Here is a 55,501-nt window from a genome sequence, read left to right as displayed (position 1 = left end):
CTAGAAAAAATTGAGCACGTGATGCTCGCAGGATTTACACATCCTCCAGTAGTCGAGTTATCTGAAAAACTTTCAGCGCTAACTAAACATCATTTAGGTCACGTCTTCTATGCATCTGATGGTGCATCTGCTGTTGAGATTGCACTGAAGATGAGTCATCACTATTGGCAGCTCAATAGCAAACCGCAAAAGAAAAAGTTTGTTTGTGTAGAGAATGGTTACCACGGAGAAACACTAGGCGCATTAGCGGTAACTGACGTAGCGATTTTCAGAGAAGCTTACGGGTCGCTGCTGCAAGATGTCTACACAGTCACCTCCCCCGATGCACGCAAAGCAAAAGTTGGTGAGACCGCAGATGATGTGGCAAAACACGCAGCCAAACAACTTGAAGAGTTATTTGCAAAAGAGCATCAACAGATAGCTGCGTTTATTGTTGAGCCCTTAGTGCAATGCGCCGGACAAATGGCGATGCACTCGCCCGAATATCTGCGCCTAGTCAAAGAGCTATGCAATCGCTATGAAGTGCATCTGATTGCAGATGAGATTGCCGTTGGCTGTGGGCGAAGCGGTAAGTTCTTTGCCTGTGAACATGCTGGTATCTGGCCAGACTTCTTAACACTCTCCAAGGGAATTAGTGGCGGCTACTTGCCACTATCTCTATGTCTTACAACCGATCAGATTTATCAAGCGTTTTATGGTGACCAAACGTCGCAAGGGTTTTTACACTCCCACTCATACACAGGCAATCCGTTAGCGTGCGCTGCCGCTCTAGCTTGTCTTGAGATTTTTGAATCCGAAAACGTATTAGAAAAAAACATTGAGCGCTCGCAAGATCTAGCAAATGCATTTGCATGGGCAAAGTCAGACCCCCGAATTGAGCATTGGCGCCAGCAGGGAATGATTTTGGCATTTGACATTAAAAACAATTGCCTTAAGAATCCCAAAACTTTTGCACGTACTATGTTTGCCAATAGCTTGGAAGCAGCTGTATTAATTAGACCCATTGGCAATACGATTTATGTAATGCCTCCCTATATTCTGTCATCCGAAGAAACGATGCAATTAGGCAGAGCAGTACAGCTTGCCCTCGAGAAGACATTGGCATGACAAAAGCATTTAATGCCCTTCATTTAGCGCAAGAGCAAATTGCAGATTTGGATTTGCAGCTACTCAAACGAAAACTCAGAGCAACCGAATCTCCATGCGACACCAAAGCACTGGTTAATGGGCGTGAATTAAAGGCTTTCTGCAGCAATGACTATCTAGGCCTGGCAAATCATCCCGATCTCGTTCAAGCCCTTGCTGAAGGTGCCGCGCAGTATGGTGTTGGTAGCGGCGCCTCTCATCTCATCAGCGGCCACAGTATTGCCCATGAGATTCTTGAAAGTAAGTTGGCAGCTTTTCAGAAACAACATATCCCAGATGCACGTGCACTCTTTTTTAGTACTGGCTACCTTGCAAATCTGACAGCGATTACAGCCCTAGCAAGACTTGCGCCAAATGGATCCACCAGCATTTATTCAGCCAAGTTAAATCATGCGTCTTTGATTGATGGTGTTCGCCTAGCAAGTGCGCAAACTAATGCACGGGTTCACTTGTTTGATCATGAAGACACTAATGCATTAAGTGAATTACTGAAGGCTGATCAAAACCGTCTCAAGATGATCGTCACCGATGGCGTCTTTAGTATGGATGGTGACCTTGCCCCTGTTAAGAGATTACTGGAAGTAGCTGAGCAATACGATGCCTTGCTATTGGTGGACGATGCTCATGGCTTTGGGGTTTTAGGTAAGAACGGTCACGGCATATTAGAGCAGGAAAATATCTGCTCAGATCGCATTGTGTATATCGGCACGCTTGGGAAGGCTGCTGGCGTCAGCGGTGCTTTTGTTTGTGCGCATGCAACCTTGATTGAATGGCTTATCCAAAAAGGTCGCCCCTTTATTTACAGTACTGCTACGCCACCAGCAATTGCGCACACACTCTCCAAGAGCTTAGACATCATCGAGGGGAATGAAGGAAGTCATCGCCGTTCCCAACTGAATAAGCTGATTCGTATTTGGCAAGATGAAATGCATTTTTCTCAGTGGGAAAAGGTGCCCTCTTGCACAGCTATTCAGCCTGTTATTTTGGGCAGTAATGCCAATGCCTTGCTGGCTGCTAAGTTATTAGATGAGGCTGGTTACTGGATTCCAGCCATTCGTCCACCGACCGTACCCATTGGGAGTGCGCGATTGAGAATTACCTTCTCAGCAAATCATAGTGAAGCAGATTTACGTCAGCTAATCGCTACCTTGAAAACTATTGAGCAGACAGCAATCCAAAAGGCTCCCCATGAGTAAGTCTGCTGGACTCTTTGTCACAGGCACCGATACCGAAGTTGGGAAAACCTTGGTAAGCGGCGCACTCATTGTGAAATTGCGCGAGCAACAAATAAACGTCATTGGCTTTAAACCGGTTGTCGCTGGAACCTACCAAGATACAAGTGGCATAACTCTCAATGAGGATTTAGAAACACTACGCATTGCATCTAACCTCAGTCATGGTGAATTGAGTTTATGTCCTTATGTATTGGATAAACCAGCCGCCCCTCACTTAGTGGCAACACAGCAAGGGCTAATGCTTGAGATGAGTGTGATGACTGAAGCTTTTCAGGATGTTCAAAAGCATGCGGATTGCATTGTGGTTGAGGGCGCTGGCGGCCTGTTAATACCTTTAAATAAAGATGAAGATTTAGGTGGGTTCGCAAAGAAGATTGATTTGCCAATAATTCTTGTAGTGGGCATGAAATTAGGCTGCCTTAATCACGCCCTGTTAACTTACGAAGCAATCAAAGCGCGCAACTTAAAGATTGCTGGATGGATTGCCAATACCCTTGAAGAGGAAATGCCTCTTCTACAGGAAAACCTCCAGACCTTGCAAGCCAGGATTGACGCACCCTTTTTAGGTCTGATTCCGTCACTGCCAAAAGAGCTACAAAAAGCTACTGATAGCCCTTATTCAATTGAGGCTTTGCATTTTGCTGCAAAGCACATTCAATTGCCCAATCAATAATCAGCATTAATTGCCTTCTAAAGGCGTATCAAAAGACTTTCGGATAAGATGAAGGGATGCATTTACTTCCAGAAATTACCGAATCCGCAGAAGCCATTCAAGAAATTCGACGCAATATTCATGCACACCCTGAATTGCGTTTCGAAGAGAATCGCACGTCTGATTTAGTCGCAGAGGCACTTTCTAGCTGGGGAATTACTGTTTACCGCGGGATGGGAAAAACTGGAGTAGTTGGTCGCTTAGATGGCGACTTAGGACCGGGAAAGATGATTGGTCTGCGCGCCGATATGGATGCGCTGCCATTGCAAGAGCACAACAACTTTGAGCATGCTTCAAAAAATCCAGGAAAAATGCATGCATGTGGTCATGATGGTCACACTGCCATGCTTCTTGGTGCTGCACAGTATTTATCAAATCATCGCGACTTCAAAGGTACTGTGATTTTTATTTTCCAACCAGCCGAAGAGGGCGGTGCTGGTGCAAATGAAATGATCAAGGATGGGCTCTTCAAAGAATTCCCATGCGATGCCGTATTTGGCCTGCACAACTGGCCTGGCTTAGTAGAAGGTCACTTTGGTGTGACGTCTGGCCCCATGATGGCCTCTAGCAATACCTTCGAAATCACCATTACAGGCAAAGGTGGTCATGCCGCCCTTCCACATAACAGCGCAGATCCAGTTTTTGCTGGGGCGCAAGTAGTTCTAGCATTACAAAGCATCATTACCCGCAATAAACGCCCTGTAGATGCTGCGGTTTTATCCATCACACAATTTCATGCAGGCGAAACAAGTAATGTCATTCCGGATAGCGCCTTCATTGGCGGCACAGTGCGCACATTTACATTGGATGTCTTAGATCTCATTGAGCAACGCCTTCGAGAAATCGCACACAATGTTGCAAGTGCTTTTGATTGCCAAGCGGAAGTCACATTTGCTAGAAATTACCCACCTCTCATTAATCACGCCAATGAAGTGGAATTTGCCACTGAGGTAATGAGCGAATTGGTTGGCAAGCAAAATGTGAATGCCTCAATCGATCCGACTATGGGTGCAGAAGACTTTGCGTTTATGTTGCTGGAAAAGCCAGGTTGCTATGTTTTCCTTGGCAATGGCGACGGTGATCATCGCTCCGTAGGTCATGGCATGGGTCCTTGCCACCTACACAATCCTTCATACGACTTCAATGATTCCTTGATTCCAGTAGGCGTGAGCTATTGGGTCAAACTAGCTCAACGCTTCCTAGAAAAAAACTAAATTCTTTTTTGAATTTCTGAAATTAAGAGTTGGTAAATTTGGCTGGGCGTTTTTCCATAAACGCAGCCATACCCTCTTTCTGATCATTTGTTGCGAAACATGCATGAAAGAGACGGCGCTCAAAGTGAATGCCTTCAGACAATGTAGTCTCGTAGGCCGTATTGATACTTTCTTTCACCATCATTGCAGTCAACAAAGGCATATCGGCAATCCCTTTAGCAATTGCTTTAACTTCTTTCAGCAAATCTGCTTGCGGGAAAATTCTGGCGACCAAACCAGCGCGCTCAGCTTCGGCAGCATCCATCATGCGGCCTGTCAGAGCTAAATCCATGGCTTTTGCTTTCGATACTGCTCGTGGTAAACGTTGTGTACCGCCAGCACCTGGAATGATGCCTAGCTTCACTTCTGGTTGAGCAAACTTCGCGTTATCCGCAGCCATAATGGTGTCGCACATCATGGCGAGCTCACAACCGCCACCAAGCGCATAGCCAGAGACAGCCGCAATTACGGGCTTGCGGACTTTTTTAATCTCTTCCCAGTTGCGGGTAATAAAGTCACCGCGATAAACATCTTTCAGTCCATACTTCGCCATGGATGCGATATCCGCTCCAGCTGCAAACGCCTTTTCACTGCCGGTAACAATCATGCAACCAATATTGTCATCCGCATCAAAAGCCAATAATGCAGCGCCAAGCTCTTCCATTAATTGGTCATTCAAGGCGTTCAATACTTCAGGGCGATTCAAAGTGATGGTTGCAACCTTGCCATCCACTTCAGTCAAAATTGTTTTGTAGCTCATTGATTTCTTTCAGTAGTAAGAGTGAATTAACGTGGAAGCAGCAGCCACATCCTGCCATTTTGTTTCATGCGGCCTGCCATCTCTCCAGCAGAATCCCCTGATCCCCAATAGTAGTCCGCCCTGACACCACCCACAATAGCTTTGCCAGTATCTTGTGCCATCACCAACTTTTGTAAAGGCTGATTACTCAAAGGCTTTGTTGTAGCTAAAAATACTGGTGCACCCAAAGGCAGAGCCTGCAAATCAACAGCGATGCTACGCTCACCAGTAAGCGGAACGCCTAAGGCTCCATTCGGACCTAAATCTGCCGCCACATTACCCGGCAACTCTTTAAAGAAAACAAAACGCGGATTCGCGTTGAGCATTTCATTAACTCGATCTGGATTACGTTTAGCCCATTGCGAAATGCCTTGCATCGTTGCCTCGCTACGCGTAATTTCTTTACGATCTAACAACCATTGTGCAGATGACTTGAAGGGCTGATCATTCGTCCCCGCGAAGCCAAGACGCAAGATGCGCCCATCTTCAAGGCGAATTTTTCCAGAGCCCTGAATTTGCATGGAAGCAGCCGCTACAGGATCTTGTACCCACGCAATTTCCGACCCCTTTAAAACCCCTGAACTCATGAGCTCTGCGCGCGTCGGACCAGGATTCGGTTTTGATTTGCGCCACGCGCTTGGGTAACTATAGAGCGGCACGTTGTATGTGCTGGTGCGAGTGAGTGAGCCATTCATGACTGGCTCGTAATAGCCAGTGATTAGACCAGTATCACTTCCAGAGCTAGTACGAATTTCATAAGCTTGAAAGTTGCTTTCAAAATATTTACGAACTGCCTGTGTGTCACGACCTGAAACACTGCTCGCTTGAGCACACACTTGACGCCAATTTACTTCGCTGTTTTTCTTGCGCAAAGCATCACAGCTTTTTAACCATGCAGGCCAAGCTTGGGATAAGTCATCATCCTGCCATCCAGGTAATGCCTGCCAAGAGACAGCACTAAAACTTGCAATGGAAGAACTGTAGCTTGATGGCGAGGCACCAGAACCACTTGAGCGATATCCCGTGCCACGAGTGGGGGGAGTAGAACATCCCGCAATCAAGCTAACGACCAGGATTGCGAATACACTTAATGAAACATATTTAAATTTAGAAATCATGATCGCCAATTTACTCGATGAATACCCAATGCTACTGTTTGTCTTTGAAGGTGCCGTTGCCTTAGGACTATTGTTGTTTATTGTCCTCTGGACGGGCAAAGGCAAAAAGTAGTCTCCTGAACCTTGCGCTAGTGCAAGGTACGGGGCATCACCAGGGCAAACTCAGGAATAGGGGCCTGAAAGAACTGAGCCTCCTCAGTTACGCAAAAATACTCCCCACGCATAGTCCCTGCAGGGGTGGGCAATGTAGCCCAACTGGTGTATTCAAAATGCTCCCCAGAGCGCAAAAGCGGCTGCTGACCTACAACCCCCAGGCCACGGACCTCCTGGACGTCGTTATCCCCGTCCGTAATAAACCAATGGCGGGCTATAAGCTGAATACTGGCCGTACCTGTATTACGTATGGTGACGGTGTAAGCAAAGGCAAATTGGCGGTTATCTGGGTCAGATTGCTCCGGAAGATACTGGGCTTTGACCGTTATGCTGATTTCGTGGGGATTCATGGTCGAATTCTGCTCCATCCTAAGGTCAACTGCAAGCTAGAATCTAGGGATGGAAAGCCAAAAAACATCCTCAAATAGCCAATTTGTTATTGCCCCATCGATTTTGTCTGCTGACTTCGCCTGTCTGGGCAAGGAAGTACAAGACGTTTTGGTGGCGGGCGCTGATTGGATTCACTTTGATGTGATGGATAACCACTATGTGCCCAATCTCACCATTGGCCCCTTGGTTTGTGAGGCTATTCGTCCGTATGCAATCAAAGATGGCAAGCCGGCTGTGATCGATGTGCATCTGATGATCGAACCAGTGGATCGCATTGTTCCTGACTTTGCTAAAGCGGGCGCCAATTTAATTAGCTTTCATCCTGAAGCAAGTCCGCACGTTAATCGCACACTAAACCTCATTCGTGATCAAGGTTGCCAAGCAGGTCTTGTATTTAATCCAGCAACTCCACTAGATTATCTTGATCACACGTTGGAGCTCATTGACTTGGTATTACTCATGTCAGTTAATCCAGGGTTTGGTGGTCAATCATTTATACCAAGTACTCTCAATAAGATTGCTCAAGTTCGCGCACGCCTCGATCGCTATCAAGCAGAGACTGGTCGACACATTCGTCTTGAAGTAGATGGTGGCATTAAGGTCGACAATATTGCTGAAGTTGCAAAAGCGGGTGCTGATACTTTTGTTGCTGGCTCAGCAATTTATGGCAAAGAAAATTATGCGCAAGTGATTGATGCAATGCGCGCTGAATTAGGAAAGTCAGGAAGATCCTAATGCAACGCGAAGAATTTAATGCCCTAACTAAACAGGGTTTCAATCGCATTCCTCTTATTAAGGAGGTCTTGGCCGATCTTGAAACGCCATTGTCGCTTTACGTAAAACTCAGCCAAGCGTTTGGCACGAAAAATACTTACCTGTTGGAGTCAGTTTTGGGTGGCGAGCGTTTCGGCCGCTTCTCCTTTATTGGCCTGCCTGCTAAGACAATCGTTAGAACTGTTGGCACACCCACTGCACCGATCAATGAAGTGGTTACAGATGGGAAAGTCGTTGAAAGCAACACCGATAATCCACTCGACTTTGTAGATGCTTATTTCAAACGCTTTAAGGTTGCGCTACAACCCGATATGCCACGTTTTTGTGGTGGCTTAGCAGGTTACTTTGGTTATGACACAGTGCGTTACATTGAGTCACGTCTAGCTAAACACCAACTACCCGATGAATTAGGTGTGCCTGATATTCAACTCATGTTGACTGAAGAGTTAGCAGTGATTGATAACGTCGCTGGAAAAATTTACTTTATCGTTTACGCAGACCCAAGCATTACTGATGGCTTTGAAAAAGCCCAAGAGCGTTTAAAAGAATTAATGACCTGTCTTGGTAAGCCAGCAAATATGCCAGCATCTTTACCAAGCACTAAGACAGAACTCATTCGCAAATTTAAGGCTGCCGATTTTGAAAATGCCGTTCTGAAAACCAAAGAATATATTTTGGCCGGTGATTGCATGCAGGTAGTGATTGGTCAACGCATCAGCAAACCATTTGCAGATTCACCTTTGGCACTCTACAGAGCCTTACGCTCACTCAACCCGTCCCCATATATGTACTTCTATGACTTTGGGGATATGCAAATTGTTGGCTCATCCCCTGAGATTCTGGTTCGCCAAGAAAAACGTGCTGCCGAGAAGATTGTGACCATACGTCCGCTGGCTGGCACACGCCCTCGCGGAGCAAACCCTGAGGAAGATGAGCGCCTAGCCAAAGAACTCTTGGCAGATCCTAAAGAAATCGCTGAACACGTCATGTTGATTGATTTAGCGCGCAATGACGTGGGACGTATTGCCAAAACAGGCTCAGTGAAAGTGACTGACTCCATGTCGATCGAGAAGTACTCACATGTTCAACATATCGTGAGTTCCGTAGAAGGCGATCTTTTAGACAATATGAGCAATATGGATGTGTTGCGAGCCACCTTCCCAGCAGGCACCTTGTCAGGCGCACCAAAAATTCGGGCAATGGAAATCATTGATGAGATGGAAATCGTGAAGCGCGGCGTATACGGTGGCGCAGTTGGCTATCTATCCTTCTCAGGAGATATGGATGTAGCCATTGCTATTCGTACTGGCGTTATCCGCGATGGCATGCTGCACTCTCAGGCAGGCGCAGGCGTCGTAGCCGACTCCGACCCGACTGCGGAATGGAAAGAAACAGAAGCAAAAGCACGTGCAGTATTGACTGCAGCAGATTTAGTACAAGGAGGACTTGATGCTCCTAATGATTGATAACTATGATTCGTTTACCTATAACCTTGTTCAGTATTTTGCAGAACTGGGTGAAGAGGTAAAGGTATTTCGTAATGATGAAATTACCGTTGAGGATATTGCCAAACTCAATCCCGCACGTATCTGTATCTCACCTGGGCCATGTAGTCCAGCCGAAGCAGGCATCTCAGTTGAAACTATCAAGCGCTATGCCGGACAAATTCCGATTCTTGGAGTTTGCTTAGGTCATCAAGCTATTGGTGAGGCGTTTGGCGGCAAAGTCATTCGCGCCCAAAAGGTAATGCACGGCAAGACCGATAGCATTCATCACACTGGTGTGGGCGTATTTAAAGACTTGCCCGATCCATTTAAGGTGACGCGTTATCACTCTCTCGCTATTGAGAAGAGCTCTCTGCCTGCGATGCTAGAAGTCACTGCAACATCGTCTGATGGAGAGATTATGGGTGTACGCCACAAGGAGCTTGCGGTTGAAGGCGTGCAGTTTCATCCAGAGTCGATTCTTTCTGAGCATGGTCATGCCCTGCTCAAGAATTTTTTACAAAACAAATAAGCAACCTTAATTACAGCGCTATGCCAATTACTCCGCAAGAAGCCTTACAACGCTGCATTGAACATCGCGAACTATTTCATGACGAGATGACTGCCATGATGCGTCTCATCATGAGCGGCGAGATGTCACCAGAGTTGGTTGCTGGATTATTGGTTGCACTGCGCACCAAAAAAGAAACAGTTGGTGAAATCGCTGCTGCTGCACAAGTCATGCGTGAGTTTGCAACCTCTGTAAAAGTGGATGACCGTAGTCACCTGGTCGATGTCGTAGGCACAGGCGGCGATGGCGCACACACATTCAATATCTCGACTGCAGCGATGTTTGTCGCAGCAGGTGCGGGAGCTAAGATTGCTAAACACGGCAACCGTAGCGTGAGCAGCAAGTCCGGTAGCGCTGATGTTTTAGAAGCGCTTGGCGTTAATCTTGCGCTGTCCGCCGATCAAGTAGCCAAATGCATCTCAACGGTAGGAGCAGGCTTTATGTTTGCCCCAAACCATCATCCAGCAATGAAAAATGTTGTTCCAATTCGTAAGCAGCTCGGCGTACGAACCATTTTTAATATCTTGGGCCCCCTCACCAACCCTGCAGATGCCAAGCGTATCTTGATGGGGGTGTTCCACCCTGATCTAGTAGGAATTCAGGCGCATGTATTGCAGGCATTAGGAATGGAGCACGCATTAGTTGTTTACGGACGCGATGGTCTTGATGAAATTTCTTTAGAGGGACCAACCCTAGTTGGAGAGCTCAAAGATGGTGTGGTGCGTGAATATGAAATTCATCCAAAAGACTTTGGCCTAAATACAGCCCTAACCAATGGCTTCAAAGTGGCTAACGCTGAAGAGTCCAAGAAGATTGTTCTTGAGGTTCTCGATGGCAAGCCAGGCGCAGCAAGCGATATTGTTTGCCTGAATGCAGGTGCAACGCTTTACGTTGCGGGCGTGGCTAAAGACATCGCTAGCGGTGTTGAACTTGCCAAAGCCGCTATTGCATCGGGTGCTGCCCGTCAGAAGCTAGACGCATTCGTAGCAGCAACACAATCTAAATAAGTCATTATTCATGAGCGATATCCTCGACAAAATTGTTGCAACCAAAAAGATTGAAGTTGCTAACTGCCTTAATAAAGTGTCGCTTGCCAATCAACGCGAGCAAGCTGAAGCAAACAATCTAGACGCGCTTCTGAAGCCTAGAGGCTTTATTCAGTCTATAGAGAGAAAGATTTCGGCTGGTAAAGCTGGTGTGATCACTGAAATTAAGAAGGCGAGCCCAAGCAAAGGGATCTTGCGCGAGAACTTCATACCAGCAGATATTGCCAAGTCCTATGAAAAACATGGCGCCGCTTGTTTATCAGTTCTAACGGATGTGGATTATTTTCAAGGCTGCAACGACTACCTCCAGCAAGCTCGTGCTGCTTGCAGTATTCCCGTTTTGCGTAAAGACTTCACCATAGACCCATATCAAGTTTATGAAGCCCGCGCGATTGGTGCAGATGCAATTCTGTTAATCGTGGCTTGCTTGGAACTCAATCAAATGAAAGAGTTAGAAGCCTGCGCGCACGAGCTAGGTTTGGATGTATTGGTCGAGGTACACAATGCTCCCGAGCTGGAGCAAGCGCTGGAACTCAAGACACCACTACTTGGTATTAATAATCGTAACCTCAAGACTTTTGAGGTAACTCTGCAAACTACGCTCTCTCTGCTATCTATGGTTCCGAGTAGCAAAACATTGGTAACAGAGTCTGGGATATTGGGTCGTGCCGATGTTCAGCTCATGCGCGAACACCAAGTGAATGCCTTCTTGGTGGGTGAAGCCTTTATGCGTGCCGCCGACCCGGGCGCCGCTCTTAGTGAGCTGTTTGCCTAACTTTTCTCAAGAGATCTAAGCAGTATTTGATTAACGAGATCAGTAGCAGCGATCCCAATACATCGCCTATAAACATCACTACAAAGTGATTTACGCTCCCCGTATCTTCTAAGGTCATAGTAGAAAACCACCATTGGTGTAGGCCCGCTGACAACAGGGAATAAATCAATATACAGGCTATCAATTTTGGAAAATTTAGATTGCTTAAATCTGATTCAAGCCGCAGATTGCTAAATACAAAATATCTAGCTAAGTACGGCGCAAATCCTGAAATTAATCCAATGCCAATGCAAAGTGTTAATTCATGCGGGAAGTCACCGTAGTAGCTAATCAGGAAAGAGGCGGCTGCAATTCCTAGAGCGCCAGGCAAACCAAAAATCAAAGTTAGAAATAAACGTAAGCCAGCGGGAAGATAAATCCAATTCACCCCCAAACCAAATACCAAACTATTGGTTAGCCAACCATTGAAATAAAAGAGAAATGTGTACGCCATCGCACTAATAGCGCACCCAATAAACCATTCTGAAGAAATTGTGAAGAATTTAGACATTGCAATCAGTATGGATTATTTTTAATTGATGTGCGTCAATTGCTAAAATGGGTGGTTAGGAATACACTCATGTTAGCTCAAAAGCTAATAACAAATAAATCTCAAGCGCAAATGCCAACTCTTAAAACCTCGTCCTATATTAAGTTTCTTAATCTGATTGATACTATCGATCGCATCAATCCAGGGAAAAAACTGGACTGCATTGAAGAAAGCTTGCTCGATAAGATCGTTGCCTGCGCTCATGCAAAGCAAGCGATTTTGGTTGGCGATCTAATTTCTATTGCTGACCTCGGTTCACAAGCCACCTTGCATGGTCGACTCAAAAATCTCAGCGCCTTGGGTTATATCAAAATGGCTGCCAATGCGGATGGTCGCAAAAAAGAAGTGTTGCCCACCAAAATGGCACTGAAGCGCTATGAAGAAATTTCTAAATGCTTGGAAAAGGCTGTCAAAGCCTCTTAATCAAGATTTCAGATTCTTTGGCTGCATAAACAAAAAGCCCTTTTCAGGGCTTTTTTATTTGGCTGGAATAGAACTTCTTAGACGTTAAACAAGAAGTTCAATACGTCTCCATCCTTCACAACGTATTCCTTGCCTTCAGCGCGCATCTTGCCTGCTTCCTTGGCGCCCGCCTCACCTTTGAACTGAACGAAGTCATCATAAGAAATAGTTTGAGCACGAATAAACCCGCGCTCAAAATCCGTATGAATAACACCAGCAGCTTGTGGCGCTGTATCACCTTGGTGAATAGTCCAGGCGCGAACCTCTTTAACACCCGCAGTGAAATAGGTTTGCAAGCCGAGCAATGAATAACCCGCACGAATCACACGATCTAGGCCCGGCTCTTCCATCCCCAGATCAGCCAAGAACTCAATCTTGTCAGCCTCATCCAAGTCGGCAATTTCTGCTTCAATTGCAGCACAAACCGCTACGACCGGCGCACCTTCTTTTGCGGCATGTTGCTTAACAGCATCGAGGTGCGGATTGTTTGAGAAGCCGTCTTCTTTCACGTTCGCAACATACATTGCAGGCTTAGCTGTAATCAAGCACAAAGGCTTAATCAGTAATTTTTCGTCATCACTTAAGTTCAAGCTACGAACTGGCAAAGCAGAATCCAGATGGGCTTGAACTTTAGTGAGAACAGCAACCAAAGCGGCAGCCTCTTTGTCATTGCCAGACTTTGCAGCCTTGCTTGAACGATTTAGAGTTTTCTCTACTGTAGCCAAATCGGATAGGGCCAACTCGGTATCAATCACGCCAATATCGGCGATGGGATCAATTTTTCCGGCAACGTGAATCACGTTTGGATCCTCAAAACACCGCACCACATGGGTAATGGCATCGGTTTCACGGATATTGGCCAAAAACTGATTGCCAAGACCTTCACCTTTTGAGGCGCCAGCCACCAAACCAGCAATATCGACAAATTCGACTGCTGCCGGCAGAATGCGCTCAGGCTTCACGATCTCAGCCAGTGCGGCTAAACGGGGGTCAGGAACCTCAACCACGCCTACATTGGGCTCAATCGTGCAGAAAGGATAGTTTTCCGCTGCGATTCCAGCTTTGGTAAGCGCATTAAAGAGGGTAGATTTGCCGACGTTAGGCAGGCCGACGATGCCACATTTCAAAGACATGACCTTATTGTAAAGGGGCTGGTTTCGATATCATCGAGTTATGTCAGAAGTTCACTCAAATTCCCTGTCCAAATCCTCAGGCCACCCCTCCCAAATGCGCACAGCAGACGTTGTTGTGGTCGGCGGAGGGATTGCTGGTAAGGCTTGCGCCCTCGGCCTAGCTCAACTAGGCCTGCAAACCATTGAAATAGCTCCCGATTTAGGACAAAGCATTGCTAGTCCACAAGGCACCCAATGGGGACAACGAATCTACGCTTTTTCCCCAAGCACTCAAAAATTGCTGGCTCACCTACAAATTTGGGACGCAATTGATCACAGCCGCCTGCAGCCGGTCCGAGATATGCGCATCTACGGCGATAGGGGCGAAAAAAATGACCAACTCCACCTTTCGGCATTTGAAGCAGGAACACCTCAGCTCGCCTGGATTGGAGAGTCCAACTTAATTGAGCACACCCTTGATCAAGCATCACGCTTTCAAAACAAGCTAGAACGTATCAGTGATGTCGTAGAAAAAATTCATGTAGATGCAGATGGAAGTACTTTGCATTTAAAAAATGGCGGCAGCATTCGCGCGCAACTAGTCATTGCAGCCGATGGTGCCAACTCCCCCATTCGCAATGAGCTTGGGATTAGCGCTAGTGAAGAAAGTTATTCGCAAAGCGCGGTGGTAGCTAATTGGCTCTGTACCTATCCACACTTAGAAACTGCATTTCAGTGGTTCTTACCAGGTGGCGACATAGTTGCCATGTTGCCTTTACCAGGCAAACAAGTTTCCATGGTCTGGTCCACCTCACCTGAGCGTGCGGCTGATTTATTAAAGCTTGATCAAGCCCAATGGCTAGATCAGTTTGCTTCGATTGCGAATGGCGTCATACTTAAGCAGTTAGGCGAACTCACTCTGAACTCCATACCAGCGGCCTATCCTTTACGAAAAATTCGAGCCAAACGTTTTATCGGCCCAGAAGCCTCTCCAAAGGTTGTGCTCATTGGCGATGCCGCGCATGTCATGCATCCTCTGGCGGGGCAAGGCCTCAATTTAGGACTTCGTGATGTTGCTGTCTTATTAAATATTTTAGGTAAACGTGAGTCCTTCCGCTCACCAAGCGACATCGTGTTACTTCGTCGCTATGAACGTCAACGCCAAGGTGACACCAGCGCCCTTCTATGGGTTACCGATAAACTGAAGAAACTATTTTCTGCAAGCAGCAACACAGAACGACAACTTCGTAACTGGGGTCTAGGTCTTGTGAACAAAAGCCACTTTATAAAACAGCGCTTAATTGAACGCGCTTTAGGAGAAATTGATTTTGAATAAATTCTTATCTACGATTGCTTTTATTGGCGCCAGCCTTATTTGCGCTGGATTAGCGCATGCGCAACCAGAACAGCAAATCAAAACAGAAATTCAAAAAAAATTGGGCACTAATGCCAAAGTCAAAAGTGTTTCTCCGGCGCCTGTATCTGGTTTGTACGAAGTATTAGTAGGCAACGATATTTTTTATACAGACACCTCTGGAAAATATCTGATTCAGGGTGAAATCATTGAACTTGCAAGCGGTAAAAATATTACTGAGCAAAGGCAGGCAGATTTAAATCGCATTAAATGGAGCGATTTAACACTTACCAACGCCATCAAAAATGTTCGCGGCAATGGCAGCCGTCAGCTTGCCGTTTTCTCCGATCCTAATTGTGGCTACTGTAAGCGCTTAGAAAAATCACTGCAGCAATTGGACAACGTCACTATCTATACCTATCTGATTCCAATCCTATCGCCAGATTCTGCACAAAAATCAAAACAAATTTGGTGCTCAGCAGATCCATATAAGGCTTATATGGATTGGATGATTAACGGCATTACACCTAGTGGCAAAGCAGATTGCAGCACACCACTAGACAAGAATATGGCTTTTGCCAAGACTTATGGGGTTACAGGCACACCAACTTTATTCTTTACAGATGGCAGCCGCTTCCCTGGTGCCGTACAAATCACTGACATTGAAAAGAAATTTAATTCACTGAAATAATCATCATGAACAATGTCGACTTACCTGCAATCCAATATACGGTCTGGCCGGCTGATCTTCATGGTCATCGTTTTCGTGTAAAGCTACACATTACCAACCCCGACCCTACTGGTCAGATCCTGCAAATGCCGGCCTGGATTCCGGGTAGTTATTTAATTCGGGATTTCAGTAAACATGTGGAGTCACTTGAAGCATTCTCAGGGACGGGCACTAGAAAGAAACTTGCGGTAGAGCGGATTGATAACGACCATTGGCGTTTACCGCCATCAAATGACTCTATTGAAGTCCTGACAACTGTTTACGCATTTGATTCATCAGTTCGTGCGGCCTATCTCGATACTGAGCGAGCCTTCTTCAACGCAACCAGCCTATGTCTTGCAGTCAAAGGCCAAGAATATTTACCCTGCTCTCTCGCCGTCACTGCGCCTGAGCTTGCTTTTGCAGACCACTGGACAGTACAAACGACTTTAAGAGCAGCAAAGACTGATGAGCGTGGATTTGGTTTTTATCTAGCAAAAAATTATGATGATTTACTTGATCATCCTATCGCTATGGGCGAGTTTCAACTGGTGCACTGGAAATCTAATGGCGTATCCCATCGCATGGCTATTCAGGGGTGCAATCACATTGTTGACTCTAAGCGCCTTGCTGAAGATCTTCAGGCAATCTGCAGCAGCACTATTGAATTGTTTGAACCCAAAACCAAGCGCGCCCCATTTGGGGAATATCTGTTTTTAGTTAATGCCGTACTGAATGGCTATGGCGGCCTTGAACATCGCAATAGCACTGCATTACTTTGCCGACGCGATCAAATCCCCCAGGAAAATATTCTCTTTGAAGAGTCTGCTTATAGAGAATTTCTAGGCCTGTGCAGTCATGAATATTTTCATGCGTGGCTGGTTAAGCGTATTCAGCCAAAAGCTTTTCAACCTTATGATCTCGCAAAAAGAAATCACACTCGCTTACTCTGGGTATTTGAGGGCTTCACTAGTTATTACGATGATCTTCAGCTACTGCGCAGCAAGCGGATCGATCTCAAAACCTACCTAAGACTGGTTGCCGATAACTGGAATGGCATCTCACGCGGCCCTGGACGTCATAAGCAAAGCCTTGCTGATAGCTCATTTGATGCCTGGACTAAGTATTACCAAGCAGACGAAAACACACCCAATGCCGTTGTTAGCTACTACGGGAAGGGTGCATTACTGGCTCTTGGCCTCGATTTACAAATCCGCGCGTTCTCCAAAAACAAACTCTCCCTAGATGATTTAATGCGTCTCATTTGGCGCAAGCATGGCATCACCCTGGATGGCATCGCTGAGGATGGGCTGGATGATTTGTTAGTAGAGTTGCTGGGAGAAGGTTTCAGCAAAATTTGGGCAGACATAAAAGCACGTTATATTTTTGGCGTTGAGGATATTCCATTGCAAAAATGGATTGGATCAAACCTCGTTGCCGTAAAGCTAAAACATCAATCAACTTTGGAAAAACTTAAATTGCAATTTGGCATGCGATATACCGATGCGAATGGTTGGCTCAAGATTACTCATGTGCTCGATAGCGGCATTGCCCAGACAGCAGGTCTAGCAGCCGGGGATTTACTGGCTAGCGTTGATGGGCAAAGGGTCACCAGCGCACGTTGGGATAGGGTTTTGGGCAGCCTTTCTGAAAATACTCAAACACGTATCACTTTTTATCGCGATGATCTTGAGCATGAGCGGATGGTCTCACTGCAATCCGCCCAAGCACCTGCACAATATGAGCTATCGCCAAAGAAAGATGTCTGATCAAAATTGAAGGCACTATTTTCAAAAGACGATATCCCCAGTGATTGGCGTGCACTACTAGGAAACTATTTTGAGTCGGCAGATTGGGAATCGCTAGAAAAGAATTTGCAGACTGTTTTGAATTCTGATCCAGGCGCGGTAAGGCCAGAACCGCAAAACTTTTTTAAAGCACTCAAACTGACTCCAGTGGATTCGGTTAAGGTCGTGATTCTGGGTCAAGACCCCTATCACTCTCCAGGACTAGCCCAGGGACTTGCTTTTTCTATTCCAGCGGAAATTGGAATCAACTCTCGAGAATTTCCCAGTTCGCTTCGCAACATCAGCAAAGCACTTGCGCTAGAAGGTTTTGGTCATTTACCCAACGGTGACCTGCATAGCTGGGCCAAGCAGGGTGTTCTTCTTCTCAATACTGCCTTGAGCGTCAGACTGGGCGAAGCAGGCAGTCACACCAATTTAGGGTGGAAAAGTTTGATTGATCATTTAATCAATGCGCTTTCTAAATCTAAGCCGCATTTAGTTTGGATGCTCTGGGGTGGTCACGCGCAATCCAAGCTGCCCTTGATTGAAGATGGCCAAAACCAACTTGTTCTCCAATCTTCGCACCCATCAGGCTTAGGGGTATATAAAACAGAGAAGCCCTTTTTGGAGCCCGGCGCCAAGGCAAGCTGCAATCACTTCAGCAGAACTAATCAGTGGTTGATTGAACACAAAAGCTCACCCATCCGTTGGGTGGAGAGCGTTCAAAATGACTTATTTAGTTAAAGCGGTAAATACGCAAGCTACCGTACAAGAGGCAAAAATAGCGCTGGCCCACTCCAATATTTGCCCGGACTGAAAAAATCCCAAGTATTGCCCTAAAAACGAGCTGCCAGCAGCCGCAATGAAGCCGAGCAAGAAGGCTACAAGGACCTTCCCAGGCCTGAAGCCCTGTGAGGGGCCGGGATAAAAGATCCAGGCTGAGACCCCAGAAATACCCCCAATCACCAGAAAAGCTAAAAACCCCATTGATACCCCCATTAATGCTGCCATCAAATCTATAATTGCCATTATGAAGTTGTTGACACTCGGCATCAATCATCACACAGCGCCGGTCGCCATTCGGGAAAAGGTCGCCTTTGACCCTGAATTTCTTCAAGAAGCGTTGCACGATCTACGCCAACACTTGGTTGGTGCGAATCATGCTGGGCTGCCCGAAGCCACTATTTTGTCGACATGCAACCGTACCGAGCTGTATTGCGCTGCGAATGATGACAATGCTGCGAGTATCTTGCATGAAGCAACTTTTGATTGGCTAGCAAAAACTCAACAACTTGCGCCTAGCAGTCTTGAGCCTCATATTTACTCTTTGCCACAATCCGATGCAGTTCGACATGCCTTCAGAGTGGCATGCGGTCTAGACTCGATGGTCATTGGTGAGACTCAAATCTTAGGGCAAATGAAAGATGCGGTCCGCACGGCAAATGATGCTGGTGTTTTAGGAACTTATCTCAATCAACTCTTTCAGAAAACATTCGCAGTGGCCAAAGAGGTGCGCGGCTCAACTGAAATCGGCGCTCACTCTATTTCAATGGCTGCAGCATCTGTGCGACTCTCTGAACGCATCTTTGAAAAAATTTCAGATCAAAAGATTTTGTTTATTGGTGCTGGTGACATGATCACCTTATGTGCAACACATTTCGTTGCACGTAAACCTAAAAATGTTGCAATCGCTAATCGCACTATCGAGCGTGGCCAAGAATTAGCAGACTCTATTTCTGCACAAGATGTAGAGGCCGAGTCCTTCAAGCTCTCCGAGCTACCTGGCCGCCTCCACGAATTTGACATTATTGTTTCTAGTACCGCCTCATCCCTTCCGATTATTGGCCTTGGCATGGTGGAAAGCGCCCTTAAACAGCGCCGTCATAAGCCGATGGTGATGATTGATTTGGCAGTACCAAGAGACTTTGAACCTGAAATCTCCCGCTTAGATGACATCTACCTCTACACAGTAGATGACTTAGGGGTCATGATTCAAACTGGCGCCAATTTACGTCAAGCGGCAGTAAGTCAAGCCGAGGCGATCATCGAAGATCGTGTTGGCAACTTTATGCATTGGATGCAGGGTCGCAATTCTGTTCCACTGATTCAGGATATTCAGCAGCAAGGTGAACGCTTGCGGCAACTAGAGCTTGAGCGTGCAATGAAGCGCTTGATGCGCGGTGATGACCCACAAGAAGTTCTCAATGCAATGGCGCAAGGTCTCACAAATAAATTTTTGCATGGCTCACTCCATGCGCTGCAACACTCTAATGGCGCTGAGCGTGACGCCTTGATTAAGTTGTTACCGAAATTATTCGCCTCGCACTCCAAGCCAGAAGACCATTAGATGAAGCCCAGCATGCGGGCTAAGCTAGACCACCTAGACACGCGCTTAGCCGAACTCAATTCCTTATTAACCTCCGAAGAAGCAACCAAGGATATGGATGCCTATCGGAAGCTCACGCGCGAACATTCTGATATTGCGACAGTAGTTGAGCAATTCGGGCTCTACAAGCAAGCCGAAGCGGATGCTCAAGCAGCAGAAGATATGCGCAAAGATCCAGAAATGAAAGATTTCGCGGATGAAGAGCAGAAGCAGGCTTTGGCGACGATGGAAGTGCTTGAGGGCACACTCCAAAAGCTCTTGCTGCCTAAAGATGAGAACGATGAACGTAACGTTTTCTTAGAAATTCGGGCAGGTACTGGTGGCGATGAGAGTGCGCTATTTGCAGGCGATCTTCTACGTATGTACACGCGCTTTGCTGAACGCCAAGGCTGGAAAGTTGAAGTAGTCAGTGCTGCTGAATCTGATTTGGGTGGGTATAAAGAAGTGGTCTTGCGCCTGGTGGGTCAAGCCGTTTACTCGCGCCTAAAGTTTGAATCTGGTGGTCATCGCGTGCAACGTGTTCCACAGACAGAAACTCAGGGCCGCATTCACACCTCTGCTTGTACTGTAGCCGTGATGCCTGAGGCAGATGAACTGGAGGCGGTCAAGATCAACCCAGCTGAATTAAGAATCGATACTTTCCGCGCCTCAGGTGCTGGTGGACAGCATATTAATAAAACAGACTCCGCGGTACGTATTACTCACTTGCCAACAGGGACAGTAGTGGAGTGCCAAGATGATCGCAGCCAACACCGCAACCGTGAACAAGCCATGAAAGTATTAGTTTCTCGCATCATGGATGCACGCGAGCGCGAGAAGCATCAACTCGAAGCACAGACCCGAAAATCTCTGATTGGCTCCGGAGATCGTAGCGATCGCATCCGAACTTATAACTTCCCTCAAGGTCGTATTACCGATCATCGCATCAACCTCACTCTATATAAGATTGATGCAATGATGGATGGCGATATAGACGATCTTTGCAATGCCCTTGCCTCCGAGCACCAAGCAGAGCTGCTAGCGGCTCTTGGTGATAACTAAGTCATCAAGCAGCGATCATCGAAACTGTGAGTGCCAACTTAAGCCTACGCGCTCTATTGAGAGACTCGGCACTTGCATCTGCTGATGCAAAAGTACTTATGGCGCATGTTCTGGAAAAACATTACCAGCTTCCACGCTCCGCCCTACTATCACGCGATGAATTAGAACTTAATGACATTGCGCTTGAAGACTGGAAAAAACTAGAATCCAAGAGGCTACAAGGTGAACCAGTTGCCTACCTCATTGGTAAAAGAGGTTTTCACAACATTGAACTTTTTGTTGCCCCTGGCGTTTTGATTCCGCGCCCGGAGACAGAACTTCTTGTGGAAATTGGCCTGCAAGAAATAAAGCGCTTAAATACTCCGGCAAGCATTTTGGATCTCGGCACAGGCTCAGGCGCGATTGCCTTAGCGATTGCAAATGAAGCGCCTCAAGCCATGGTTACTGCGACGGATCAATCCACCGAGGCATTGGAGATTGCCGAAACTAATGCAAAACAATTGAAGATTGCCGATCGTGTGCAATTTTTCCAAGGCAGCTGGTATGAAGCTCTTGAAGCTGGCGCCTCTTTTGACGTCATCTTGAGTAACCCACCTTATATTGCCTCCCAAGATTCACACTTAAATCAGGGTGACTTACGCTTTGAGCCTCTTTCAGCCCTCACCGATCATGGCACAGGACTTAGCTGCCTTAAAACCATTATTTTTGGGGCCCAGCCGCACCTAAACCCGAATGGTTTGATTGCGGTAGAACATGGTTTTGACCAATCAGAAGCGGTCGTATCCCTAATGAAGCTAGCAGGGTTGCGGGATATTCAAACCCATGTAGATTTGGGTGGGCATTACCGCATTGCCTCAGGCAGAAAATAAAGCCAAATAACCTTTTTTCACATTAAGTCTTAAAATCAACTAAACCTTGTTTTAAAACTGTCTTAGCAATAAGGCTGCTGCAGTAGAAATTTATTAGAAAGAATGTATGGACACTCAAGCTCAAATTAAAGAAATCGTTACTAGCCACCCTGTTGTTTTGTTCATGAAGGGGACCGCTCAGTTTCCGCAATGCGGCTTTTCTGGAAATGCTGTGAATATCTTGCGCGCTAGTGGCGTAGAAAAACTCCACACTGTAAATGTTCTCGAAGACGCTGGCATTCGTCAGGGCATCAAAGAATATGCAAACTGGCCAACCATTCCTCAGCTCTATATCAATGGTGAATTTATTGGTGGTTCCGACATCATGACTGAAATGTTTCAGTCTGGCGAACTCCAAAAGCTTGTTAAAGCTTAATTACTTTTTTTGTAGAGACTATTGACGCTGTGAGTTTTGATTTAAGCTCTCTTCTACTGTTTGGCCTGCCATTAGGATTATGTGCAGGCCTTTTAGTTTATGCGCTTAACTTACGTTCCGCCCTTGCTCGCGTTGAGCTCCAGGCCCAGACCGAGATTGCACTAACCCAAAACCTTCGCATCGAACGTGATCAAGCATTGCAAAATGCAATTCGACTTGAGGCTGAGTTAGATTCAGAGCGCAAACAGGGCTTAGGCAGAATTGAGTCACTCAACGAAGCAAAAGAAGCACTGACAAATCAGTTTAAAAATTTAGCCAATGAAATCTTGGAAGATAAATCCAAGCGCTTTACCGAACAAAATGCAGCAAGCCTAGATGCCCTTCTTAAGCCTTTACAAACTAAGCTCACTGAATTTAAAGAGCAAGTAAGTAACTCTTATGGCAATGAAGCTCGCGAGCGCCATGCTCTGAAAAGTGAAATTGAGCGCTTAGCCAATCTGAATCTACGTATGTCAGATGAAACACGCTCCTTAACTCAAGCATTAAAGGGCGACTCTAAGGTGCAAGGCAATTGGGGTGAGTTAGTCCTGGAATCAATTCTAGAATCCTCTGGCCTGCGTAAGGGCGAAGAGTACTTAGTTCAGGATAGCCATACACAAAGCGATGGCTCTCGCCTGCAGCCGGACGTTGTTATCAAGCTGCCTGAGGGTAGAAGCCTGGTAGTTGACAGCAAAGTATCGATTACAGCCTATGCCAGACACGCCGAAACCACAGACCCTGCAACAGCCGAGCAAGAACTGGCCGCGCATATTCAGTCTCTGCGCCAACACATTCAAGGCCTTTCTGGAAAGAACTACAGCTCCCTCTATGGGGTAGGCTCAGTGGATTTCGTTTTAATGTTTGTACCGATAGAGCCTGCATTCTTGCTCGCGTTGAAGACTGCACCCAACCTATATCAAGAGGCACTAGCCAAGAATATAGTTTTAGTTTGCCCAAGCACTTTAATGGCGACACTTAGAACGGTTGCTCATCTCTGGCGACAAGATCATCAAAATCGCAATGCATTGGAGATCGCAAAACAGTGCGGCAATCTTTACGACAAATTTGTTGGCTTTGTAGATGACTTAGAGAAGCTAGGTCAACGATTAGATCAAGCGCAAACAAGTTATCACGATGCGTTTAATAAACTAAAAACTGGTAAGGGCAACCTTATTCGCTCCGCTGAAAAAGTTCGTGAACTAGGCGTCAAACCCAGTAAGAGCCTGGCTTCGCCACTAATTGAATCATCTTCAGACTTTGAGTAATTCCAGTTATCTGTCTTAGTGAATATTCAAAAGACTTAGATAAACAAAAACCCCGCCTAGTTTGCACTAAGCGGGGTTTTTTCTTAAGGCTTATTACTAAATCTAGTTCTGTATAAGCTCTAAATTAAGCAGCTTTACGGCTACGTGATGCAGGAGTAGCAGATTTTTTAACTTGAGCAATTTGGCCTTGTACAGTTTCGATTGCTTGATCAGCAGTTTTCTCTGCAGTAGCAAAAGCCTCTTTGCTAGCAGCGCGGAACTGTTCAAAACCTTGCAATGCACTACCGTATACAGTTTTGAATGAAGACAAGAAAGTATCAGAACCTGCAGGTGCATTAGCAGCAACTGTGTTGATCCAATCTTGGAAACCATCTTGCAATTGGTCGATGCTTGCATCAACAACATTTACGAACTCTTTATTGCTATCACGCAATACTTTGCTTACTTTCTTTTGGTAAGCAACAGCTTGATTGCCAGCAGCTTGCAAAGAATCGGCAGTGAAGATTTCAGTAACTTGCTTTGGATCTTTTGCAGTCAAAACTTGCTGAATGCTGTCTTGTGTATTAACTAATGCGTCTTTAGAAGCGGCATAGTTCAACTCAGCCAATTTCTGAGCATTTTCCAAAGCAGCTTCGCTCAAAGAAAATGTAGCCTCAAGGCCTTTGCTGTTAATTTGGGACAATTTAGCGGTGATTTGATCTTGGTTCATGTATTTCTCCAGAAATTAAGTGGTACAACTGTCAATTAAGTGCATTTAAGGAGATTTCAGATGCCTTAAATATTGCACTGCACCATGAAACTGTAACTGAATGAAAATGACAAATCAAGAAGTATTTGCTGCTCTGCAACAAATATATCGCTATTTAGATATAAACCTAATTAAATCAATAACTTAATGCAAATTCAGAATTCCCATTCCTATCGAAAAGTAGCAATTGCAGCCTGCTTTGGCACCTTTTTAGAGTGGTATGACTTTTTAACTTTCGCCACTCTAGCAGTCATTTTTGCGCCTCTATTCTTTCCGTCCACAGACCCGAATGCAGCCCTTTTGGCGAGCTTAGCGACCTTTGGAGTGGGAATGGTAGTCAGACCCATTGGAGCAGCGTTATTTGGCTCTATGGGCGATCGCATTGGCCGAAAGCCAGTATTTATGATCACCATTGCTTTGATGGGTATTGCCACTGTTAGCGTGGGCTTTTTACCTACGTATGCTCAAGCAGGCATTTGGGCCCCTATCTTGCTAGTCAGCCTGCGCCTACTTCAAGGCCTTTCTGCGGGCGGAGAGATTGGCGGTAGCGCTATCTACCTCACCGAACACGCAGGCAATGAACGTAGAGGATTTAAGACTAGTTTTTTACAGCTGATGGGGCCGTTAGGAATCCTATTTTCAACATTGCAAATTGCTGTACTCAGAAGCTACTTAACTCCAGAAGAATTTCAGGCCTGGGGTTGGCGCGTGCCATTCTGGGTTTCCATTGTTTTACTGATGATCGCCTTTAAAGCTCGTATGGCTCTTGAAGAAACGCCCATCTTTTTGGAGTTAATCAAAAATAAGCAGCATGCCGAGAATCCATTCATCACCAATTTTCGCGACCCCCAAACCCGCAAAAGAATGTTTTTGCTTTTTTTCTGCATCTCATCTGGTGGCGCCGTTCTATTCTTTTGCGTTCAGGTTTACACGGCGATCTTTTTAAAAACATCTGTAAAGCTAGCGCCGGAGATAGTTGATCTCCTCAGCATTTATGCAACTGCGGTCTTATTTCCCTTCACCATCTTTTCAGGCTGGCTATCAGACAAGATTGGCCGTAAACCTGTAGTAGTTGGCGGCCTTACCTTGGGCGCCCTATTCATCTACCCCGCATTTCAGTTGATGCAATACCTTGCTGAGCAAGGAAATATAAGCCTAGTTGGCGCAGTGCTAACTGGCCTCTCATTTATCCTTGCATTGGTAGTTGGTCCCCAGACTGCCCTGCTTGCCGAACTGTTTCCCGCCAAAACCAGAAATAGCGCCGCCACTTTTCCGCATAACTTAGCAGCAGGCTGGATTGGGGGATTACTGCCCCTCATTGTTACGTGGCTCAATCAACAATGGGGCAATGATCTTGCAGGCCTTTTGTATCCAACTATTTTTCTTGGGGCAGCCAGCATACTAGCCTTAATGCATTTACCCGAAACTAGAGATGTGCAATTGGCAAAGTAGAATTCAATTTACCCGTACCTTATAGATATTAGATTGAAATCATCCACATATAGACCGGACATTGATGGGCTGCGTGCCCTCGCAATCATTCCGGTCGTACTCTTTCATGCTTTCCCAGAAATTTTTCCCGGCGGGTTTATTGGGGTGGATATATTTTTTGTAATTTCGGGATTTTTAATTAGCTCCATCATCCTGGATGGAGTTTCAAATCAGAATTTTAGCTTTAAAGATTTTTATACCAAACGCATCAAAAGAATCTTTCCGGCACTGATTCTTGTTCTTTTATGTACCCTTGCAATCGCTTGGTTTACCCTTCTATCGGATGACTTCCAATCTCTGGGAAATCATACGTGGCGGGGCGCCATATTTATCTCCAATTTTTTACTATGGAGAGAAAGTGGTTACTTTGATACCGCAGCAGAAACCAAGCCACTGCTTCACCTATGGTCCCTAAGCATTGAAGAACAGTTTTATCTTTTTTGGCCAGTAGCAATATGGCTTCTATGGAAACTCAGAAAAACCTGGATTCTGAAAGCCATAGTATTGATTTTTATATCAAGCTTTCTGTGCAATATTTTTCTTATCCAAAAAGAATCTATTGCCGTTTTTTACAACCCTTTAACCCGATTCTGGGAGCTTCTGCTTGGTGCTTTTTTAGCTTATAGGTTGAGTCTCCAGTCAGACTCATTCAAGCTTCGCTTTATCAGTCCCACAGCACTATCTATCATCGGCTTCGCACTGATCGTTGCTGGACTGGCGTTACTCAACAAATCCCGCCAGTTCCCAGGCTGGTGGGCACTCATGCCTACTCTAGGCGCCTTTCTCCTTATTCTCTCTGGACCAGAAGCGTGGGTTAATAGAAACATTCTCTCCAAGAAATTTCTGGTTTGGATTGGATTGATTAGCTTTCCCTTGTACTTGTGGCACTGGCCACTATTTTCATTTGCCAGAATTTTTTACGGCCCCCATCCCCCAGAATTTTTACTGGGCGGGTTGATTGTTATATCGATCGTATTAGCCTGGGGCACTTATCAGTTCATCGAGAGGCCTATACGCCACAGAATAAATCCAATCATTGGTCCAATTAAACTTGCGCTTGGATTGATTGCTGTTGGATTAATGGGCTTGGCGATTTTTAAACTCAATGGAGTTTCCTCTCGCTTTCCCCAAATCGAAAAAGATATTGCTAGCCTTCAATGGAGTCCTTCTGAGAACAATACAGAGACTTGTAAGGCGAAATACCCTAGTGAGCAGTATTGCGTTTTGTCGGATGAATCCAATAAGCCCACTGCAGCCATTATTGGAGATTCTCATGCCAACCATTTCTTCAAAGGTTTAAGTGAGTTTTATAAATCTCGCCATGGCAATCTAATTAATCTGGGCTATGGTGCATGCGGTCCATTCATGGGCCTTGATCGAGCCGAAGTGGGGCCGAATGGCTACCTAAACTGTTACAAAAAAATGCAGCCCATCTTTGAGTACGTTTTAAAAGACAAAGACATTAAAACTGTTTTTCTTGCCTATCACCATAATGAATATGCTTTGCCAACCGCCAAACTCGTTGATCTCAGCGGAAAACTGGATAGCTCGAGTGAGCAAGCACTCCTTACTGACTCCCTTGTGAAAACGGTCAATGCGCTATCTGCATCCGGCAAAGAGGTTGTTCTTATCTATGACTTACCAAATCTCACAATCAACACCGGCACGCATATCAAACAATGTTTCTATGCCAATCTTTTAAAAATTGATACAGGCTGCTCGGAAAAGAACATTCAATTCCAAGATAACTTTACGAAGTATGATGAAACAATTGATCGCCTGAGAAAAGAAACGGCAATCAAGGTATTTGATACCAGAGAGTTTGTAAATGGAAACTTTCCTATTAACGGAAACCAGGAATGGACATATAGAGACTATCAGCACCTAACAACTAAGGGCTCTCTATTTTTTTCCGATAAATATAAATGGTAGGGGTCGCATTCTTTTTGATCTAAGATCAATTGGTGGCGAACTGCAATCACTAGTAATAGAATTATTTATCTATACAAATGAAAAAGGATTTACAGCGGTAGGCTGTAAATCCTTTTTGTATTTTTGGTGCCCCTTGTCCGACTCGAACAGACCACCTACTGATTACAAATCAGTTGCTCTACCAGATGAGCTAAAGGGGCAACGGGATATATTTTAGCCTATTTCACAATCTTCAAGGAAGGTCTTGTCGATTTAGGCTTTTCTGGGGCCCCATCATCAGAATCTGCGATATGTAAATCTCTGGCCTGAGCTGGGTCAAATGGGAAAGACATCCCCTGTCCATTCTCCCTGGCGTAGATTGCCAATACATGACTGACGGGTACCAGGATCTTCCGTGGAACCCCACCAAATCGCGCCTGGAAACTGATCCAGTCGTTTTCCATCTGCAGCTGGTGACAGGCCTCTAAGGAGAGATTCAGAACGATCTCATCATTCTTCACAAACTCCATCGGCACTTCCACCCTAGCATCAACAAATACAGCGATGAAGGGTGTAAAACCAAAATCCGTGCACCACTGATGTAGAGCACGGATTAAATAGGGTTTATTGCTTGGGACGTCAGACATACTGACTGTTAATGAACCGCTGAAACTGCTTAGCGGCGCATTACCTTCTCAGAAGGAGTCAAAGCTTCAATGTATGCAGGCCTGCTGAAAATACGCTCAGCGTATTTCAAGAGAGCAGCAGCATTACGAGAAAGATCGATGCCATAGTGCTCAAGACGCCATAACAAAGGCGCAATTGCAACGTCTAGCATTGAGAACTCATCACCCAACATGTACTTGTTTTTTACAAAAATAGGTGCAAGTTGAGTTAAACGATCACGAATCGCTAAACGCGCTTTTTCATGAACTTTCTCAGCAGCCTTACCTTTTTCGTTCTCCAAAGCAGCCACATGCACAAATAGCTCCTTCTCAAAATTAAAGAGGAAGAGGCGAGCACGTGCACGTGCAACAGGATCAGGCGGCATCAATTGCGGATGAGGAAAACGCTCATCAATATATTCATTGATGATGTTTGATTCATACAAAATTAAATCGCGCTCAACCAAGATAGGAACTTGGCCATATGGGTTCATTACAGAGATGTCTTCTGGCTTATTAAACAAGTCAACATCGCGGATTTCAAAATCCATGCCTTTTTCAAAAAGCACCAAACGGCAGCGTTGCGAGAATGGGCAGTTAGTACCCGAGTACAACACCATCATAAATTTATTTCCTTAAATTTCTACTTCAATACAACAAACGCACAACAGCGTTAAATCTTGTCGCTAATAGACCCCGAAGGGTCTATCACATTCAATTAATGAATATCTTTCCAATAAGCTTTGTTCAAGCGCCAAGCCAAGATTGTGAAGATTGCCAAGAACAAGAGCACGATGACGCCAAGGCGTTTGCGCTCTAACTGGACTGGCTCAGCCATCCATGACATGAAGGCAACCAAGTCGGCCATATTGTCGTCGTACTCCTGCGACTTCATGGTGCCTGGTGTTAACTGTTCAAAGCCTACAAATACTTTCTCCATTCTGCTTTCGTCATGAGGATCTTTACGCTCCTCAAACTTCGCAGCACGCTCACCTTGTAATTGCCAGAGAACATGTGGCATACCAACGTTTGGATATACCAAATTGTTCCACCCAGTTTGGGTAGTGTCATCTTTGTAGAAAGTACGGAAGTAGGTGTAAAGCCAATCAATACCACGTGCACGAGCTTCAACAGATAAATCTGGTGGAGTCTTGCCAAACCATGCTTTACCTTCTTTAGGCGTCATGGAAATGGTCATTAAATCGCCAACCTTAGCGTCCGTCAAAATCAAATTGTCTTTAATTTGCTGGTCAGTCAAGCCGATATCACGCAAGCGGTTGTAACGCATGCTGGTTGCTGAATGGCAATTTAAGCAATAGTTCACAAAAATCTTTGCGCCGTTTTGTAATGAGGCATTGCTACTTACGCGATCAGGGGCTTTGTCTAAAGGAAAGCCTCCTTCACTTGCATTGGCAGTAACACCAAAGCCGAGGGCGGCAACCAATACTGTTGCTTGGCAGACGCCCATCAAAGTTTGCAGAATTCGTTTCATGCTAGTTCCTAGTTTCTCTTTGGTGTCTGAATTAATGGGATTCAAAAGTAACGCGCGTCGGAACTGGCTTGAATGTACCAAGCTTGCTCCAGAAAGGCATTGCCAAGAAAAAGCCCAGATAATAAATCGTACAAATCTGAGAAATCTTTTCAAATACTGGTGATGGTGGCTCGATACCCAAGTAACCCAAGATTACAAAGCTAACGATAAATACACCATAGATATATTTATGAAACTGTGGGCGATAGCGAATGGATTTCACTGGTGACTTATCAAGCCAAGGCAAGAAGAACATGATCACAACAGAACCGCCCATGATCACAACACCCCAGAACTTAGCATCAAAGAAATAGAAGCCTGCAGCCAATACCACTGCAATTGCTGCACAAGCGCCCTTCACTTTTTTATCGCTTGAACTTCTGGCAAACATTCCAAGAATGATGGCCAAGAAGATCCACAACGGCAATAAGAAGTTAGTAGTGGTTGCACGCAACATAGAGTAGAACGGCGTGAAATACCAAACTGGTGCAATGTGTGTCGGAGTGACAAATGGATTCGCTGGAATGAAGTTATTCGCTTCCAAGAAGTATCCGCCCATCTCCGGTGCAAAGAACACGATGCAAGCAAATACCATCAGGAATCCACCCAAGTACATTACGTCATGAACGCTGTAGTAAGGGTGGAATGGAATACCGTCAACTGGGTGACCGTTAGCATCCAAGTTCTCTTTAATTTCTACGCCATCAGGATTGTTTGAACCAACTTCATGCAAAGCAAGAATGTGTGCTGCAACTAAGCCAATCAATACCAATGGAATTGCAATGACGTGGAATGCGAAGAAACGGTTGAGGGTGGCATCACCAACAACATAGTCACCACGCAACCATAAAGATAGATCTGGGCCAATGAGTGGGATTGCGGAGAACAAGTTCACAATCACTTGAGCACCCCAATAGGACATTTGACCCCATGGGAGCAAGTAACCGAAGAACGCCTCGCCCATCAAGCATAAGAAAATTGCGCAACCGAAAATCCAAATCAATTCACGTGGCTTGCGATAGGAACCGTAGATCAAACCACGGAACATATGCATGTAAACCACGACAAAGAACATCGAGGCGCCAGTTGAGTGCATGTAGCGAATCAACCAACCCCATGGTACTTCGCGCATGATGTATTCAACAGACTCAAATGCTTTAGCTGCATCTGGTTTGTAGTTCATTACCAAGAAAATGCCGGTAATGATTTGAATTGCTAAAACAACGATCGCTAATGCGCCAAAGATGTAGAAAAAATTCAGGTTCTTAGGAGCATAGTACTCACTCATGTGACGCTTAAATGCGTCTGTAACAGGCAAACGTGAGTCAACCCATGCCATTAGCTTTACTGCGGCTGACGCGTCTGCAGGAACTTCTTTTTCGTGAAATGCCATTTATCTCTCCTTAGGCCTTCTTATCTTCGCCAACCAGAATCTTGGTATCGCTCAGGTACATATGTGGCGGTACTTCCATGTTGTCTGGGGCTGGTTTGTTTTTGAATACGCGGCCTGCCATATCGAAAGTAGAACCATGACATGGGCAAAGGAAGCCACCTGGCCAATTATTTGGCAAGGAAGGCTGGGCACCTGATTCGAATTTAGCTGTAGGAGAGCATCCCAAGTGCGTACAAATTCCAACAACCACAAGGTACTCAGGCTTAATAGAACGCCACTGATTTTGGGCATAAGGAGGTGTAAATTGAGCTGGATCACGCAATGAATCTGGATCAGCTAATTCGCCATCAATCTTGGATAACTCAGCAACCTGCTCAGGGGTGCGACGCACTACCCAAACTGGCTTACCGCGCCATTCAACCATTCTCATCTCGTCTGGCTGCATACCAGCGATATCGATTTCAACAGCTGCGCCAGCGGCTTTAGCACGCTCGGAAGGCTCAAAACTGTCCACAAAAGGGTAAAGGGCTGCGGCTGCACCTACGCCACCAACCGCCGATGTGGCGATCAGCCAGTTGCGGCGATCCTTGTCCATACAGGGCTTGTCACTCATTTACAAAATTCCTAAAAAGGGTATTTATGGGTGGAAATTGCTTAAAGATAGGATTTTAAAGTAAAAAGTGGGGTAAGCAAGAAAGTTATGGGGTTAATCTCGGGTTAATCTGGATCTAAGTTAAAAGGAAGGCATTTATGAGCGTTTTAAAGGAATTTCGGGACTTTGCCGTAAAAGGCAATGTAGTTGATTTGGCGGTCGGCGTGATTATTGGCGGGGCTTTCGGGAAAATCGTCGATTCCCTGGTAAATGACATCGTTATGCCGGTGATTTCAAGCCTTTTAGGGGGCCATATCGACTTTACAAACCTTTTTATCGTCCTTGGCCGCATCCCAGAGGGTGTTCCTAGAACCTTTGACGCCCTCAAAAAGGCCGGAGTGCCAATTTTTGCCTATGGCAACTTCATCACCATTTCGATCAATTTCATTCTTTTGGCCTTTGTCATCTTTCAAATGGTTAAGGTGGTTAACAAGATTCGCATCATGGATGCACTGCCGCCGCCACCCGTTCCAGAAGATGTGGTTTTGCTTCGCGAGATTCGCGATAGTCTAAAAAAATAAATTTATTAAATAGGATTTATGGAAAGCAAAGTGTGCGGAAAGAAATAATTTTTCTCATTAAACAGACTTATATCCAAAACACCTTTCCATGAATTACTCTCTCCAAAAATATTGGCTCGTCTTTGCGCAAGCTGTCACTGTGATGTTGGCAGCTTTATTTGTTGTTGCCACCCTAAAACCAGAATGGCTTTCAGAGTCAAGGGTTGCTTCTTTGGTAAACACCGCATCACTCAAGGAGAGTGACTACGATGGCCAGCTAAGCCCAGGCTCTTATCACGATGCAGTAAAGCGCTCAATGCCTGCGGTAGTCAATATTTTTACGAGCAAAGGAAGCGGCAAACCCAAGGCCCGTAAAGGCGCCAGCCCGAATTCGGCTGACCCACTATTTAAATTTTTCTTTGGAGACCAACCGCCTGAGGAAGAGCCTAGCTCAAGTTTAGGCTCTGGTGTACTGGTAAGTCCTGAAGGTTACATCCTCACCAATCATCATGTGATTAGTGATGCAGATGAAATAGATGTCGCTTTATCAGATGGCAGAAAAGTGAAAGCTCAAGTTATTGGTAGCGATCCTGAAACCGATATTGCCGTATTAAAAATAGAAGCAAAACAATTGCCCGCTCCAATTACGCTTGGCAAAGTTGAGTCGGTGCATATTGGTGATGTAGTGCTTGCTATCGGCAATCCATTTGGGGTTGGTCAAACCGTTACCTCTGGAATTGTTTCTGCACTAGGCCGAGATCATGTTGGCATTAATACCTTTGAAAACTTTATTCAAACGGATGCTGCAATCAACCCGGGAAATTCTGGTGGTGCATTAATTGATACCCGCGGGAACCTTATTGGCATCAACACAGCGATTTACTCAAATAATGGTGGCTCCATGGGCATTGGATTTGCCATTCCCGTAAACCTCGCCAAACAGGTCATGGAGTCGATTCTGACCAATGGCAGCGTTACTAGAGGCTGGATTGGGGTTGAGCCACAAAACCTCTCTAAAGAGCTCCTGGAGTCTCTGGGCTTACCTGCCAGGACTCAAGGCGTATTGCTCTCAGGAGTGCTTGAGGGGGGTCCTGCGGCGAAGGGTGGGGTCAAACCGGGTGACGTACTAATCACCGTCAACGGCAATCCCACCAAAGACGTCAGGCAGCTTTTAAATCAAATTGCACAGATTGCTCCAGGCAATGATGCAAAGCTCAAAATTCTTCGCAAAGATAAAGAGCTTGAGTTAACGGTACAAACTGGGAAACGACCAAAACCCAAAAAGATGACGCAGTAAAAGCTAGTTATATTTGCAGTGAGGGCTACGCACTTAACTCACCAAAATTTTGGATAAGAACTCTTTAGCCCTTGGTGAGCGCAGCTCTGGATTGGCAAAGAATTCTTCTTTGCTGCAATCTTCAACAATCCGCCCCTGATCCATGAAGATCACACGATGACTCACCTTTTTAGCAAAGCCCATCTCGTGGGTAACGCAACACATGGTCATACCTTCATTTGCTAGCTTGACCATAACATCCAATACTTCACCGACCATCTCGGGATCTAATGCAGAAGTAGGCTCATCAAACAACATCACAATCGGATCCATGCTCAAGGCTCTAGCAATCGCAACACGCTGTTGCTGACCACCAGACAGCTGCCCTGGAAATTTGTCTTTCTGAGCAAGCAGTCCGACACGCTCTAAATATTTAAGACCATGCTGATTAGCTTCGTCAGCTGTGCGCCCCAAGACCTTCATCTGTGCCAGCGTTAAGTTCTCCGTAACACTCAAATGTGGGAAAAGCTCAAAATGCTGAAACACCATGCCAACACGAGCACGAAGTTGAGGCAGGTTAGTTTTTGGATCATGAATACTTATCCCATCGACCACAATCTCACCTTTTTGAAACGGCTCTAAAGCATTGATGGTTTTAATCAGAGTGGATTTGCCTGAGCCTGAAGGCCCGCAAATAACTACCACCTCACCCTTCTGGATAGAGGTACTGCAATCACTTAATACCTGGAAGGATCCGTACCATTTCGATACATTGCGAAGTTCAATCATGATTTTTTAATGGCTCAGAAGTGTTTAGCGGATGATGGCAACTTTAGCTTGAATCTTACGAACCGCTTTTGAAAGTGAAAAGCAAATTACAAAATAAGTAATGGCAGCCAAGACATAAGTTTCAATGGGCCGGCCATAATTTTTGCCGGCGATTTCGAAACCCTTCAGTAAGTCATATGCTCCGATTGCATAAACGAGTGAGGTATCTTGAAACAAAATAATTGTTTGCGTCATGAAAACTGGAATCATGTTTCTAAAGGCTTGTGGCAACACAATGAATCGCATATTTTGACCATAGGTCATACCCAAGGCTTCTGCCGCATAAGCCTGACCTCTTGGTACCGACTGAATTCCAGCTCGAACAATTTCAGAAAAAAAGGCCGCCTCAAATGCGATGAAAGTAATGGTTGCCGAGAGGTCTGCGCCTATAGGACGACCAATCAGCATCGGGATCAATAAAAAGAACCACAGGATCACCATTACCAGTGGAATTGAGCGCATAGTGTTGACATAAAACGTAGCGGGATAAACCAAGACAGACTTGCCCGATAAACGCATTAAGGCCAAGATAGTGCCAACAACAATACCACCAATAGTAGCAATCACCGTTAACTGCACACTGAAGAGCAAGCCCTTCAAAATATAGTTTGTGAACAACTCCCAGTTATAGAAGCTCAGGTCGAGTTCAAACATTTAGTGAGCCACTCCCGCTTCACTTGCCTGGGTGATGAAACCCGGAATGCGCGACCTCTTTTCTATCAGAGCCATTAAACGATTCACCGCAAATGCTGAAGAAGCGTATAGCAAAGTTACGGCCAAATAGATTTCGACACCATGTGAGGTTTCTTCCTGCGCCTGCATCGCAAATAGCGTGAGCTCCGGCACTGAAACTGCGAATGCAACCGATGAATTTTTAATGAGATTCATGCTCTCAGAAGTTAATGGCGGGATCACAATCCGCAAAGCCATAGGCAAGATGACGTAACGATAACTTTGAGTGGTTGTTAAACCCAAAGCAGTAGCAGCCATGCGCTGGCCGCTTGGCAGAGCCTGAATACCCGCTCTAACTTGTTCAGCAATTCGTGCGGAAGTAAAAAAACCTAAAGCAATGCTAACTAACCAATAGGACGGCAGCGCCTTCAAGGGCAAAACAAATGCAGGGATGACGTGATACCAAAGAAATACCTGCACAAGAATGGGAATGTTTCTAAAAAGCTCGACCCAAGCCGTAGATAAACGGATGAGCCATTTATTTAATGAGCCCGTCTCAGGCAAAGTGCGTAAGGTACCCATAACGACACCAATCAGCAGCGCAATAGCCAAGCTCAAGCCTGCAACCGCCAAGGTCCATCCCCAGGCTTTTACGAGCCAATCGAGATAACTAGGATCTGCGTTCTGACCTAGGCCGAAAATTGAAGAGATGCAGTGGTCGACCACATCTCCATCCAAGGTGCTTTTACAAAAAACACCTAAATCTAAAGCCATAAATTATTTCTTTTGATAATCTTCAGCGGGCTTGTCATTCAGATTGGCCCAGGCATTTTTAGTGGCAGGAGACAACTCAAGACCAACCACGATGTTCTTCGGCGGAATAGGCGATAAGAACCATTTATTCCACAGCTTAGGCATATTGCCATTCTTCACAATCTTGGCGATTGCCTCATTTACTGCAGCCTTGAACTCTGGATCATCCTTACGAACCATAATCGCAATAGGCTCTGTGCTTAATACCTCACCAACAATCTTGTAATCCTTTGGATTTTTGGAATTAGCGATATTGCCGGCCAATATAGAGCTATCCATCACAAAGGCATCGGCACGGCCAGACTCAAGCAACAAGAAGCTATCTGCATGATCTTTACCAAAGACTTCATCAAAATTTACGCCATTGGCTTTTTCATGTTTACGCAGCAACTGCACTGATGTCGTACCAGTAGTAGTGGCTACTTTTTTCCCTGCTAGTTGAGAAATAGAATTAATACCCGAGTTTGACTTCACAGCAATCCGCACCTCTTCTACATACAAGGTATTAGCGAAACCGACGTCTTTAACACGGGCAGCGTTGTTAGTGGTGGTGCCGCATTCGATATCAATGGTGCCATTCTGCATTAAGGGTACGCGGTTTTGAGAGGTCACCGGTTGATAGTTAATGCGAAGCGCATTCAAACCCAACTTGTCTTTAATGTCACCCAAAATCATGCGGCAAATCTCAACGTGATAGCCATCAAAGCGACTGTCTCCAGTCGTGTAGGACATTGGAATAGACGACTCACGAACGCCCATAGTGATGTTGCCAGAGGATTTGATTTTGTCCAGAGTCGGAGAGGCTGCGTAAAGAGCGGGCACAGAAAGAATGCATGCGCATACAAAGGCAGCGCGTATTGCTGGAATTTTCATTGGGAGTCCTATAAAACTATTGGCACATGACCATTCTACGATTAATCAAAATCCAAAGAAAAAAACCCGCTGTGTTTCCACAGCGGGTAATTTAATGCATTACTAATTTTTAACTAGCTTACGCTAGCGTCAAATTAGAAAGTGTGACGTACGCCAACAGCGTAGTTGCTACCGCCGTAGCTAGTAGAAACTGCTGCAGCACCGTTACCAACAGTACCGTTAGAAGTTTGAGTCTGACCGTAGATAGCATACAAGTTAGTACGCTTGCTCAAGTAGTAGTTAGAACCCAACTGCCAGCCGTTAAAGTTAACTGTTGGAGCACCAACGCCAAACTCGTTACCTTTACCCATACCGATGCTTGCCCAACCTTCGATTGTTGGAGTGATGTAGCTACGAACACCGATCTGCTCAGCGTTACGCTTGATGTAGTTGCCGCTGTTTTGTTGAACAGAAGCTTTACGAGCTACGTATTGAGCGTATGCCTTCAAGATACCGAAGTCATAAGTTGCACCAGCGTAGAACTGGTTATCTCTGATGTTAGAGCCACCAGTTGCTGCGCTCCAAATAGCTGGAGTTGGTGAAGTAACAGTAGCACCGTTTGCTGCTGTAGTTGTTACAACAGTAGCGTTGTCATTCTTAGATGTAAATGCTTGGTAAGCAGCAGTTACATAGAATTTTTGCAGTGTGTAGTTAGCATTCAAGCCCCAACCATTTTGGTTAGTCAAGCCACCAGTAGTAGTGGTTGTGTTACCAACAGTAGTTGTTGTTTGTGTATCGTTTCTGTTATTTGCTACCAACATTGCACCAGCGCTAAAGCCAGCAAAGTTGTCAGATTGCAAAGTCAATGTGTTAGCTGTACGTACAGTGTAAGAAACTGTTGTACCGCTAGTTGCGCTATCAGCAGTAGGAGCAGCTGCGCTACCAGAAGCACGTGGGTAAATAACGTTACCCATCATGTTGTTTGTTTGACCTGGGTCAGTAGCAGCTACAGCATTGTGAATACCTGTGTACTGAGTACCAACTGCACCCATACCAAGACCATTCTTTTTCAAACCAACGAATGCTTGACGTGTAGAACCAGGCATTACTGTAGTACCAGTAGAAGGAGCCAAATCAACTTCAACTGTGAACAATGCTGAAGTACCGCCACCTAAATCTTCAGTACCTTTAAAACCTAAACGGCTTGACTGCTCAGCAGACTGACCGAATTGGTTACCAGTAGACTTCAATGAGCCGTTGGCTGTTGTAGGTGCTGTAGTACGGTTAGCAGATGTAGAAGCACGTGTGTTCTCACCGATGTAACCAACGTCCAAGATACCGTAAACGGTTACGCTGGACTGAGCTTGAGCAGCAGATGCAAATGCACCGATTGCTGCGATTGCTAATAGCGATTTTTTCATTCTTTAAATCTCCAAAAATTAAAAGTAATGCCCAAATAAAACTGGGACCTACGAATTTTGCTTCTTTTGCACCACTAGACTGGGGGTCAGGGTATTTAGGAGCTCTTTTTGCTTGTCAAAAGGTAGTTTTTTGGCTTTCTTCGTTGTATCTCGGCAACAAGACCCCTCTTTTCTGTCTTTTATGGGCTCTAGATGCCAAAATTGTCATATGGCAAGCCGCGAATTCTTAAAAATCCTGAGTTCAGCCCGATTGGGTGATGTTTCTGCACAACAAAATCTTGCTCAAGCCTACTTAACTGGGGCATTTAAAACCCCCATTCAGCCTGCTAACGCATTGATTTGGCTAGAAAAATCCTATTTTTCCATTACAAATCAGACACTTGAGAATCAAAGCTCAAGTAGCGCTGAAATTTTTAAGGTCTTAACGCAAGTTGCCAGCATTCCACTGGTCGAAACCTTTAATTCACCTGCATTTGGCTTTGGCTGGGATTCTTTTTGGAGGCTTGCTGAGTCCAATGAAGACTTAGAACGCTCCTCTGCAGCCAAATGGCAACTCGTCAACTTATTAGTCAATCCACAACATCAAGAAATTCAGCCGCAACTTTCTGATTGGCTTAAAAAAGCGAGCGCCATTACTTCGGTTGAGAAGATTTCTGGCTTAGATGTTGGCAGCCTTCAAAAAATTGCTAAGCAATATTTAACTGAACTAGCGGAAGGCAGCTCTACTTTTGCAGTGAATGCAAAAGAATTACTCATCAAACTCCAACCCAAAAATGAAGCGCTCTCCTCTTTGTGGAAAGTTTGGCTAGATGAGCAAAATGAGGATGCCTTAACTCGAGCAGCTGAACTTGGCTTAACCATTGCTAAGCTAACTTTGGGTTTACGTCTTGCGCAACTAGATGACAGAGTTGAAGTAGCGGAAACTAAATCCAATGCCTCCCTTAAGAAAGCAGCGCATTGGTTAGAGCTTGCTGCTAAGGATGGTGATCGAGATGCTTGGTATGCACTCGGTGAAATTTATCGGCGCCCACAATTTTCTGGATACAACGCTGCGGAAAGTGATCGCTGCTTTGATCGCGCTGCTGACCTTGGTCACGCTCAAGCACAACTTCGCAAAGGCGCCAATCTTTGGCGTAAGCGTGAAAAGTCAGAAGAAAAAGTTCGTGGGTTACAGGCTTCTTACTGGGTTTGGCAAGCCCAACAGCAAGGCGTAGCAGAGGCAAAGGAATTGCTCAGCAAAATTTTGGAGAGTTGTCCAAATCCTAAAAAGAATGAGTGGTTTGAGTTGGCGCGATACGCTGAGCAAGCACTAAATCATCATGCCGAGCACAAGCTCGACGAAGACTGGCTACTACTTTGTCATCGCATCATCATTGCCAATCAATTTAATTTCAGCAAAGCAGAACTATTGTTATGCGAAGTTGGACAACTACAACACGAACATTGCGTAGTTGTGGATATTCGCTGGGAACTACCAAAGATATTGCCGAGATTGATTCAGATCGAAACCATTCAGCAACGCCGAGCCCTACTAGCAGCTGGCAAAGCCTTTGCCGGTACAGAAATGGATCTTGAAGGCAATCTTCGTCAAAGGCGTTATCGCTTTGATCGCGTTACAGACTGGTTAAAGACGACCTTTGCAAATCAGGTCGTCGATGCAGAAGCCAATTAAGCTGCAGAACCCTCTGCCTTAACCTCATCCTCTGATGGCTTGGGCACATAGAAGCGCGCAATAAATAGCCCTAATTCATAGAGGAGAGTCATCGGTACCGCTAGAAGCAGTTGCGAAAGAACGTCTGGAGGAGTCACAACTGCTGAGATCACAAAAGCGCCCACAATCACGTAAGGACGAATCTCTCTCAGCTTTGCTAAAGGCACCATACCCATGCGTACCAAAACAACTACCACTACAGGCACCTCAAAAGTAATACCAAAAGCCAAAAAGGTATTCATAGCAAAGCCAAGGTATTTATCGATGTCAGTAGACATCTCAGCACCCAATGGCGCGTTGTAGCTAGCCATAAAGTTAAATACGGTTGGGAATACCAAGAAATAGGCAAAAGCCATGCCAAAAATAAATAGGCTATAGCTACTCACCACCAAAGGCAGAATGAGTTTTCTTTCATGCAGATAGAGACCAGGCGCTATGAAAGCCCAGAGTTGATACATCACTACAGGCAATGCAATCAAGAAAGCAACCAGCATGGTTACCTTCATCGGCACAAAGAAGGAACCAGTAACATCGGTCACTATCATCTTGCCGCCTGCTGGTAATGACTCAAGCAAAGGCTGCGCAAACAAATGAAAAATATCAGGCGCCCAATAAACCAAACATACGAAGACGACAATAATTGCAATCGCCGATTTAATTACGCGATCACGTAATTCAAATAAGTGGGATAGAAATGTTTCTTGTAATCCCGAGTCTTCAGTTGAATTCTTATCAGTCATGCGTTGATGTTTTTATTCTTTTGCTTTTCAGTATTATTTTTATTTGCTAGCGCTGTGATGAAAGCGCTTCATTCTGGCTGCGCCAGATTGCACGCGAGTACGAATACCCGCAGATCGCTTAAACCAAACCGGCCTTGCAGCACGGCGTACTCCCCAGCTATTACGGCCTTGGCGCTTGCTTTTGCGAAGGACCTCTTTTTCATCAAGCGGCGGCTTTTCAAAGTTGGTCTCAAAGATATCGGCTTGATCGCTTAAGTTAGCACCCGCCTCTTGAACAGTCGAACCAATGCTATTTTCAACTTCTTTGAGAGTGGCAGTAGTTTCTTCTCGAAACTTTTTAAACTCTTCTACTTCCATCTGACGGTTGACTTCAGATTTAACATCAGCCATATAGCGTTGTGCACGCCCAAACAAATTACCTGCCATACGAGCAACTTTTGGCAAGCGCTCTGGTCCAACTACGACCAAAGCAACTACAGCAATCAGCGCAAGCTTTGAAACTCCGAGATCAATCATTTAACGCAATTATTTAAATGCAGCATGAGTTTCTATCGTGCATTAATTACTTGTTTACGTCTTTTGCTTGAACATCAACAGTCTTTTCTGTTGCGGCAGCAGTTTGCTGGATTTGCTCTTTAGGTTCTTCGCCTGGCTTCATACCATCTTTAAAACCCTTAACAGCACCACCCAAGTCTTGACCGATGTTGCGCAATTTCTTGGTACCGAATACCAACATCACGATCACCAAAACAATTAACCAATGCCAAATGCTAAATGAACCCATCTTTAATCTCCTTGGATTATTTTTTCCAGGGGCGGGGACCGCCCATCACATGCAAGTGCAAGTGATAAACCTCCTGCCCACCATCCGCGCCATTATTCACCATCAATCTAAAGCCGCCATCCTTACCAGGACGGCAACCCTGTTCTTTGGCAAGACGGGGCGCTAATTCCATCATTCTACCCAGCAAAGGGATATCTGCGCTTTCCGAAGACTCCAACATGGGTATATGTTTTTTAGGAATCATCAAAAAATGGATAGGCGCTGCCGGATTAATATCTTTAAAAGCGTAGATTTCCTCATCCTCATAAACCTTCTGGGAGGGGATTAAACCTTGTGAAATCTTGCAAAACAGGCAATTTGGATCGTGTGACATGCTGATTCCGTAGTTATTTCAGAGTATTTCGTGATTACTCTTTGCCGGCAGCTTTTCTGGCCGCCTTCTCTTCAATACCCGAAGTTCCCAGACGACGATCAAGCTCGGCGATAACATCTTCTGGACGCAAATTGAATTGAGACAGAGCAATTAGGCAGTGAAACCATAAATCAGCCATCTCACCCACTAGCAACTTTTGCTGGTCAGGCGCCAAATTAGAGTTACGCACATCCTTGGCAGCCATGACCGCTTCAGTCGCTTCCTCGCCAATCTTCTTCAAAATTCCATCATCACCCTTCGAAAAGAGTAAGGCGGTATAGGAGGTTTTGGGATCTGCTTGGCCTGCCTTAAACGCATCACGACGTTGATCGACCACATCAGCCAAATGGGCTAATGCTGAGTCCAAATTAGAGGGTTTGTTTGCAGAACTAGTCATAGGATCATTTTATGTCTTTTGTAAGAAGGTCTTTGTTATTACTTCTTACTCTTGGACTCATCAACCCAAGCGGCTTTTGCAGAGTCCCACTGCAAAAAGAAGCAGCTATGTTCCCCTGTATGGCAAGCAATGCCATCTTTTTGCTCAACCAATAGCAAAATCGTGTCGCCATCACAATCCAGACGAATTTCTTTTACCTTTTGAGTGTGGCCAGACTCTTCACCTTTGTGCCATAACTTCTGCCTTGAGCGTGTCCAGTAGACTGCCTCGCCCAAACGCAATGTTTCCAGAAGAGCATCGCGGTTCATCCAAGCCATCATCAAGATATCTTTGCTACCGACCTCTTGTGCGATTGCTGGAACTAAACCTTGCTCATTCCACGTCACAGCATCAAGCCATGAACCAGCCTGCAGATTTTGAACGGGTGTAAAAGTGCTTTGAGAATTGCTCATACCTAAACTTTACAGGCAATGGTTCAAACTTAGTAAAAAGTCTGAATTCGGTTTAAATCCGAACCGGGATTCCTTGGGCGGCCATATATTCCTTTGCCTGGCCAACGGTGTACTCACCATAATGAAAGATGCTGGCAGCCAAGACTGCATCTGCATGGCCTTTGGTAATGCCATCAACCAAATGCTGCAAATTACCAACTCCGCCAGAAGCAATAACCGGCACTGAAACCGCATCACTTACAGCTGCAGTAAGAGCCAAATCAAAACCATCTTTGCTACCGTCACGATTCATGCTGGTTAACAAAATCTCACCGGCACCACGCTTAGCAACTTCTTTAGCCCACTCCACTACATCCATGCCAGTAGCTGTTCTGCCGCCGTGGGTAAATACTTCCCAATTACCTGCTTCTGTTTGCTTGGCATCAATCGCCACCACAATGCATTGAGAGCCGTAATACGCAGCCGCATCAGAAACCAAATCTGGATTAGCAACTGCGGAGGAATTCATGCTGACTTTATCTGCGCCAGCGTTGAGTAAGCGTCGCACATCAGCAACCGCACGCACGCCGCCGCCAACAGTCAGCGGAATAAATACCTGTGATGCCACATCCTCAATGATGTGCAGAATCAGATCGCGCCCATCAGATGTTGCGGTAATGTCTAAGAAGGTCAGTTCGTCTGCGCCTTGCGTGTTGTATCTTTTTGCAATTTCGACAGGGTCACCTGCATCGCGCAGACCAACAAAGTTCACACCTTTAACTACACGCCCCGCAGTAACATCGAGACAAGGAATAATGCGCTTGGTTAACACTAGATAATTTTCTTTTTATATTTGAGTGTTAACTCATCAGCATATTTTTGTGCAGTGGCGAGATCGAGATCGCCAGCATAAATAGAGCGGCCAGCAATCACGCCCATCACACCCTCTTCCTCTGCTTTACAGAGTGCATCGATATCTTGATTATTCGATAAGCCGCCACTCGCGATTACCGGAATACGAATGGCTTGGGCCAACTTCACAGTGGCATCAATGTTCACGCCTTTGAGCATGCCATCGCGCCCAATATCGGTGTAGATAATGGCTTCAACGCCCCAGTCTTCAAATTTCTTAGCAAGATCAATCACTTCATGACCGGTGATTTTGCTCCAACCATCCGTAGCTACTTTGCCATCACGGGCATCTAAACCAACCATGACATGGCCAGGGAATGCCGTACAAGCATCTTGTACAAAACCAGGGTTCTTCACTGCTGCAGTGCCAATAATGACGGTACTGATTCCGTCGTCCAACAAACGCTCAATCGTTTCGAGATCACGAATACCGCCACCCAACTGCACAGGAATCTCATTACCTACAGCCTTGAGAATAGATTTAATGGCAGACTCGTTTTTTAACTTGCCAGCAAAGGCGCCATTTAGATCCACCAAGTGCAAGCGACGCGCACCTTTGCTAATCCAATGCGCTGCCATTGCGCCAGGGTCTTCAGAAAAAACCGTAGCCTTATCCATATCACCTTGTTCGAGTCGAACACAGTGGCCGTCTTTTAGATCAATTGCGGGAATCAGCAGCATAGCAAAGAGTAATAAATATTAAGGTTGCCAAGAAACAAAATTTTGATAAAGCTTTAATCCGTATTCTGCACTTTTTTCTGGATGAAATTGAGTTGCAAAAATATTATCTCGCGCCACTGCAGAAGTAAACCAATCGCCATATTCAGAAGAACCAGCAATATCCTCATTGCGCTGCGGCACAACATAGTAGCTGTGTACAAAATAAAAACTGGTCAAATCTGGGATACCAGACCAAAGGGGGTGTTTTTGATCCTGACGGACCTGATTCCAACCCATATGCGGTACTTTAAAAGCAGATCCATCTGGCTGCTTCTTGCCAGCCAAATCAAAACGGCGCACTTCACCAGGAATCAAGCCCAAGCACGGTGTCCATTGCTCAGTGGCACGAACCTCGGCACTTCTATCAAATAGCATTTGCTCGCCAACGCAAACACCTAAGAGCGGCTTGCTTTTAGACGCCTCTATCAAGGCCTCTAATAAACCGGACTCTTGTAGGTGCTTCATGCAATCTGGCATCGCGCCCTGACCTGGCAAAACCACACGATCAGCAGCACGAATCTCTTCAGGCTGATGTGCAATCAGAACATTGTCATTGGGTGCGACATGATGAAATGCCTGATATACAGAACGGAGATTGCCCATTCCATAATCAACGATCGCAATGGTTTGCGCCAAAATTGAGCCTATCTTTGCTGTTATCTAACGGGCAACTAGATGATCTAGATTAGAGGCTGCCTTTGGTTGAAGGAATAGAGCCGGATGCACGTGGATCTACCGCCAAGGCCATACGCAACGCGCGACCAAAAGCCTTGAACACTGTTTCAATCTGATGATGCGCATTAATGCCACGCAAGTTATCGATGTGCAAAGTCACTCCAGCATGGTTCACAAAACCACGGAAGAACTCAATGCTGAGATCAACATCAAAATCACCGACGCGAGCACGGGTAAATGGAACATTGAATTCCAAACCAGGGCGTCCTGAGAAATCGATCACAACACGGGAGAGAGTTTCATCCAAAGGCACATAAGAGTGGCCATAACGGGTAATACCAGCCTTATCACCTACCGCTTTGGCAAAGGCTTGGCCCAAGGTAATACCCACATCTTCAACAGTGTGGTGATCATCAATATGGGTATCGCCATTGGCAACCACTTTGAGGTCTATCATGCCGTGGCGGGCAATTTGATCCAACATATGGTCGAGGAAAGGAACTCCGGAGGCTAGCTCAGCCTTACCGGTACCATCTAAATTGATGGAAATCTGAATTTTGGTTTCCGAAGTGTTTCGGGTAACGTCGGCTTGCCGCATGCTTCATTGCGCCGCGAGGCGAAGTGTTGATTGAAGCCTCATAATATCATTCCTAGAGAAGATATAAATATCGATATTGCAGCACTTTCATCCCGATTTTTGACCTGAGAACCCTCATGAGCCGTTTTTGGAGCCCTGTTGTTAAAACCTTAACCCCTTACGTTCCAGGGGAGCAACCGCAAATGCAGCGGCTGGTCAAACTCAACACCAATGAAAGCCCTTATGGCCCATCGCCCAAGGCGCTAGCTGCCATTGAAAGTCAAAATACTGCGGATTTACGCCTTTATCCTGATCCAGAAGGTGCAGCCCTCAAACAAGCCATCGCCAAATTGCATGGCCTAGACCCAAAACAAGTTTTTTTAGGCAATGGTTCGGATGAAGTTTTAGCGCATGTTTTTGCTGGGCTTCTCAAACAAACTAAGCCAGTGCACTTTCCGGATATTACATATAGCTTCTATCCGGTCTATTGCAAGCTTTTTGGAATTGAATACCAAACGATCCCCTTGGGTGAGAATTTTGAGATCAAAACTGCCGACTTCAAAACGCCCAACGGTGGGATTATTTTCCCCAACCCAAATGCCCCAACCGGTAGATCTATTCCCCGCTCTGAAATCGAAGCTTTGTTATCTCGCAACAAAGACTCTGTAGTAGTTATTGATGAAGCCTACGTTGATTACGGTACTGAATCCTGCATTCCATTATTGCGCGGCAATGCCTGCCCAGAAAATCTTCTAGTTGTTCACACGCTTTCTAAGTCACGCGCCTTGGCTGGCCTGCGCGTTGGCTTTGCTGTTGGTCATCCGGATTTAATTGAAGGATTAGAGCGAGTAAAAAATAGCTTTAACTCTTACCCGCTAGGCCGACTCGCTCAAGCGGGCGCCATTGCAGCCATTGAAGATCAAGCGCACCTTGAGGAAACTTCTAACAAGGTAATTCAAACTCGCAGTAATTTAGTTGATCAGCTAAATGCCTTAGGATTTGAAACGCTACCGTCAACTGCAAACTTTATTTTCACCCGTCACCCCAAGCATGCTGGAGCTAAGCTCTATCAGGCCTTACGTGATCGTGGCATCATCGTGCGTCACTTTAAATCTGAGCGCATAGAAGAATTCTTGCGCATTACGATCGGCACAGATGAACAAAGCAACGAACTCGTCGCTGCTTTAAAAGAGATTCTGAATTAAAAGATTGAATTATTAAGCGCGGGTTTCTTACGCGCTTACTTTTTGAGACGCATCTCGGCCGCACGAGCATGGGCTTGTAAGCCTTCACCATGAGCCAAGGTACTTGCAACCTCACCCAAAGTTTGGGCACCAGCTTCACTCACTTCAATCATGCTCGAGCGCTTGATGAAGTCATAAACACCCAATGGTGAAGAGAAACGCGCAGTGCGTGCTGTTGGCAAGACGTGGTTAGGTCCGGCACAGTAATCACCTAATGATTCACTGGTGTAGTTACCCATAAAGATAGCGCCTGCATGACGAATTTGATCTGCCCACTTGCGTGGATCAGCAGCACAAATCTCCAAATGCTCAGCAGCAATGGCATTAGCAATCTCACAAGCTTCTGCCATATCTTTAACTTGAATCAATAGGGCACGATTTGTTAGTGAAGATTCAATTACTTTTGCTCTTGGCATTTCTGGCAAAAGCTTATTAATACTTGCCTGCACTTGCTCAATATATGCAGCGTCTGGACAAAGCAAGATCGATTGCGCTTGCTCATCATGCTCGGCCTGTGAGAACAAATCCATGGCAACCCAATCAGGGTTAGTAGATCCATCGCAGAGAACCAAGATTTCTGAGGGTCCGGCGATCATATCGATACCGACAATGCCAAATACTCGGCGCTTAGCTGCAGCTACATAAGCATTACCAGGTCCAACAATTTTGTCGACCGAAGGAATGGTTTTTGTTCCATAAGCCAAAGCACCCACTGCCTGAGCACCGCCGATCGTAAAGACGCGATCAACACCTGCAAGAAAGGCTGCCGCCAAGACCAATGGATTACGTGCTCCATCTGGAGTAGGCACCACCATAATGACTTCAGCAACACCTGCCACTTTTGCGGGGATGGCATTCATCAACACAGAAGATGGGTAAGCCGCCTTACCGCCTGGCACATAAATACCAACACGATCTAGGGGCGTTACTTTTTGACCGAGACGCGTGCCATCTCTCTCTTCATACTCCCAAGAATGACAACCCGCTTCAATCTTTTGCTTCTCGTGATATGCGCGAACTCTTTGCGCAGCAATATCCAGAGCACTTTTTTGTTCAGCAGATAAAGATTGATAGGCTTGTTCTAAATCTTTGCGCGGAATCTCTAATTCGGAAACGCTTGCAACATTCAAACGATCGAATTGTTTTGTAAAACCAAGAACCGCTTCATCGCCCTTATCTTTGACTGCTGCCAAAATCTTGACTACTGCAGAATCTATAGCCTCGTCATCAGCGCTAGGCAAAGAAAGGCTCGACAGCAGAATTTCTCTGAAGTCTGCATCTTTGCTTTTAAGGCGCTTGACGTTGATATTTGAAGGCATGGATAAGACTTCTGGTTGGCCGCCGATTATTTCAGCAACTCAAAAATAGGCTGCAGCTGAGCACGCTTACGCTTATACGAAGCTTGATTTACTACCAAACGAGCGCTGATATCAGCGATTGGCTCAACCTCAACTAGACCATTTGCTTTTAGGGTGTTGCCAGTAGAAACTAAATCTACGATAGCGTCAGCCAACCCTACCAATGGAGCAAGCTCCATTGAGCCATACAGATGAATCGTATCGATGTGGACACCTTTATTGGCAAAGTGTTCCCGTGCGCAATTGACATACTTCGTTGCCACTTTTAAACGAGAGCCCTGTTTCACTGCGCCAGCGTAGTCAAAACCTTCGCGTACAGCAACAGACATACGGCACTTGGCAATACCCAAGTCATAAGGCACATACAAACCATCGGTGCCTTTTTCCATCAATACGTCTAAACCAGCAACGCCAAAATCTGCACCACCAAATTGCACATATGTTGGAACGTCGGAGGCGCGAACAATGATTAAGCGAACATCTGGATTGGTTGTCTCAATAATGAGTTTGCGAGACTTCTCGGGATCTTCAAGCGGCACTATGCCGACCTTGGACAAGATCTCAGCGGTTTCCTCGAAGATGCGGCCCTTGGAGAGAGCTAAAGTCAATTTCATGAACTAATTATCCATCAGCCTTACTTGACGCGCTCAATCTTGGCGCCCAAGAGGGTTAACTTCTGCTCCATACGGTCATAGCCACGATCTAAGTGGTAAATCCGGTCCACCTGGGTTTCACCCTGAGCCGCCAGTCCAGCGATCACCAAGCTAGCGGAAGCGCGCAGATCGGTGGCCATCACGATTGCGCCGGAGAGCTTTTCCACCCCCTGAGCAATTGCGGTATTTCCTTCAATAGCAATATCTGCGCCCAAACGATTGAGCTCCTGCACATGCATAAAGCGGTTTTCAAAAATCGTTTCGGTAATCATTGAGCTGCCAGCTGCGATGGCATTCACTGTCATCAACTGTGCCTGCATATCTGTAGGAAAGGCTGGGTACTCAGAGGTGCGGAAATTTACCGCTTTAGGGCGACCCTGCATCGATGCCTTAATCCAATCTGGACCAACCTCCATCTGCAGACCAGCTTCTTTTAATTTCACGATCACTGCATCTAAAGTATCTGGACGGCAGTGTTTAACAGTAATTTCGCCACCAGTTGCAGCTACCGCACACAAGAATGTTCCAGCCTCAATACGATCTGGAATCACTGAATGCTCGGCACCATGCAATTTCTCAACGCCTTCGATTACTAGACGATCGCTGCCAATGCCAGAAATCTTGGCCCCCATCTTCACTAGCAATTCAGCTAGGTCGCCAACCTCAGGTTCACGCGCAGCATTTTCTAATACCGTTGTTCCTGATGCCAAAGTAGCGGCCATCAATAAATTTTCAGTGCCGGTCACGGTAATCATGTCCGTCAAGATCGAGGCGCCCTTTAAGCGATCAGATTGAGGCTTGGTTTCAGCTTGAATGTAACCACTCTTGATTTTGATGCTTGCGCCCATTGCCTTGAGACCCTTGATGTGCTGATCCACCGGACGCGCGCCAATAGCGCAACCACCCGGCAATGACACCTTTGCACTATGCATTCTGGCCAAGAGTGGGCCAAGTACCAAGATGGAAGCACGCATAGTCTTCACCATCTCATAGGTGGCCTCAGAGCTTTTGATGATTGCTGCGTTCAACACCATATGGCTATGATCGCTCGCATCTGGAAAATCTACCGTAACGCCAATCTCTTGCAAAAGCTTAAGCATGGTGCGCACATCCTGCAAGTCAGGAACATTGCGCAAAACTACTGGCTGATCGGTTAATAGACAAGCACACAGAATTGGCAACGCGGCATTTTTAGCGCCAGCAATTACTACCTCACCTTTGAGAGGAGTTCCGCCAACCATTCGTAATTTATCCATGAAACGATTCCAGTAAAAACTTAGTAATTAATATGTAATGAGGTTATTTTTTATGCTGCTGAATTCTGAGCAAATTCTTCGGGTGTAAAAGCCTTAATTGATAAAGCATGTACTTCTGCTTTCATGCGATCGCCCATGGCACCATAAACCAATTGATGACGCTGCACTAAGCGCTTGCCCTCAAACTCAGGACTCACAATAGTTGCAAAAAAATGTTGTCCATCACCCTCAACCTGTATATGGGTACATTGAATACCTTGTTTGATATAGCCTTCAATCTGATCGGGGGTGGGTAGCATTTTCTCTCCTAATGAAACCAGGGTATTAACAATTAGTAACGGAGCTTATAGCCCTTTTGGAGCAAGCGCAATGTAATGGCTGACACCACTACAAAGAAACAAAACACAATCACCAAACTACTCCAAGGGGAGTTATCAGAAACCCCAAAAAATCCGTAGCGGAACCCGTCAATCATGTAAAAGAAGGGGTTGAAATGAGAGACCACCTGCCACGCCGGCGGCAAAGAATGAATGGAATAAAAAACACCAGACAACATCGTAGCCGGCATGATGATGAAATTCTGAAAAGCAGCCAACTGATCGTACTTATCAGCCCAGATGCCAGCGATTAAGCCGAGACTTCCCAAAATTGCTGCGCCTAAAAATGCAAATACCAAAATCCACAGCGGATATTCCAAGGAAGGTGTAGCAAACCAAATAGTAATCAATAAAACACCTAAGCCAACCACGATACCCCTGAAGACTGCAGCCAGAATATAAGCTGCATAGAACTCAAAATGACTCAATGGAGCAAGCAGAACAAAGACTAGGTTCCCTGTGACTTTAGACTGAATCAGAGAAGAGGATGTATTGGCAAAAGCGTTTTGCAAAACACTCATCATGACCAAGCCAGGAATCAGAAAGGCCGTGTAACTGAGACGACCATAAATTTCCTTGCCTTCGAGCACATGTCCAAAGATCATCAGGTACAGCACAGCCGTCAGAACTGGTGCAGCAATCGTCTGAAATGCGACCTTATAGAAACGCTTTACTTCCTTAAACAATAAAGTCGGAAAACCGCTGCCGTATTCCAAAGCCGGTCTATTTATGCCATGCTTCATAAAGCGCCTCCGGACATAATGTTGACAAAGACTTCTTCTAGATCGGTTTTACCTTCGCCATCTTTTTTAACCGATCCATAGCGGCTTAATAAATTCGCGGTAGTGTCTAAAGCCACGATCTTGCCTTGCTTGAGCATGGCAATGCGCTGACACAGAGCTTCAGCCTCTTCCAAATAATGAGTGGTCAAAACAATCGTATGACCATCTTGATTTAGTCTACTAATAAACTGCCAGAGCGATTGACGTAACTCGACATCTACACCGGCAGTAGGCTCATCCAAAATAATGACTGGTGGTCTATGCACCAATGCCTGAGCAACAAGCACTCGACGCTTCATTCCACCAGACAAAGAGCGCATATTGCTATCGGCTTTAGAGGTGAGATCAAGGTTAGCCATGATCTCGTCAATCCATGCATCGTTATTGCGTATCCCAAAGTAGCCCGACTGAAAACGCAAAGTTTCTCGAACAGTAAAGAAGGGATCAAAGACCAACTCTTGAGGAACAACGCCCAGCATACGGCGTGCCTCACGAAAACCTTTTTGAACATCAGCGCCCATAATGGCTGCATGACCGTGGCTAGGTCTTACTAGGCCAGCCAGAATAGAAATTAACGTGGTCTTGCCGGCACCATTGGGGCCCAACAAACCAAAAAATTCTCCAGGTTCAATAGTCAGAGAAACATCATCTAAAGCTTGAAGTGCCCCGTACTGCTTAGATATGTTTTGAATAGATATCGCTGGATGCATTGCCATTACAAACCTAGCAACGCAGCAACACCATAAACACCAGCAAGAACTTTTAGCTTCTCCGGAGCATGTTCTATCGAAATAGACTTACCTTCAGACAGGAGTTTTTTTTGCCATGCCAATAAAACAGTTAATACAGTGGAGTCAAAGTCTTTTAACGCAGAGCAATCGATCAATTGCAAACTGGGGCTATTTAACAAGCCCTCTTTTTGCAACTGCAAGGCATTTTCTTGCGTAACGATTTTTGGCAAAAGAAAAGGCATGGTGTCTTTATTTAACAATTAATTGCTTGGCTTAGCAGTAGCTAATTGTTTATTGCGGTCTTGCAAGAACTTGACTAAGCCCTCAATGCCGTTTTGACTGATTTGATTAGAAAACTGGTTACGGTAGGCTTCAACCAACCAAACACCCATGATGTTCATGTCATAAACCTTCCAGCCATTAGCTGTTTTCTCAAGTCGATAGTCCAAAGGCACTGGATCACCACGGCCAAGTACAACGGTTTTCACAACCACTTCTTTATCATCTGGCGCCGCGCGCAAAGCTTTAAATTGCACAGTCTGATCACGCAACTGGCTCAACGCGCCCGAATAAGTGCGAATGAGTAGATTCTTAAACTCGGAAGTAAGTTGGGCTTGCTGCTCAGGCGTCGCTTTTTTCCAATTAGGCCCCATCGCCATTTCTGTTGTGCGACGCATATCGGTATAAGGAACAATTTTCTTTTCTACCAGGTCCACAATCTTTGGAATATTGCCCTTCTGAATATCGGGATCAGCCTTAACGCTTGCCATGACATCTGTAACAACCATCTTGATGAGAGCGTCTGGAGGTGTTGATGGGTCAGGGGTCTGAGCAAAAACAGTGCCGACTGCAAATAGCAGCCCTGCAAAAATAAAGCTGCCGATTTTTTTAAAACTTTTCATATTCCCCGCCCACCATCTTTATCTAAATTGAGACTCATTTTAGTTACTTCAAACTGCACTGATGACTGCTTATTGATATGGATTCTCATAAACAATGGGTTCTTCATCATCGCGACCCTCATTAATTTGATATGCCCGTCTTTGAATGTAAGCATCGCGCATAAAGCTGTACTTATCAATTGCAGCGCCATCCAATAAATCACCAGCTTCATAGTAAGTATTGCGCGCATTCACTACACGCAAACCGGTAATGCTATTTCTTAGGCCAATGTCCTTTACATACGTAAAGAGGTAGTCAGACTCTAAATCAGCCACAGTACCAACAGTATCTCGAACATTACTTGGACCAAAGAAAGGTAAAACGACATATGGGCCTGAAGGCACACCCCAAACGCCTAAAGTTTGACCCCAATCTTCCTTATGCTTTTCTAAGCCGCCTGGTGTTGCCAAGTCTAATAGTCCACCCAAGCCCATGGTTGTATTGACCACTACGCGCATGAAGTCATTAAAGGCAAACCCTGGCTTGCCTTGTAGCAAGTTAAAGAGTGCAGTGTAAATATCGTTGTAGTTGCTAAAGAAGTTATAAATTCCATCGCGCACAAACTCAGGCAATACAAAACGATAACCCGCAACTACTGGCTTTAGAACATAAGCGTCTAAGCCTTCATTAAACTCGAATACCGAACGGTTAAACGGCTCCCAGGGATCCTGTGGGGAGCGCTCTGCGCCAGCAGGAATCGAAGCGCAACCAATCATGGCTGCAACCAAACTCAGCAAGATTGCCGCCTTGAGTTTGCGCACAACAGACAACATCATTTTGCCGCGCCTTTTTCTTGACCGCTATCCGCTGCTTTATTGTAAAGAAACTGACTGATGAGGTTTTCTAAAACAATCGCTGACTGAGTTTGAGAGATCTTCTCACCATTAGCCAACATATCATCCGAACCACCTGCTTCAAGGCCGATATATTGCTCACCCAATAGGCCGGATGTCAAAATCTTTGCAGAAGAATCTTTTGGAAACTTAAAAGAATCTTCAATCGTCATGACTACTGTTGCCTGATAAGTCTTGTCATCAAAAGAGATGTTGGCAATTCTGCCAACAACTACACCAGCACTTTTAACGGGTGCACGAGGCTTTAAACCACCGATGTTGTCAAAGCGTGCGGAAATTTTGTATGTTGGGGCGAATGACACCGCATTCATATTGCCAACTTTTAACGCGAGAAATAGCGCTGCCAACAAACCTATGGCAACAAAAATACCTACCCAAACATCAATTGCACTTTTTCTCATAAGAGCCCCAGTTTATTCTTTCTAATTTGAGAACATCATCGCGGTCAGCAAGAAATCCAATGCCAGGACCGATAAAGAAGAGATCACTACCGTACGGGTAGTCGCTTGCGAAACGCCTTCAGGCGTAGGCTTTGATTCATAACCTTGGTAGAGAGCAATAAAAGTCACTGCCACACCAAACACCATGCTTTTAATTAGGCCGTTACCGATATCCGAAAACAGGTCTACGCCACCCTGCATTTGCGACCAGAAAGCGCCTGAATCCACTCCAATGAGTGGAACACCAACCAAATAGCCGCCTAGAACACCCACAGCCGTAAAGATGGTTGCCAAAATTGGCATAGAAATAATGCCTGCCCAGAGTCGTGGCGCAATCACGCGACCCAAAGGATCAACCGCCATCATCTCCATAGCAGTTAATTGCTCGCCAGCTTTCATCAAACCAATTTCTGCGGTCAATGAAGTGCCGGCTCTGCCAGCAAACAATAAAGCAGTAATCACTGGTCCTAACTCACGAGTTAAAGACAATGCGACCAACAAACCAAGCGCTTGCTCTGAACCATAACGATTTAAGGTGTAGTAACCCTGCAAACCTAATACGAAACCTACAAATAATCCTGAGACCGCAATGATGATGAAGGAATGGTTGCCAACAAATAAAATTTGATCAATTACTAAGCGTGGTCTCTTAAGCAAGAATCCTGAGCGCACAATCACCGCTACAAACATGCGGGCAGCCAACCCAAGACTACTTAAGTTACGACGAACAAAAAATCCAAGATCACCAAAAAGATTTAATAGTGCAGTCATAGAGGCCTCACTCCAAAATCTTCTTCCAAGGTTTTTCCTGGGTAATGGAAAGGGACGGGACCATCTGGTGCGGCATCTAAGAATTGTCTGACAAAGGGATCAGTTGAGCGACTTAATTCCTCTGGTGTTCCTTCTGCGCCAATGCGGCCATTGGCAATAAAGTACACATAATCTGCAATCGCAAAAGTCTCTTCAACATCATGAGTAACCAATAAACTCGTGGCTCCCAGGGCATTATTTAGATCACGAATCAAGCGCGCAGTAATACCAAGCGAAATAGGATCAAGGCCAGCAAATGGCTCGTCATACATGATGAGTGGTGGATCTAAAGCAATCGCTCTTGCAAGCGCAACGCGTCTTGCCATGCCACCAGAAATTTGGGAAGGCATTAAATCACGTGCGCCACGCAAACCTACCGCATTGAGTTTCATCAATACCAACGAGTGCAAGAGTTCTTCACTTAAATCGGTATGCTCGCGTAGTGGAAAGGCAACGTT

At 45.6% G+C, this 55,501-nt stretch carries 63 protein-coding genes, 1 tRNA gene and 1 pseudogene (2 of these 65 running past the window's edge); 25 read left to right on the top strand and 40 right to left on the bottom strand.

Annotation, left to right across the window (positions count from 1 at the left end; all coding sequences use genetic code 11):
• The 4 genes in view from bioA to ICN10_RS05410 are tightly spaced (at most 56 nt apart) and all read left to right on the top strand, a layout consistent with a single transcriptional unit that may run on beyond the window.
• On the top strand, positions 1–1,107 hold the 3' portion of the coding sequence (bioA, locus tag ICN10_RS05425; protein WP_216213421.1) for an adenosylmethionine--8-amino-7-oxononanoate transaminase. Its footprint begins 240 nt before the window's first position; only the last 1,107 of its 1,347 coding nucleotides appear in the window; its start codon lies beyond the left edge, outside the window; it ends in the stop codon at positions 1,105–1,107.
• Positions 1,104–2,342: an 8-amino-7-oxononanoate synthase gene (bioF, locus tag ICN10_RS05420; protein WP_216213416.1), complete on the top strand. Its 1,239-nt coding sequence runs from the start codon at positions 1,104–1,106 to the stop codon at positions 2,340–2,342. The genes bioA and bioF overlap by 4 nt, the downstream gene beginning before the upstream one ends.
• On the top strand, positions 2,335–3,054 hold the full coding sequence (gene bioD, locus ICN10_RS05415; RefSeq protein WP_216213414.1) for a dethiobiotin synthase: 720 nt from the start codon (positions 2,335–2,337) through the stop codon (positions 3,052–3,054). The genes bioF and bioD overlap by 8 nt, the downstream gene beginning before the upstream one ends.
• Positions 3,055–3,110: 56 nt before the next feature.
• Positions 3,111–4,307: a M20 aminoacylase family protein gene (locus ICN10_RS05410; RefSeq protein ID WP_216213411.1), complete on the top strand. Its 1,197-nt coding sequence runs from the start codon at positions 3,111–3,113 to the stop codon at positions 4,305–4,307.
• 22 nt (positions 4,308–4,329) lie between these two features.
• Here ICN10_RS05410 and ICN10_RS05405 read toward each other — a convergent pair whose 3' ends face one another.
• From ICN10_RS05405 to apaG, 3 genes are all read right to left on the bottom strand, one after another.
• Positions 4,330–5,106 carry an enoyl-CoA hydratase gene (locus ICN10_RS05405; protein ID WP_215348254.1) on the bottom strand — a complete coding sequence of 259 codons (777 nt, stop codon included), beginning with the start codon at positions 5,104–5,106 and terminating at the stop codon, positions 4,330–4,332.
• A gap of 26 nt (positions 5,107–5,132) precedes the next feature.
• Complete coding sequence (locus ICN10_RS05400; protein ID WP_216213408.1) at positions 5,133–6,263, bottom strand: murein transglycosylase A; 1,131 nt, start codon at positions 6,261–6,263, stop codon at positions 5,133–5,135.
• A 128-nt stretch (positions 6,264–6,391) separates the two neighbouring features.
• The gene (apaG, locus tag ICN10_RS05395) at positions 6,392–6,766 is read right to left on the bottom strand and encodes a Co2+/Mg2+ efflux protein ApaG (RefSeq protein WP_068320265.1); all 375 of its coding nucleotides are present in this window, start codon (positions 6,764–6,766) and stop codon (positions 6,392–6,394) included.
• A gap of 49 nt (positions 6,767–6,815) precedes the next feature.
• Here apaG and rpe point away from each other — a divergent pair, with 49 nt between their 5' ends.
• From rpe to trpC, 5 genes are read left to right on the top strand one after another with little or no spacing between them, the layout of a single operon-like run.
• Positions 6,816–7,541, top strand: coding sequence for a ribulose-phosphate 3-epimerase (gene rpe / locus ICN10_RS05390; protein ID WP_216213404.1), 726 nt, complete (start codon positions 6,816–6,818; stop codon positions 7,539–7,541).
• Positions 7,541–9,046: an anthranilate synthase component I gene (gene trpE, locus ICN10_RS05385; protein WP_216213401.1), complete on the top strand. Its 1,506-nt coding sequence runs from the start codon at positions 7,541–7,543 to the stop codon at positions 9,044–9,046. The genes rpe and trpE overlap by 1 nt, the downstream gene beginning before the upstream one ends.
• The gene (locus ICN10_RS05380; protein WP_216213398.1) at positions 9,030–9,596 is read left to right on the top strand and encodes an aminodeoxychorismate/anthranilate synthase component II; all 567 of its coding nucleotides are present in this window, start codon (positions 9,030–9,032) and stop codon (positions 9,594–9,596) included. The genes trpE and ICN10_RS05380 overlap by 17 nt, the downstream gene beginning before the upstream one ends.
• 20 nt (positions 9,597–9,616) lie before the next feature.
• Positions 9,617–10,642, top strand: coding sequence for an anthranilate phosphoribosyltransferase (gene trpD / locus ICN10_RS05375; protein WP_216213396.1), 1,026 nt, complete (start codon positions 9,617–9,619; stop codon positions 10,640–10,642).
• 10 nt (positions 10,643–10,652) lie between these two features.
• Positions 10,653–11,456: an indole-3-glycerol phosphate synthase TrpC gene (gene trpC, locus ICN10_RS05370; RefSeq protein WP_216213393.1), complete on the top strand. Its 804-nt coding sequence runs from the start codon at positions 10,653–10,655 to the stop codon at positions 11,454–11,456.
• Here the strand turns inward: trpC and ICN10_RS05365 are convergent.
• On the bottom strand, positions 11,437–12,006 hold the full coding sequence (locus tag ICN10_RS05365) for a hypothetical protein (protein WP_255536815.1): 570 nt from the start codon (positions 12,004–12,006) through the stop codon (positions 11,437–11,439). The two genes, trpC and ICN10_RS05365, sit on opposite strands and share 20 nt — an antisense overlap.
• A 69-nt stretch (positions 12,007–12,075) precedes the next feature.
• Between ICN10_RS05365 and ICN10_RS05360 the strand changes: the two genes are divergently transcribed.
• Positions 12,076–12,468, top strand: coding sequence for a hypothetical protein (locus ICN10_RS05360; protein WP_255536814.1), 393 nt, complete (start codon positions 12,076–12,078; stop codon positions 12,466–12,468).
• Between the two features lie 77 nt (positions 12,469–12,545).
• On the opposite strand, the gene ychF is transcribed toward ICN10_RS05360, so the two are convergent.
• Positions 12,546–13,640: a redox-regulated ATPase YchF gene (gene ychF, locus ICN10_RS05355; RefSeq protein WP_216213392.1), complete on the bottom strand. Its 1,095-nt coding sequence runs from the start codon at positions 13,638–13,640 to the stop codon at positions 12,546–12,548.
• A gap of 94 nt (positions 13,641–13,734) precedes the next feature.
• Between ychF and ICN10_RS05350 the strand changes: the two genes are divergently transcribed.
• The 4 genes from ICN10_RS05350 to ICN10_RS05335 are packed head-to-tail and all read left to right on the top strand — an operon-like array spanning position 13,735 to position 18,213.
• Positions 13,735–14,955, top strand: a complete 1,221-nt coding sequence (locus tag ICN10_RS05350; RefSeq protein ID WP_255536813.1) for an FAD-dependent monooxygenase — start codon at positions 13,735–13,737, stop codon at positions 14,953–14,955.
• Entirely contained in the window at positions 14,948–15,664 is a 717-nt protein-coding gene (locus tag ICN10_RS05345) for a DsbC family protein (protein ID WP_216213386.1), read from the top strand. Before ICN10_RS05350 ends, ICN10_RS05345 begins: the two co-directional genes overlap by 8 nt.
• A gap of 5 nt (positions 15,665–15,669) precedes the next feature.
• Positions 15,670–17,451, top strand: a complete 1,782-nt coding sequence (locus tag ICN10_RS05340; RefSeq protein ID WP_216213383.1) for a M61 family metallopeptidase — start codon at positions 15,670–15,672, stop codon at positions 17,449–17,451.
• Positions 17,452–17,457: 6 nt separating this feature from the next.
• Positions 17,458–18,213 carry a uracil-DNA glycosylase gene (locus ICN10_RS05335; RefSeq protein WP_216213379.1) on the top strand — a complete coding sequence of 252 codons (756 nt, stop codon included), beginning with the start codon at positions 17,458–17,460 and terminating at the stop codon, positions 18,211–18,213.
• Here ICN10_RS05335 and ICN10_RS05330 read toward each other — a convergent pair.
• On the bottom strand, positions 18,202–18,498 hold the full coding sequence (locus tag ICN10_RS05330; protein WP_255536812.1) for a hypothetical protein: 297 nt from the start codon (positions 18,496–18,498) through the stop codon (positions 18,202–18,204). The genes ICN10_RS05335 and ICN10_RS05330 overlap by 12 nt on opposite strands.
• 1 nt (position 18,499) lies before the next feature.
• Between ICN10_RS05330 and hemA the strand changes: the two genes are divergently transcribed.
• From hemA to ICN10_RS05305, 5 genes are all read left to right on the top strand, one after another.
• Positions 18,500–19,816, top strand: a complete 1,317-nt coding sequence (gene hemA, locus ICN10_RS05325; RefSeq protein WP_215348239.1) for a glutamyl-tRNA reductase — start codon at positions 18,500–18,502, stop codon at positions 19,814–19,816.
• Positions 19,817–20,896: a peptide chain release factor 1 gene (prfA, locus tag ICN10_RS05320; RefSeq protein WP_216213376.1), complete on the top strand. Its 1,080-nt coding sequence runs from the start codon at positions 19,817–19,819 to the stop codon at positions 20,894–20,896. It abuts the gene before it with no gap.
• A 26-nt stretch (positions 20,897–20,922) separates the two neighbouring features.
• Positions 20,923–21,765 carry a peptide chain release factor N(5)-glutamine methyltransferase gene (prmC, locus tag ICN10_RS05315; RefSeq protein ID WP_216213373.1) on the top strand — a complete coding sequence of 281 codons (843 nt, stop codon included), beginning with the start codon at positions 20,923–20,925 and terminating at the stop codon, positions 21,763–21,765.
• Positions 21,766–21,871: 106 nt separating this feature from the next.
• Positions 21,872–22,180, top strand: coding sequence for a Grx4 family monothiol glutaredoxin (grxD, locus tag ICN10_RS05310; protein WP_068320233.1), 309 nt, complete (start codon positions 21,872–21,874; stop codon positions 22,178–22,180).
• A 29-nt stretch (positions 22,181–22,209) separates the two neighbouring features.
• Positions 22,210–23,484: a DNA recombination protein RmuC gene (locus ICN10_RS05305; protein ID WP_216213370.1), complete on the top strand. Its 1,275-nt coding sequence runs from the start codon at positions 22,210–22,212 to the stop codon at positions 23,482–23,484.
• A 124-nt stretch (positions 23,485–23,608) separates the two neighbouring features.
• Here the strand turns inward: ICN10_RS05305 and ICN10_RS05300 are convergent, their stop codons facing one another.
• On the bottom strand, positions 23,609–24,193 hold the full coding sequence (locus ICN10_RS05300) for a phasin family protein (protein WP_216213367.1): 585 nt from the start codon (positions 24,191–24,193) through the stop codon (positions 23,609–23,611).
• Between the two features lie 186 nt (positions 24,194–24,379).
• Between ICN10_RS05300 and ICN10_RS05295 the strand changes: the two genes are divergently transcribed.
• Together ICN10_RS05295 and ICN10_RS05290 are read left to right on the top strand one after the other, a co-directional pair.
• Positions 24,380–25,684, top strand: a complete 1,305-nt coding sequence (locus tag ICN10_RS05295; RefSeq protein ID WP_216213363.1) for an MFS transporter — start codon at positions 24,380–24,382, stop codon at positions 25,682–25,684.
• A gap of 33 nt (positions 25,685–25,717) precedes the next feature.
• The gene (locus ICN10_RS05290) at positions 25,718–27,655 is read left to right on the top strand and encodes an acyltransferase family protein (RefSeq protein WP_216213360.1); all 1,938 of its coding nucleotides are present in this window, start codon (positions 25,718–25,720) and stop codon (positions 27,653–27,655) included.
• A 124-nt stretch (positions 27,656–27,779) separates the two neighbouring features.
• On the opposite strand, the gene ICN10_RS05285 is transcribed toward ICN10_RS05290, so the two are convergent.
• The 6 genes from ICN10_RS05285 to petA form a co-directional block, all read right to left on the bottom strand.
• Positions 27,780–27,855 (bottom strand) — tRNA-Thr (locus tag ICN10_RS05285).
• 18 nt (positions 27,856–27,873) lie between these two features.
• On the bottom strand, positions 27,874–28,281 hold the full coding sequence (locus ICN10_RS05280; RefSeq protein ID WP_216213358.1) for a ClpXP protease specificity-enhancing factor: 408 nt from the start codon (positions 28,279–28,281) through the stop codon (positions 27,874–27,876).
• Between the two features lie 29 nt (positions 28,282–28,310).
• The gene (locus ICN10_RS05275) at positions 28,311–28,922 is read right to left on the bottom strand and encodes a glutathione S-transferase N-terminal domain-containing protein (protein WP_068320223.1); all 612 of its coding nucleotides are present in this window, start codon (positions 28,920–28,922) and stop codon (positions 28,311–28,313) included.
• 95 nt (positions 28,923–29,017) lie between these two features.
• Positions 29,018–29,791 carry a cytochrome c1 gene (locus tag ICN10_RS05270; RefSeq protein WP_370626195.1) on the bottom strand — a complete coding sequence of 258 codons (774 nt, stop codon included), beginning with the start codon at positions 29,789–29,791 and terminating at the stop codon, positions 29,018–29,020.
• Positions 29,792–29,822: 31 nt separating this feature from the next.
• On the bottom strand, positions 29,823–31,223 hold the full coding sequence (locus ICN10_RS05265) for a cytochrome bc complex cytochrome b subunit (RefSeq protein ID WP_068320219.1): 1,401 nt from the start codon (positions 31,221–31,223) through the stop codon (positions 29,823–29,825).
• Positions 31,224–31,233: 10 nt separating this feature from the next.
• The gene (gene petA, locus ICN10_RS05260) at positions 31,234–31,836 is read right to left on the bottom strand and encodes a ubiquinol-cytochrome c reductase iron-sulfur subunit (protein WP_068320216.1); all 603 of its coding nucleotides are present in this window, start codon (positions 31,834–31,836) and stop codon (positions 31,234–31,236) included.
• A 137-nt stretch (positions 31,837–31,973) separates the two neighbouring features.
• Between petA and mscL the strand changes: the two genes are divergently transcribed.
• Together mscL and ICN10_RS05250 are read left to right on the top strand one after the other, a co-directional pair.
• Entirely contained in the window at positions 31,974–32,396 is a 423-nt protein-coding gene (mscL, locus tag ICN10_RS05255; RefSeq protein ID WP_216213356.1) for a large conductance mechanosensitive channel protein MscL, read from the top strand.
• 88 nt (positions 32,397–32,484) lie between these two features.
• Positions 32,485–33,672 carry a Do family serine endopeptidase gene (locus tag ICN10_RS05250; protein WP_216213354.1) on the top strand — a complete coding sequence of 396 codons (1,188 nt, stop codon included), beginning with the start codon at positions 32,485–32,487 and terminating at the stop codon, positions 33,670–33,672.
• Positions 33,673–33,705: 33 nt separating this feature from the next.
• Here the strand turns inward: ICN10_RS05250 and ICN10_RS05245 are convergent, their stop codons facing one another.
• From ICN10_RS05245 to ICN10_RS05225, 5 genes are all read right to left on the bottom strand, one after another.
• Positions 33,706–34,440, bottom strand: coding sequence for an amino acid ABC transporter ATP-binding protein (locus ICN10_RS05245; RefSeq protein ID WP_216213341.1), 735 nt, complete (start codon positions 34,438–34,440; stop codon positions 33,706–33,708).
• 24 nt (positions 34,441–34,464) lie between these two features.
• Entirely contained in the window at positions 34,465–35,133 is a 669-nt protein-coding gene (locus ICN10_RS05240) for an amino acid ABC transporter permease (RefSeq protein WP_216213338.1), read from the bottom strand.
• Entirely contained in the window at positions 35,134–35,925 is a 792-nt protein-coding gene (locus ICN10_RS05235) for an amino acid ABC transporter permease (RefSeq protein WP_216213335.1), read from the bottom strand. It lies immediately after the preceding gene.
• 3 nt (positions 35,926–35,928) lie between these two features.
• Positions 35,929–36,837 carry an amino acid ABC transporter substrate-binding protein gene (locus tag ICN10_RS05230; RefSeq protein WP_216213332.1) on the bottom strand — a complete coding sequence of 303 codons (909 nt, stop codon included), beginning with the start codon at positions 36,835–36,837 and terminating at the stop codon, positions 35,929–35,931.
• 134 nt (positions 36,838–36,971) lie between these two features.
• Positions 36,972–38,237: a porin gene (locus ICN10_RS05225; RefSeq protein ID WP_216213328.1), complete on the bottom strand. Its 1,266-nt coding sequence runs from the start codon at positions 38,235–38,237 to the stop codon at positions 36,972–36,974.
• A gap of 208 nt (positions 38,238–38,445) precedes the next feature.
• Between ICN10_RS05225 and ICN10_RS05220 the strand changes: the two genes are divergently transcribed.
• Positions 38,446–39,909 carry a tetratricopeptide repeat protein gene (locus ICN10_RS05220; protein WP_216213324.1) on the top strand — a complete coding sequence of 488 codons (1,464 nt, stop codon included), beginning with the start codon at positions 38,446–38,448 and terminating at the stop codon, positions 39,907–39,909.
• Here ICN10_RS05220 and tatC read toward each other — a convergent pair.
• Genes tatC through hisB form a run of 10 tightly spaced genes read right to left on the bottom strand, consistent with a single transcriptional unit; the run spans position 39,906 to position 45,617 of the window.
• Positions 39,906–40,688, bottom strand: a complete 783-nt coding sequence (gene tatC, locus ICN10_RS05215) for a twin-arginine translocase subunit TatC (RefSeq protein WP_216213320.1) — start codon at positions 40,686–40,688, stop codon at positions 39,906–39,908. The two genes, ICN10_RS05220 and tatC, sit on opposite strands and share 4 nt — an antisense overlap.
• Before the next feature lie 39 nt (positions 40,689–40,727).
• A complete protein-coding gene (gene tatB / locus ICN10_RS05210) occupies positions 40,728–41,204 on the bottom strand; it encodes a Sec-independent protein translocase protein TatB (RefSeq protein WP_216213317.1) in 477 nt (158 codons plus the stop codon).
• 46 nt (positions 41,205–41,250) lie between these two features.
• Entirely contained in the window at positions 41,251–41,472 is a 222-nt protein-coding gene (tatA, locus tag ICN10_RS05205; protein WP_216213316.1) for a Sec-independent protein translocase subunit TatA, read from the bottom strand.
• A 16-nt stretch (positions 41,473–41,488) separates the two neighbouring features.
• Complete coding sequence (locus tag ICN10_RS05200) at positions 41,489–41,845, bottom strand: histidine triad nucleotide-binding protein (protein ID WP_216213313.1); 357 nt, start codon at positions 41,843–41,845, stop codon at positions 41,489–41,491.
• 34 nt (positions 41,846–41,879) lie between these two features.
• Entirely contained in the window at positions 41,880–42,281 is a 402-nt protein-coding gene (locus ICN10_RS05195; RefSeq protein WP_216213310.1) for a phosphoribosyl-ATP diphosphatase, read from the bottom strand.
• 38 nt (positions 42,282–42,319) lie between these two features.
• Positions 42,320–42,733 carry a phosphoribosyl-AMP cyclohydrolase gene (hisI, locus tag ICN10_RS05190; RefSeq protein ID WP_216213307.1) on the bottom strand — a complete coding sequence of 138 codons (414 nt, stop codon included), beginning with the start codon at positions 42,731–42,733 and terminating at the stop codon, positions 42,320–42,322.
• Positions 42,734–42,785: 52 nt separating this feature from the next.
• Positions 42,786–43,544: an imidazole glycerol phosphate synthase subunit HisF gene (gene hisF / locus ICN10_RS05185; RefSeq protein WP_068320192.1), complete on the bottom strand. Its 759-nt coding sequence runs from the start codon at positions 43,542–43,544 to the stop codon at positions 42,786–42,788.
• The gene (hisA, locus tag ICN10_RS05180) at positions 43,544–44,305 is read right to left on the bottom strand and encodes a 1-(5-phosphoribosyl)-5-[(5-phosphoribosylamino)methylideneamino]imidazole-4-carboxamide isomerase (protein WP_216213303.1); all 762 of its coding nucleotides are present in this window, start codon (positions 44,303–44,305) and stop codon (positions 43,544–43,546) included. The genes hisF and hisA overlap by 1 nt, the downstream gene beginning before the upstream one ends.
• 18 nt (positions 44,306–44,323) lie before the next feature.
• A complete protein-coding gene (gene hisH / locus ICN10_RS05175) occupies positions 44,324–44,980 on the bottom strand; it encodes an imidazole glycerol phosphate synthase subunit HisH (protein ID WP_216213301.1) in 657 nt (218 codons plus the stop codon).
• Positions 44,981–45,029: 49 nt separating this feature from the next.
• Positions 45,030–45,617 (bottom strand): imidazoleglycerol-phosphate dehydratase HisB, encoded by a 588-nt coding sequence (gene hisB / locus ICN10_RS05170; RefSeq protein ID WP_215323729.1) that lies wholly within the window; start codon positions 45,615–45,617, stop codon positions 45,030–45,032.
• Positions 45,618–45,733: 116 nt separating this feature from the next.
• On the opposite strand from hisB, the gene hisC reads away from it, so the two are divergent.
• Positions 45,734–46,801: a histidinol-phosphate transaminase gene (hisC, locus tag ICN10_RS05165; protein WP_216213299.1), complete on the top strand. Its 1,068-nt coding sequence runs from the start codon at positions 45,734–45,736 to the stop codon at positions 46,799–46,801.
• Between the two features lie 35 nt (positions 46,802–46,836).
• On the opposite strand, the gene hisD is transcribed toward hisC, so the two are convergent.
• From hisD to ICN10_RS05105, 12 genes and pseudogenes are all read right to left on the bottom strand, one after another.
• The gene (hisD, locus tag ICN10_RS05160; RefSeq protein ID WP_216213297.1) at positions 46,837–48,159 is read right to left on the bottom strand and encodes a histidinol dehydrogenase; all 1,323 of its coding nucleotides are present in this window, start codon (positions 48,157–48,159) and stop codon (positions 46,837–46,839) included.
• Positions 48,160–48,185: 26 nt separating this feature from the next.
• Positions 48,186–48,812 carry an ATP phosphoribosyltransferase gene (hisG, locus tag ICN10_RS05155; RefSeq protein ID WP_215348209.1) on the bottom strand — a complete coding sequence of 209 codons (627 nt, stop codon included), beginning with the start codon at positions 48,810–48,812 and terminating at the stop codon, positions 48,186–48,188.
• A gap of 20 nt (positions 48,813–48,832) precedes the next feature.
• The gene (gene murA / locus ICN10_RS05150) at positions 48,833–50,107 is read right to left on the bottom strand and encodes a UDP-N-acetylglucosamine 1-carboxyvinyltransferase (RefSeq protein ID WP_216213295.1); all 1,275 of its coding nucleotides are present in this window, start codon (positions 50,105–50,107) and stop codon (positions 48,833–48,835) included.
• Between the two features lie 50 nt (positions 50,108–50,157).
• Positions 50,158–50,406, bottom strand: coding sequence for a BolA family protein (locus ICN10_RS05145; RefSeq protein WP_216213293.1), 249 nt, complete (start codon positions 50,404–50,406; stop codon positions 50,158–50,160).
• Between the two features lie 32 nt (positions 50,407–50,438).
• Positions 50,439–51,227, bottom strand: a complete 789-nt coding sequence (locus ICN10_RS05140; RefSeq protein WP_216213291.1) for an ABC transporter permease — start codon at positions 51,225–51,227, stop codon at positions 50,439–50,441.
• Positions 51,228–51,292: 65 nt separating this feature from the next.
• Positions 51,293–51,976 (bottom strand): annotated as a pseudogene (locus ICN10_RS05135) (ABC transporter ATP-binding protein); the annotation flags it as partial.
• 5 nt (positions 51,977–51,981) lie between these two features.
• Entirely contained in the window at positions 51,982–52,239 is a 258-nt protein-coding gene (locus ICN10_RS05130; RefSeq protein ID WP_216213290.1) for a lipid asymmetry maintenance protein MlaB, read from the bottom strand.
• 18 nt (positions 52,240–52,257) lie between these two features.
• On the bottom strand, positions 52,258–52,899 hold the full coding sequence (locus ICN10_RS05125) for a phospholipid-binding protein MlaC (protein ID WP_216213286.1): 642 nt from the start codon (positions 52,897–52,899) through the stop codon (positions 52,258–52,260).
• 69 nt (positions 52,900–52,968) lie between these two features.
• Positions 52,969–53,715 (bottom strand): VacJ family lipoprotein, encoded by a 747-nt coding sequence (locus ICN10_RS05120; RefSeq protein ID WP_255536811.1) that lies wholly within the window; start codon positions 53,713–53,715, stop codon positions 52,969–52,971.
• Positions 53,712–54,194 (bottom strand): outer membrane lipid asymmetry maintenance protein MlaD, encoded by a 483-nt coding sequence (mlaD, locus tag ICN10_RS05115; protein ID WP_216213284.1) that lies wholly within the window; start codon positions 54,192–54,194, stop codon positions 53,712–53,714. Before mlaD ends, ICN10_RS05120 begins: the two co-directional genes overlap by 4 nt.
• 21 nt (positions 54,195–54,215) lie before the next feature.
• Entirely contained in the window at positions 54,216–55,004 is a 789-nt protein-coding gene (mlaE, locus tag ICN10_RS05110) for a lipid asymmetry maintenance ABC transporter permease subunit MlaE (RefSeq protein WP_215348204.1), read from the bottom strand.
• On the bottom strand, positions 55,001–55,501 hold the 3' portion of the coding sequence (locus ICN10_RS05105; RefSeq protein WP_216213282.1) for an ABC transporter ATP-binding protein. 354 nt of this gene lie beyond the right edge of the window; the window shows 501 of its 855 coding nt (coding positions 355–855); its start codon lies off the right edge, out of view; its stop codon occupies positions 55,001–55,003. Before ICN10_RS05105 ends, mlaE begins: the two co-directional genes overlap by 4 nt.

Origin of the sequence: Polynucleobacter sp. 86C-FISCH, from assembly GCF_018882415.1 — a bacterium.
GTDB lineage: Bacteria > Pseudomonadota > Gammaproteobacteria > Burkholderiales > Burkholderiaceae > Polynucleobacter.
Note: the sequence above shows the minus strand (reverse complement) of the source record. Positions and strands in the feature narration are given on the sequence as shown.

What these genes read in the sequence shown, in the direction of transcription:
- ICN10_RS05220 (WP_216213324.1), top strand. Translation starts at nt 38,446, where the DNA reads ATGGCAAGCCGCGAATTCTTAAAAATCCTGAGTTCAGCCCGATTGGGT.
- ICN10_RS05125 (WP_216213286.1), bottom strand. Translation starts at nt 52,899, where the DNA reads ATGAAAAGTTTTAAAAAAATCGGCAGCTTTATTTTTGCAGGGCTGCTA.
- tatB (WP_216213317.1), bottom strand. Translation starts at nt 41,204, where the DNA reads ATGATTGATCTCGGAGTTTCAAAGCTTGCGCTGATTGCTGTAGTTGCT.
- hisI (WP_216213307.1), bottom strand. Translation starts at nt 42,733, where the DNA reads ATGAGCAATTCTCAAAGCACTTTTACACCCGTTCAAAATCTGCAGGCT.
- bioF (WP_216213416.1), top strand. Translation starts at nt 1,104, where the DNA reads ATGACAAAAGCATTTAATGCCCTTCATTTAGCGCAAGAGCAAATTGCA.
- ICN10_RS05380 (WP_216213398.1), top strand. Translation starts at nt 9,030, where the DNA reads ATGCTCCTAATGATTGATAACTATGATTCGTTTACCTATAACCTTGTT.
- ICN10_RS05360 (WP_255536814.1), top strand. Translation starts at nt 12,076, where the DNA reads ATGTTAGCTCAAAAGCTAATAACAAATAAATCTCAAGCGCAAATGCCA.
- ICN10_RS05230 (WP_216213332.1), bottom strand. Translation starts at nt 36,837, where the DNA reads ATGAAAATTCCAGCAATACGCGCTGCCTTTGTATGCGCATGCATTCTT.
- murA (WP_216213295.1), bottom strand. Translation starts at nt 50,107, where the DNA reads ATGGATAAATTACGAATGGTTGGCGGAACTCCTCTCAAAGGTGAGGTA.
- hemA (WP_215348239.1), top strand. Translation starts at nt 18,500, where the DNA reads ATGAAGTTGTTGACACTCGGCATCAATCATCACACAGCGCCGGTCGCC.
- grxD (WP_068320233.1), top strand. Translation starts at nt 21,872, where the DNA reads ATGGACACTCAAGCTCAAATTAAAGAAATCGTTACTAGCCACCCTGTT.
- mscL (WP_216213356.1), top strand. Translation starts at nt 31,974, where the DNA reads ATGAGCGTTTTAAAGGAATTTCGGGACTTTGCCGTAAAAGGCAATGTA.
- ychF (WP_216213392.1), bottom strand. Translation starts at nt 13,640, where the DNA reads ATGTCTTTGAAATGTGGCATCGTCGGCCTGCCTAACGTCGGCAAATCT.
- ICN10_RS05330 (WP_255536812.1), bottom strand. Translation starts at nt 18,498, where the DNA reads ATGGCAATTATAGATTTGATGGCAGCATTAATGGGGGTATCAATGGGG.
- ICN10_RS05145 (WP_216213293.1), bottom strand. Translation starts at nt 50,406, where the DNA reads ATGCTACCCACCCCCGATCAGATTGAAGGCTATATCAAACAAGGTATT.
- hisG (WP_215348209.1), bottom strand. Translation starts at nt 48,812, where the DNA reads ATGAAATTGACTTTAGCTCTCTCCAAGGGCCGCATCTTCGAGGAAACC.
- bioD (WP_216213414.1), top strand. Translation starts at nt 2,335, where the DNA reads ATGAGTAAGTCTGCTGGACTCTTTGTCACAGGCACCGATACCGAAGTT.
- ICN10_RS05270 (WP_370626195.1), bottom strand. Translation starts at nt 29,791, where the DNA reads ATGAAACGAATTCTGCAAACTTTGATGGGCGTCTGCCAAGCAACAGTA.
- trpE (WP_216213401.1), top strand. Translation starts at nt 7,541, where the DNA reads ATGCAACGCGAAGAATTTAATGCCCTAACTAAACAGGGTTTCAATCGC.
- hisB (WP_215323729.1), bottom strand. Translation starts at nt 45,617, where the DNA reads ATGCGGCAAGCCGACGTTACCCGAAACACTTCGGAAACCAAAATTCAG.
- hisC (WP_216213299.1), top strand. Translation starts at nt 45,734, where the DNA reads ATGAGCCGTTTTTGGAGCCCTGTTGTTAAAACCTTAACCCCTTACGTT.
- ICN10_RS05250 (WP_216213354.1), top strand. Translation starts at nt 32,485, where the DNA reads ATGAATTACTCTCTCCAAAAATATTGGCTCGTCTTTGCGCAAGCTGTC.
- ICN10_RS05245 (WP_216213341.1), bottom strand. Translation starts at nt 34,440, where the DNA reads ATGATTGAACTTCGCAATGTATCGAAATGGTACGGATCCTTCCAGGTA.
- mlaD (WP_216213284.1), bottom strand. Translation starts at nt 54,194, where the DNA reads ATGAGAAAAAGTGCAATTGATGTTTGGGTAGGTATTTTTGTTGCCATA.
- trpD (WP_216213396.1), top strand. Translation starts at nt 9,617, where the DNA reads ATGCCAATTACTCCGCAAGAAGCCTTACAACGCTGCATTGAACATCGC.
- ICN10_RS05400 (WP_216213408.1), bottom strand. Translation starts at nt 6,263, where the DNA reads ATGATTTCTAAATTTAAATATGTTTCATTAAGTGTATTCGCAATCCTG.
- hisA (WP_216213303.1), bottom strand. Translation starts at nt 44,305, where the DNA reads ATGCTGCTGATTCCCGCAATTGATCTAAAAGACGGCCACTGTGTTCGA.
- rpe (WP_216213404.1), top strand. Translation starts at nt 6,816, where the DNA reads ATGGAAAGCCAAAAAACATCCTCAAATAGCCAATTTGTTATTGCCCCA.
- ICN10_RS05295 (WP_216213363.1), top strand. Translation starts at nt 24,380, where the DNA reads ATGCAAATTCAGAATTCCCATTCCTATCGAAAAGTAGCAATTGCAGCC.
- ICN10_RS05300 (WP_216213367.1), bottom strand. Translation starts at nt 24,193, where the DNA reads ATGAACCAAGATCAAATCACCGCTAAATTGTCCCAAATTAACAGCAAA.
- trpC (WP_216213393.1), top strand. Translation starts at nt 10,653, where the DNA reads ATGAGCGATATCCTCGACAAAATTGTTGCAACCAAAAAGATTGAAGTT.
- ICN10_RS05120 (WP_255536811.1), bottom strand. Translation starts at nt 53,715, where the DNA reads ATGATGTTGTCTGTTGTGCGCAAACTCAAGGCGGCAATCTTGCTGAGT.
- ICN10_RS05350 (WP_255536813.1), top strand. Translation starts at nt 13,735, where the DNA reads ATGCGCACAGCAGACGTTGTTGTGGTCGGCGGAGGGATTGCTGGTAAG.
- ICN10_RS05225 (WP_216213328.1), bottom strand. Translation starts at nt 38,237, where the DNA reads ATGAAAAAATCGCTATTAGCAATCGCAGCAATCGGTGCATTTGCATCT.
- apaG (WP_068320265.1), bottom strand. Translation starts at nt 6,766, where the DNA reads ATGAATCCCCACGAAATCAGCATAACGGTCAAAGCCCAGTATCTTCCG.
- ICN10_RS05240 (WP_216213338.1), bottom strand. Translation starts at nt 35,133, where the DNA reads ATGTTTGAACTCGACCTGAGCTTCTATAACTGGGAGTTGTTCACAAAC.
- tatC (WP_216213320.1), bottom strand. Translation starts at nt 40,688, where the DNA reads ATGACTGATAAGAATTCAACTGAAGACTCGGGATTACAAGAAACATTT.
- ICN10_RS05365 (WP_255536815.1), bottom strand. Translation starts at nt 12,006, where the DNA reads ATGTCTAAATTCTTCACAATTTCTTCAGAATGGTTTATTGGGTGCGCT.
- ICN10_RS05140 (WP_216213291.1), bottom strand. Translation starts at nt 51,227, where the DNA reads ATGAAGCATGGCATAAATAGACCGGCTTTGGAATACGGCAGCGGTTTT.
- ICN10_RS05195 (WP_216213310.1), bottom strand. Translation starts at nt 42,281, where the DNA reads ATGACTAGTTCTGCAAACAAACCCTCTAATTTGGACTCAGCATTAGCC.
- ICN10_RS05405 (WP_215348254.1), bottom strand. Translation starts at nt 5,106, where the DNA reads ATGAGCTACAAAACAATTTTGACTGAAGTGGATGGCAAGGTTGCAACC.
- ICN10_RS05130 (WP_216213290.1), bottom strand. Translation starts at nt 52,239, where the DNA reads ATGCCTTTTCTTTTGCCAAAAATCGTTACGCAAGAAAATGCCTTGCAG.
- ICN10_RS05410 (WP_216213411.1), top strand. Translation starts at nt 3,111, where the DNA reads ATGCATTTACTTCCAGAAATTACCGAATCCGCAGAAGCCATTCAAGAA.
- mlaE (WP_215348204.1), bottom strand. Translation starts at nt 55,004, where the DNA reads ATGACTGCACTATTAAATCTTTTTGGTGATCTTGGATTTTTTGTTCGT.
- ICN10_RS05265 (WP_068320219.1), bottom strand. Translation starts at nt 31,223, where the DNA reads ATGGCATTTCACGAAAAAGAAGTTCCTGCAGACGCGTCAGCCGCAGTA.
- hisD (WP_216213297.1), bottom strand. Translation starts at nt 48,159, where the DNA reads ATGCCTTCAAATATCAACGTCAAGCGCCTTAAAAGCAAAGATGCAGAC.
- prfA (WP_216213376.1), top strand. Translation starts at nt 19,817, where the DNA reads ATGAAGCCCAGCATGCGGGCTAAGCTAGACCACCTAGACACGCGCTTA.
- ICN10_RS05200 (WP_216213313.1), bottom strand. Translation starts at nt 41,845, where the DNA reads ATGTCACACGATCCAAATTGCCTGTTTTGCAAGATTTCACAAGGTTTA.
- ICN10_RS05275 (WP_068320223.1), bottom strand. Translation starts at nt 28,922, where the DNA reads ATGATGGTGTTGTACTCGGGTACTAACTGCCCATTCTCGCAACGCTGC.
- tatA (WP_216213316.1), bottom strand. Translation starts at nt 41,472, where the DNA reads ATGGGTTCATTTAGCATTTGGCATTGGTTAATTGTTTTGGTGATCGTG.
- ICN10_RS05235 (WP_216213335.1), bottom strand. Translation starts at nt 35,925, where the DNA reads ATGGCTTTAGATTTAGGTGTTTTTTGTAAAAGCACCTTGGATGGAGAT.
- ICN10_RS05340 (WP_216213383.1), top strand. Translation starts at nt 15,670, where the DNA reads ATGAACAATGTCGACTTACCTGCAATCCAATATACGGTCTGGCCGGCT.
- ICN10_RS05280 (WP_216213358.1), bottom strand. Translation starts at nt 28,281, where the DNA reads ATGTCTGACGTCCCAAGCAATAAACCCTATTTAATCCGTGCTCTACAT.
- petA (WP_068320216.1), bottom strand. Translation starts at nt 31,836, where the DNA reads ATGAGTGACAAGCCCTGTATGGACAAGGATCGCCGCAACTGGCTGATC.